Source organism: Pseudomonas sp. BB438 (assembly GCF_057180225.1).
The window spans coordinates 3,647,925-3,703,696 of the sequence record NZ_CM170001.1 but is presented as its reverse complement, the minus strand read 5'-3'; the positions used below and the strand labels follow the sequence as shown (position 1 = coordinate 3,703,696).

The following is a 55,772-nucleotide window of genomic DNA, read 5'->3' as shown; positions in this document are numbered from 1 at the left end:
AAGATCGCGCCGACCTGCTGGCCCAGCTGGCCGCCGTGCTCAGCGTCGGCAGCCGTCCGCTGGTGGCCGAGTCGAGCGCTGCCGTGGTCAAGGAGCTGCCGAAGGAGGTTGCCCAGCGTATCGAACTGGTGGCCGACTGGACTGCGACCGACAAGGTCTTCGACGCCATCCTGCACCACGGTGACTCCGACCAGCTGCGTGCGGTCTGCGAGCAGGCCAGCCAGCGCAAGGGCGCCATCGTCGGCGTCACCGGGCTGAACCGTGGGGAAACCGACATCCCGCTGGAGCGCCTGCTGATCGAACGTGCCCTGAGCGTCAACACCGCCGCAGCCGGCGGTAACGCCAGCCTGATGACCATCGGCTGACGACCGTGCCGGGAGCGCCTTACCGGGCGCTCCCGGCCAGCTTCAAGGCCGCCACCGCGGCCACCGGCCCGCCAGCCCCCGGGTGGAGCTACCCGCTCCCGGCAGGCCGTCTCCCTCGCGCTTTCTGGCGCACTCCGTTTCGGGCGCCATGCCCGGCACAACGGCGGGGCTATCCGCTCCGCCGCTTTTTAAAGCTCCACCTACCCTCGTTCGCCCTGGATTCGCTCCTTCATCAGGCAGTTTTCCGCTGTCAGGGGCGGCTCATTAGCCAGGAGTTTGTGCTGATAATCCGGAATCTCGAAGTCTTGCACGTCCAACCGCTTGAGCCACTGATCGGCGGACCAGCCGACCAGGCGGTATTCACCATCGTGGGAGCCGCCATGCAGCGAGCCGACGGTTTCGTAGCGAATGCCTTTGAGCAGATGGTTCAGCAGCACATAGGGCGCGGGCTTGGGGTCTTCGGTGTCGCCAGCGAGATAGGGATAGGCGCCTGATTGGATGATCACGCCGCCGCCGTAGTCGTAGAAAGCGAAGTGGCTGGGGGGCAATTGGCTGCGCAGGGCGTCCAGGCCGCCAGCCAGATTGAGGCGCTCCTGATCGAGCAGGGTCAGCCAACTGACGGTTTTTATTTTGGGGAATTTGAACTGGGGTCGATTAGCCAGTAGTGCAGCAGTGCCTACATCCAGACCTAACATGCGGTCAGCCATGAAGGCTTCGGTTGGCTCGTTATCATCCCGTTTGTTAACAGAAAGATTGAAGGCATGGCCGGCATATCCTTGTTCTGGCTTTAGCCGTCGAGAAAACTCGAAGAACAACTGCAGAAAGCTCAGTGGGTGTTGCTCTTGGTACAAAAGAGGAACGGAAAACTCTAATACACTAAGGCTGTTCCCCATGTTAGCTTGCCACGCACGCTTGCCATAAATCTCGAAGAGCCAAGCGCCGGCGTCACAGGATTGTTTTCCGTTGATATAGTAAAAGCTTAAGTGGTCATCTTCATCCATCTGAGAAATCATGTCGCGCAGGGAGTTGGCCTTGGAGTATTGTTCTAATGGATCTCCTTGAGGAGGTTCTTCACGCCATAACCAAGTTAGGTGGGGTTCTGAAAACTTATTAAATTCATCGAAACACTGACACAAGGCTTCACGTACGAGCTGTGTATGAGCATCTCTGAAATAGAGGGTGCCTCGCAGACAAAGTACGGCTCCGACGTAGTCTTCTCGTCCACCTTTCATCAGCAGGTTGCCGGGCATTTCTACCAGATGAGGTTGTTTAGTTAACTCTGCAGCTAGATCAAATGGATTTTTCATGGTGTGCTCCTCGGAGTTCAATAGGCTGGAATGGTCTGAGGGATGCGACTTTTGCCACGGGTAATGATGAACATAATTGCTCCTGCCACTGTCGCGGCCCAACCAAGCTCCTTGGTTGAAATCTTCGTCTCCTGCTCCTGTTGATTGCAATCACATTCAGTGGCTTTCAGTACAACGACTTTCTGATCATCCTGAGTAATTTCTGCGTAAGCATCCTTCTGCTCATTGCTGGCTGGATCTGGCGGAAACTTCATCTCCACGACCTGCTTGATATTGTCCCGTGTCGGCGGCTTGGTCGGGTCCTTGACAATGACTACATCGGGGCGGCGAATCATCCCTTTCCTGGCTTGAACGGCGGATGCTCCGGGTCTTCATCCCAGTACTTCCTGATCCACCCCGGTATCCAGCCATGGGGGCTGCTGCCGGTCTGACTGTCCAGTATGGGTTGTGGTGGGTTCTTGGTCATGTCGTAGCTGACTTCGGGTTTGTAGGGGCTGCGCTTTTGAAGGATCTCATCCAACTCCCCCAGCCGCTGGGCCACGCAGGCTTGTTTGAGGTTCCTGCCGTCCTGGCTGATATTGGGGGTGCTGCTGCAATAGCAGACGGCGGAGCAGAGCACCTTTTTGTCCTGCGGGTCGAGTTCGGGTTGGCCGGTTCGGATGGGAGTTTTCACCCCGCCCGACTCCAGGTTGCCCTGACCGAGGCTTGGCTGATCGCTCATGCTTCGTCTCCATAAACGAGGTCGAGGTAGATGGGCTGCGGGGTGTCGCGATCGACCCAGGCGGTCTGGCCCTCTGCGTCGGTGGTTTCGATGGCGCTCCAGCCGTCGTCGGTCCAGACCTTGACCTTGCGCCCGGCGATGGGCTTGCCGGTTTTCTGGTCGATCAGCTGGAAGCGCCCTGAGTACGGGCCCTGTGGGCGCGCCGTGGTACGTGCGGCAATGAGGGCGTCGGCGGCCTGATGGGCGGCGGCGTACTGCTCCTGAATCTGCGCCTGGGTGGTGGTGTACTGGGTGGCGGAGCCGTACACGACGTGGTTCGGGCAACTGCAGGCCACCTGATCGCCCGTGGCGACGTAGGGCTGGGCTTCAAACCAGTCATCGGCGGTGCCGATGATGGGGAAGGCACCATTGCATTTGCCGCACCAGGCCAGGTCGCCCTTTTGGGCAATGGGCTTGTTGCCTTCCAGCCAGGTGCTGGTGGCGGAAATGATCTTGCCGTAGGTCGTCTGGTCGCCCAGACAGGCCAGTGCTCTCATCGCGTGTTCCTCGAGCTGGGTTCATTACCACTGGCTGCTACCGGTACGAGGACAGGAGGTGCCTCACCGGTAGCGAGGTGCGCATGCCTTGCGGGCATGCCGGGAGGCTGGAAGCTATCAGTCGAGGATTGGCGTGAGAGCGCAGGGGCGAGGAAGGGGAAGGTTCAGTCCTGCTTTGCGGCGAAGGCTGCCGGGCAGAGGGGAAATGGTGAGGTTCGAAGTCGGAACCGGGCGACTTGCATGACTTTCAGGGGCGGACATTCAGGTCCTCAAGCACCTTGTCTGTAGGAGCAAGCTTGCTCGCGAACCGCTTGATGCCGGATAGGACTGGCTGTCCACAAGACCCGAGAGCGGTTTATGGCGGAGCTACCCGCTCCGCCGCTTCCCCTTTCGCTGTTCAGACCGGTGCCGCCGTGCGGGTCAACTGCTCCAGCAACTCCAGGTCGGTACTCATGCCCGAGGTCTCGCGGATGCGCGCGAGGATTTCCTTCTTCAGGGCGATGAATTCCGGCGCCATCTTCATGTCCTGGTTGCGCTCGGCCGGCAGCGGTACTTCGTAGACGCTGTCGATGCGGCCAGGGCGCGGTGCCATCAGCACCACGCGGCCGCCCAGGTAAATCGCTTCGTCGACGTCGTGGGTGACGAACAGGATGGTGCTGTTCTCCAGGCGGTGCACGTGGCGGATCAGGTCGTGCATCACTTCGCGGGTCTGCGCGTCCAGTGCGCCGAAGGGCTCGTCCATCAGCAGGATCTGCGGCTTGGGCATCAGCGCGCGAGCGATCGCCACCCGCTGCTGCATGCCGCCGGAAAGCTGGCTGGGGTAGGCCTGGGCGAAGGCCGACAGGCCCATCAGGTTGAGCAGCGCATCGGCGCGGCCGCCGGCGACTTCCACGTCGGCATCGCCGCGCACGGTGTCCGACACCACCTTGAGCCGGCGGCAGAACTTGATGTTCTCCATCACCCGCAGCCAGGGGTAGAGACTGTAGTGCTGGAACACCATGGCGCGGTCGATGCCGGGGCCGTCCACCGCGCGGCCGTCGACGAGGATCTCGCCGCCGCTGTGGCGCTCCAGTCCGCCGATGCTGCGCAGCAGGGTGGACTTGCCGCAGCCCGAGGCGCCGACGAAGGTGACGAATTCGTTGGCGCAGATGTCCAGATTCACATCCTGCAGGGCCTGTACGTGCCGGCCCTGGCTGCTGAAGAGCTTGTCGACGTGGCGAATGGCGATCTTGTTCTGGCTCATCAGGCTTACCTCTTCATCCAGGGGAAGGCGATCCGGCCGAGCCAGCGGAATGCCTGGTCGGTGAGCAGGCCGATGACGCCGATCAGCAGGATGCCGGCGAAGATCTTGTCGGTCTGCATGTAGCGCTGGGCCCGCAGGATGGCGTAGCCCAGGCCGGAGTTGGCGGCGACCAGCTCGGCCACCACCAGGTAGGTCCAGGCCCAGCCGCAGGTGATGCGCAGGGTGTCCAGCAGTGCCGGGCGCGCCGAAGGCAGCACCACCAGGCGGATGATTTCGGCGCGGTTGGCGCCCATGGTCTGCGCCGCCTCGATCTGCGCCATGGGCACGCGGCGCACGTCCTCGGCGACCATCAGCACCATCTGGAAGAAGGTGCCGATGAAGATGATCAGCACCTTGGAACCTTCGTCGATGCCGACCCAGAGCATCACCAGCGGGATGAAGGCCACCGCCGGCATGTAGCGGATGAAATCGGTGAGCGGTTCGAGGAACGCCTGCACCGGGCGGTAGGTGCCGATGTACAGGCCCAGCGGCAGGGCGATCACCGCCGAGGCGAGGAAGCCGGCCATGACCCGGTAGACGCTGATGGCGATATCGCCGAGCAGGCCTTCGTCGCTCCACCAGTGGCCGACGCGCGTGAGCACGGCATCCGGGCCGGGAAAGAACATCGGGTTGGCCAGCCCGGCGGCGCTGTAGGCCCACCAGAGCAGCAGCGGCAGCAGCAGGCCGGCGGCGGCCAGGGACCAGACGGCGCTGCGCGGCAGCTCGCCGCGGATCACCCACCAGCGCTGGCGGGCGGGCGGCGCGACGGGGCGGGGCAGGGGCTGGTGGGCGGTCATGGCGTCACCTCTTCATCGAAAAACAAGGGCTGCGCGCAGGGTTGCCAGCCGCCGGTGGGCGGCGTGGCACCCAGGCTGTTGAGCCAGTGGGCGTCACTCAGCAACGCGGGGTGGTCGGGATCGGCGTCGGCAGGCAGCAGGCGGGAGCCGATGCGCGCTGGCAGGGTGCTCAGTTCGATGCGCCAGGGCGCTACGCCACCTTGATGGCGGCCGAAACTCAGCTCGAAATCCAGCAGTTCGGGATGGTCGCGCTCGAACAGCGCGGCAAGCGATGGCGCGTGCGGCAGCGGCAGGCGACGCCCGGCGGCGAAGAGGAAGCAGTCGCCGGCCAGCAGCAGGCAGCCCTGGCGGCCGTCGGCGGCGCTCAGCCACGTGCCACGATTGCGGCCGATGGACTCGGGCAGGCGCTCCCAGACTTCGTGGTAGCTGCCATCCAGCCCATCTTCCAGCACCTTCTCGCTGTTCACGAAGTGCATGTGGCCGATGTCCTCGCCGCCATTGGGCGGCTGGAGGTCGATGGCGCGATGCCACTGGCAGATATCGCCGGTGATCTCGGTGTGGCCGGCGAATCCGGCCTGCGCTGCCAGTTCCTCGGGCGTTTCGGGTGCCGGCAGCGGAATGCGCAGGTCGGCGAACAGGCGCTCGGTCTGCAGCCAGTAGACGCGGGTGCTGGTGTCGTGGGTGCCTGCGGTGGTGGTCAGCAGGGTGCGTTGCCAGACGCCCAGGTAGGCGGGCGGCACCGCGGGGATGTTCAGGCCAGGCATGCGTTTTCCTCCCACTCGACGAGCACGGAGCGGCTGTCCAGCACGCGGCCGAACAGTCCGCCTTCCACCTCGACCATGGCCAGGGCGGCGGCGTGCAGCTCGGCGCACGGCGAGCCGCAGGCATCGCTCACCAGAGTACAGACGTAGCCCAGCTCCACTGCGGCGCGCAAGGTGGAAGACACGCACACTTCAGTGGTCACGCCACAGATCACCAGGTGGCTGATGCCGCGGCGGCGCAACAGCAGGTCCAGGTCGGTGTAGGCGAAGGCACTGTAGCCGGGCTTGTCGATCACCGGCTCGCCGGCCAGCGGGCGCAGCTCGTCGATCAGGTCGTGGCCATGCTCGCCGCGTACCAGCAGGCGTCCCAGCGGGCCGTGTGCGCCGATGGGCGCGCCGGCCTGTTCGGCGCGGCGGCGCTTGCTCTCGTGCAGGTCGCTGAGGTCGGGGCGGTGCCCTTCGCGGGTATGCACCACCAGCATCCCCTGGGCGCGGGCACTGTCGAGCAGGCGTGAGATGGCCGGGATCGGTGCGCGCAGACGGTCGATCTCCAGCCCGGCCTGGTCGGCGTAGCCGCCGGGAGCGCAGAAGTCGCGCTGCATGTCGATGACGATCAGGGCGACGCTCACAGCCCGAACTCCTTGCGTACCGCGCCGGCGATGCCGTTTACGATGTCCTTCGCCATGCGCAGGCCCTTGTCGGCGCTGGAGCCGCGCGCCGACGACAGCACGCCCGAGGGCGGCACCCACTCGGTGCGGCTGGGGTACATGTCGTAGGGCGGGAAGTCGGCCGGGCCGTCGTCGGGGATCAGGTCCAGGCGTACCAGGCTGGGCAGGTAGTGCAGCATCAGCGAGGTTTCGATCACTGCCGCGTGCTCCAGGGCGAAGCCGGGGAAACCGTCGGGGAACACGTCGTTCAGCGTGGTTTCGCTGCAGAAGTCCCAGTGCTCCAGGCGCATCACTTCCAGCGGGCTGGAAGGTCCCAGTTCGCGCAGCGCGAGTTGGATGCCCTCGGTGACGAACCACTGGTTCTCGTAGTGCCCGTCCACCAGCACCAGGCGGGTGACGCCATGGCGGGCGAACTCGCGTACGGCGTCGCGAACCAGGGCGATCAGGGTCTGCCCGTCGAGGCTGGTGGTGCCGCAGAAGTGCTGGCCGCCGCCGCACTTGGGCTGCGACTTGTAGCCGTAGGAGAGGGCGGGCGCGACCAGGCCGTCGACGTGGCGGGCCACGTCTTCGCATAGCGCACTGGCCAGCAGGGCGTCGGTACCCAGCGGCAGGTGCGGGCCGTGCTGCTCGGTGGCGCCGCAGGGCAGGAAGACCACGGGAGATTGCTCGCGCACCCGGCGCGCGTATTCGACCCAGCTGAGCTGGTCCATGCGGACAGTCATGATTCGGCCTCGCAGAGAGTGGGGGAAAGGTCAGGAGAAGGGCGGGCGGCGATCAGCGCCGCCGCCAGAACCAGGGAGCCGCCGAGCCATTCGCGCACGCCCAGTTCGCGGTCGCCGAACCAGGCGGCGGTGAGCACCGCGACCAGCAGTTCGATCACCACCAGCACGGCGGCGCGACTCGCCTCGACGTGGCTGAAGCCGTATTGCGCAGCGCCCATGGCGGCCAGCCAGAAGAGGCCGAAGCCAGCTAGTTGCAGCCATTGGTGAGCGTCGACAGCGGGCAGGGGCGTGCCTTGCAGCAGGCAGAACAGGCCGCCCAGCGCGGCACTGCCGATGAAACCGACCACGGCCTTGCTCGCCAGCGGTACCTGCTCGGCAGCGCGGGTGGCGAGGTTGTTGAGGGCGAAGGCGAAGCCGGCGGAGAGCGCCAGCCAGTCGCTGGCGGTCAGCGGGCGGAAGGTGTCGTGGCTGATGCCCAGGGTCAGGGCAATGCCGAGCATGGCCAGCGCCAGGGCGCCGAGCCTCGAAGGGGTCAGGCGTTCGCCGAACAGTAACCGCCCTCCCAGCAGGCCCCAGACCGGCGCCAGGTAGAACAGCAGCATGGCACGCACCACGTCGCCTTCCGACAACGCCGCCACCAGCCCGGCCGTCGCCCAGCCACCAAACAGGCCGATAGCCAGCAGGGCGCTGCGCTGCGACCACCACTGCCGGCGCTGGCTCAACACCAGCGGCACGGCCAGCGCGCAGAGCAGCCCGTAGGTACAGAGCACCAGCGGCATGCCGGCCAGACCCTGGCCGGCGAAGTGCGCCAGGGGCATCCAGCCCAGGCCCCAGATGGCAGCGCCCAGCAGCAGGACGATTTCCGCGCGCATCAGGCGCCCATCCAGGCGCCGCCATTGGCACCGAGCACTTGGCCGTGGAAGAAGCTCGCGCCGGGCGAGACAAGGAATAGCACCGCCGCGGCGATCTCCTCCGGCTGGCCGAGACGCCCGGCGGGGATCGCGGTTTCACGGGCGATCATTTCTTCGCTCATGTGTTCCACCGAGACCATTGGCGTCTCCACCGGGCCTGGCGCCACACCGTTGATGCGGATGTGCGGGGCGAACTCCCGCGCCAGCGCCTTGGTCAGGCCGATCACCCCGGCCTTGGCGGCGCAGTACGCGGCATAGCGCTCACGGCCAAGTTGGCCCAGCTCCGAGGCGATGTTGACGATGCTGCCGCTCCCGCGCGCCTGCATGTGCGTCAGGGCGTGGCGGCAGCAGCGGTAGACGGCGTGCAGGTCGACGCCGAGCAGGGTCGCCCAATCGTCTTCGCTGGTGTCCAGGAAGGGTTTCTCGAGGACGATCCCGGCGTTGTTCACCAGGATGTCCAGTTCACCCTCGGCGAGCACGCGCGCGAACATCTCGGCGACCTGTGCCGGCACCGCGACGTCGGCCTGCACAGCATAGGCGTGGCCACCCGAGGCGGCGATGCGTGCGACCAGCGCCGTGGCTGCTTCCGGCTGGTCGAGGTGGTTGATCCAGACCTGGGCGCCGGCCTCGGCCAACGCCAGGGCGATGGCCCGGCCGATGCCCTGGGTGGCGCCGGTAACCAGGGCGGTCTGACCTGCGAGCGGTTTCATCAGTGCATCACCTCGCCGTGACTGACCGACAGCGCCTGGCCGGTAATGGCCGCGGCCAGCGGGCTGCCGAGGAACAGGAAGGTGCCGGCGAGATCAGCCGGCGTGAGCAGTTCCGGCACGGCCTGGGCGGCGAGGATCCGTGCCAGCTCGTCGTCCTCACTGCGGCCGTTGGCCTCGGCCATCACCCGCAGCGAGCGCATGGCGGCGTCGGTGGCGATCCAGCCGGGGCACACGGCGTTGACGCGGATGCGCCTGGGTCCCAGCTCCCACGCCAGCGAGCGGGTCAGGCCGATCACGGCGTGCTTGCTGGCGACATAGGCGGAGAAGCCCGGCACGCCTTTCAGGCCCCAGATCGAGGCCTGGTTGATCACGCAGCTGCCGGCGTGGAGGTGCGGCAGCAGGGCGCGGGTCAGGCGCAGCATCGAGGCGACGTTATTGTCCAGCAGCGCCTGCCAGCGCTGGTCGGCCTCGGTGTTGCCGCCCTCCAGCGGCGTGGCGTACTCGACGCCGGCATTGTTGATCAGCACGTCGAGCGCAGCGCCCTGGCGGCTGTCGACAAAGGCGGCGATGGCGTCGCTGTCACCCAGGTCGAGAGTGGCTGTGCGCAGGTCGCACAGTCCGCTCAGCTCTCCCGCCACACCTTGTAGTGACTCGGCGTTACGGTCGATCAGCTCCAGCGTCGCACCCTGCTCTGCGAACGCCCGCGCCAGGCCCTTGCCGATGCCGCTGGCGGCGCCGCTGATGAGGACGCACTTGCCCCGGTAGTCGATCATGGTCAGACCGCCGTCAGGAAGGAGACGCCCACGGCGCCGTAGAAGCCGTCAGCGCGGTCCTTGCCCGCAGGCGCGACCTCGCCGTAGTGGTCGTCCACCACGCGACGCAGGCGGTGCTGGTGGAAGCCCTTGAACAGCAGGTGCATCGGCAGCACCTGGGCATAGCCGTCGCCGTACAGTTCGTGGTGCAGCGCGCGCAGGCGGTACCAGGGCGCCACCGGTTTCTCGTGGTGGGCGTTGTGGTAGGCGAAGTTGAGCAGCAGCAGGTCGAGCACCGGCCAGCGCACCGAGACCACGTTGGAGTAGGTGTTCATCTGCTCGTAGGTGCGGTCGCGGGACTTGTCGTCGGGAATCTTGCCGCCGTCCTCCAGTACCGCGAAGGCGTCGTAGGTGTGCTGGTAGGCATCGGTGAAGCGCAGCACGATGATCATCAGCGTCCAGGCGACGAAGTAGAGCAGCAGGGCCTTGAGCGAGACCGCGGCAACCAGCGCGAACAGCGCGCCGCGTACCAGCAGGGTCAGCGCCACGCGGCGGCGGTTGGCGCGGTGGCGCGGGTTGTCGGTGATGAAGGGCAGGAGGATCACGTAGTAATGCATGATCAGCTCCACCGCCGGCACGTAGGCCCATTCGGCGGCCAGCACCAGGCCGCGCACCCAGCGTGGGCTGCGGGCGAGGAAGGCCTTGGTGTCGAAGGTGATCACGTCGGCGCGGTCGACATGATGGCGCATGTGCTTGCGGCGCAGATCCTGGAAACCGGCGTAGCAACTGCCGCACAGCCAGCTGCAGGCCTCCCCGGCCCAGGTGTTGTGCGCCGGCTTGGCGAAGATGGTGCCGTGGGCGAATTCGTGGATCAGGTAGGCCGCGACGATCATCGCGTGGCCCAGCAGCAGGGTGCCGAGGGCATTGAGCGCCCAGTGATCGGCGAACAGCAGGGCGAAGCCGGCGGCATAGCCACCGAAGGCATAGGCCAGGGCCAGGCTGTTGGGCAGTCGGCCATCGGCGTAGCGGTACAGGGACGCGGACATGGATACCTCCGTGAGCGCTCCCGCCGTCCCGGCGAGAGCGTCGGGTGGGTGCCTTACTGGGCGAGGGCCTGGACGAACTGGGCGTCGAAGGTCTGGGCGAAGTCGGGGATCGCCGGGATCTGGCTGTTGTCCTTGAGCAACTGGGCGATCACCGCGCCGCTGCCGAAGAAGGAGCTGGTGGCGTCGGACTTCTCGAAGTTCCTGTTCATCTCCGCCAGCGGGATGTTATAGACGCCGGCCATCTGTTCCTTGGCCTCGGCGGCGCTGACGCCGAGCACCTTGCCGATGATCTCGGCGGACTCGTCCGGGTGCGCCTTCATGTAGGCCAGGCCGTCGACGTACCCCTGGATCATCGCGGTGATCGCCTTCTGGCGCTTGCCGATGACCTCCTGGTTGAACACCAGCACGTCGGTGATCAGGCCCGGCGCGTCCTTGGACGAATAGACGACGTGGAACTTGTCGCCGGGCATGCCGAGGATCTGCGAGACGTTGGGCTCGTAGGTCACGCCCACCGGCAGGCTGCCGGAGGCCATGGCGCCGGGAATGCCCTCGGGCGTCATGTTCACCGGGTTGATGTCCTTGTCGCTCAGACCGTGGCTCTTCAGCGCGTAGGCGAGCAGGAAGTCGGACGGTGAGAGCGGATTGAAGCCGATCTTCTTGCCCTTGAAGTCGGTGACCGACGTGATCGACTTGTCGGCGACGATGGCGTCGCCGCCGTTGGAGAAGTCGATGGGCATGACAACGCGATAGGGCTGCCCCTTGGCGACACCGCCGACCACCTGGTCGTAGGTGAGCATGCCGCCGTCGAGAGCGCCGCCGGTCATGGCGGTGGGGATCAGCGCCGGGTCGTTGAAGAACTGCAGTTCGACCTTCAGGCCGTGGGGCTTGTAGAGATCGAGCTTGTCGGCGACGTAGAAGGGCGCGTAGCCGGCCCAGACGACTGTGCCGATCTTGAGTTTCTCGGCGGCCTGGAGCGTCAGTGGCACGACCCCGGCGGCAGCAAGCAGACAGGCACCGAGCAGGGTCTTGCGCAGGGAACGCAGGGAAAGCGGCATGGTCATGGCATTGCTCCTAACGGTTGGAAATCGGCACGGGATGACATCACGTCTCCCGGGCTTTTCTCCCGCCGTGTAGCCCTGTCCCTAGGGCCGGAAAACTCTCGGACCAGACGTCCTTCTCGCGAAGGACCGGAACCCTAGTTCGCCTGTGGTGCAACTCCAGTGTGTGCCTTGCAGCGTTCGCCCACCCGGTGGCTACCTTGCCGTGGGTGATGCATCCCGTTGATCAGGACAGAGCAATTGAAATGCCAGCTTTTCTGAAACCGAAAAACCACCGGGGATTTCAATCGCTTAGCTGAAATCCCCGGTTCAGAGCAGGTGTCGGCCACGAGCCCGCCGGCACCAAGTCGATGCGCCTTGCCTTCTATTGAGGCATCAGGCGGTGCGCACGGGGGTGCGATGCAGCGAGGCGGCCGCCGTCGCCACGAACAGTCCGGCGGCGAGCGCCAGGGCGACCGGCACGCCCTGCGGCCCGAGGTCCATCAGGCTGCCGCTGAGCAGGGGCCCGAGCAAACTGCCGACGCCCCAGAGCATGCCGGCGGCGGCGTTGGCGGTGACCAGATCGCGGCCACGGAAGCGCTGGCCGATCAGTACCAGCGCCAGGGTGTAGACGCCACCGGCGACCGCGCCGAGCAGCATCAGCGCCGGCCACAGCAGCGCCGGCTGGCTGATCAGCCAGGGCAGGCCGAGGCCGATCAGCATCGCGGCGACGCCGCAGGCGAGGTGCAGGGTGGGGCGGTCGAGCCGGTCGGACAGCCAGCCCAGCGGCAGCTGGCAGATCATGTCGCCCAGCAGGATCACCGTCGCCATGAACGCGGCGATGCCCACCGCATAGCCGTGGCTGGATGCGTAGACCGGGAAGAGCGAGAGCACCACGCTGTCGAAGAAGGAGAAGAACAGCACGCCCATGCACAGGGCCGGGGCGACCCGCAGGAAACCGGCCAGGGAGAAGCTGCGCGGCTCTTCCACGTGCTCGTGGAGGCCCTCCTCGGGCATGGCGAAGGCCACGGTGGCCAGGGCAATGAGATGCCCGGCGCTGACCAGCAGTACTACCCACGGCGTCTGCGCGCCGAGCAGCGCCACCAGGGTTGGGCCGAGCAGCTGGAAGGCGGTGAAGCTGGTGGCATAGAGGGCCACGATGGTGCCGCGATTCTTCTCGCCGCACAGCTCGTTGACCCAGGCCTCGCCGAGGATGATCGCGATGCCCATGCCGACGCCGAGTGCCAGGCGCGCCGCCGCCAGCAGCCAGAGCGAGTGGCTGCTGAACTCGATGGCCGCGGTGCTGGCGGTGCACAGCACGAAGCACAGCAGGTACAGGCGGCGCCGGCTCATCAATTGGCAGGCGCGGTCCACCAGGGTGGCGGCGAGGATCATGCCCGCCGCCGGAACCGCCGAGAGGATGCCGATCTGCAGCGCGCTGGCACCATTCTCCAGCAGGCGCAGCGCCACCAGCGGCAGCGTCGCGCCCAGGCTCAGGCCGACGATGGACACGGCGAACAGCAGTACTGCCAGCAAGGGTTTGTTCAGCGAAGACGGTTGAAGGGAGGTCGGGGTATTCATGGAAACCTTCTCTTGCCCGGGCGCTCCCGCGGCGGGCGTGCAAATGCATACGCGCCCGCCGGCGGTTACCGGTGGGCGGAATCGAAATGCGGAAATGCCGGCGCGAGCGCGCGGCCTCCGGCTCAGCAGCCGGCGGGCGGGGAGAAGGTGAAAGCGAACAGCACGCTGCGGCGACGGCGCAGCACCGTATCAATCTTGCGTACGCGCGGGGGCTCTCGCAGCAGGGCGAGGCTCGGGTCGGCGAAGCGGTAGAACGGGGTCATGGTGCAGGTATTACGGGGGATGTCGGAAACCGCGCACTCTAGTGAGTGCGCGGCGGGGCGTCAATCTCGGCCAGCCGCACGGTAGGCCTGCCTGTGCAGCGCTGCGCTCCAGCCATCCTGCAAGAGCTTGCTAGAGGCCGATGTCGCCCGCGATTGCCGGCAAGGCCGGCGGCAATCGGGTTCGCGGAAACTACCGACCGAATGCCGGTGTCCCATCAGCCACCTCCTGCGGCCGGCTCAGCACATCCCGTCCGGGCAGGAACCGTCCGAAACCCCGCTCCTTGCCCAGTGCCTCCGGGAAGCCGCTCTCGCGCCGATACGCCACGCGGCCGTTGATCAGCGTCGCCTCCACCGCAGCGTCGTTGCGTTTTACCAGGCGCGTCAGGCCGATGACCTCCATGGGCGCTTCGTAGACCTCGTCCAGCTCGTCGGTCAGGCCGGCCGGATTGACGATCACCAGGTCGGCGCGGTCGCCCACGCGGATGTAGCCGGCATCGATTCCGGCGAAATCCGCCAGCTCGCCGGTCAGCCGGTGAATGGCACGGCCGGTGTCCATGAAGCTCTGCCCGGCCAGTTCGGCATCGCGCACGTACTTGAGCATGCGCAGCGGGAAGTTGTACTGCGCGTGGGACGCCAGGTGCGCGCCGGAGTCGGCGAAGCCTGGCTGGGTCCAGGGACTGGCCAGCAGCTTGCCCATGATCTCCGGGCGGTGGTTGCCGTAGCAGGTGGTCCACTTGAGGTCATTGCGGTACTTCCCGGCCAACTCGAAGAAGGCGTCCACCGGATCCAGCCCGCGCTCGCGACCGATGTCCTCGAAGTTGCGCCCGACCAGCGCGGCGTCCGGGCATTCGCGCACCCAGCAGTCGGACAGGTTGCGGTGCCACAGGCCGAGGCTGAGGGTGGCCTTGATGTCCTTCTTGAAGCGCTCGCGGAAGGCCGGGTCCTGGATGCGGGTGTAGAGCTCCTCCGGGTCCTTGATGTCGCGCAATACTTCACCGGCGCCGAACTCCTCGAAGCCGTTCATGTTCAGCCCCTCGATGCGCACCACGAAGGGCGCGGGGAGGGTCTGCCAGCGGTAGCGGCCGCGCAGCAGGCGGTTGGCGACCCAGCCGGAGGCGCGGGTGATGCGGTGCATGAAGGGCTGGGACTTTAGGTCCAGCGCGGTGAGCATCGAGCACTTGAGCGGTCGGCGGAACCAGCCGTGGGCCTGGTAGAGGAAAGCGAACACGTTGATCTTGGTGACCGCGTTCGGCGCGCCCTGCATCAGCGCGTTGCGCCGGCGCAGCACGGCGAACAGGCGGGAGAATTCCTTCCAGCTGGCGAAGGTGGAGGGCAGCGGGCTGGACCAGGCGCGGTCGCCGTCCATCTTGTCCAGCCGCGTGGTCATCACCGAGAGGCCGAAGCAGCCGGCGTCCAGGGCCTGCTCCAGCAGCTGCTCCATGCGTTGCAGCTCGGCTTCGGTGGGCTTGGCGCCGCTGATGGCGCGCTCCAGTCCCATCACCGTGACGCGCAGCTCGGAGTGACCGAGGAAGGAGCAGAGGTTCGGTCCCAGCGGCTGCTGGTCGTAGAAGGCGCGGTAGCCCTTGGCGTCTTTCCAGGTGCGCTTGTCGCGCAGGATCGGCAGCACCTGCTCGCGCGGCACCGCTTCGACGCGGGTGAACAGGTCGGAGCAGTCCTCGGCCTCGCCCAGCACCATGCTGATGGAGCAGGAGCCGACCGACACGGTGGTCACGCCATGGCGCACCGACTCTTTCAGCGCCGGCGCGGCAATGGCCTCGGCGTCGTAGTGCGAGTGGATTTCCAGGAAGCCGGGGGCGACCCACTGGCCGGTCGCGTCGATGACCTGCTCGCAACCGCTTTCCTCCAGTGGGCTGACGCTCAGGGTGTCGATGCGGCCGTCCCTGATGCCGACGTGGCGCAGGCTGCCGGGGGCATCGCTGCCGTCGAAGTACAGGCCGTTCTTGATGATGATGTCGTAGCTCACAGGAGGCTCCAGGGCGACAGCAGCAGGACGCCGCTGACCAGCAGCAGGCAGTGGATGGCAAGGCGGAAATGCTGTTCCTCGAAACGGTGGTGCAGGCGTTCGCCCAGCCATACGCCGAGCAGCAGCAGGGGCGCGTAGGCGAGCACCTGGGGCAGCGCCGGGCGGAGGCGGCCGTCGAGGAGGAAGGCGATGGTCAGCAGCCCGTTGAGGGTGAACCAGACGCAAACGAGGGTGGCGCGCAGGCGGGTCTTGTCCAGCGGACGGGTGGCCAGCGCGTAGACCAGCAACGGGCCGCCGGAGGCGAACAGGCCGTGGCACACCCCTGCGGCGCCGGTGGCCAGGCGCACCACCCAGTTCGGCGTTCTGCCGCGCTCCGGGGCGCTGGCGCGCAGGCGCCACAGTTCGCGCCCGGCGAACCAGAGGATCAGCACGCCGAGACCGCGCTTGAGCGGCTGCGGGTCGAGGTGCGGCAACAGCAGGTAGCCGATCAGCATCCCGACCAGCATGCCTGGCAGCACGGTGCGCAGCAGCAGGCGCGTGTCGATCAGGCGGTGATGACGCCAGCACAGGTAGCCGGTCATGCCGATGTTCAGGGGCACCAGGATCGGCAGCAGCGTCTCGATGGGCATCAGCAGCGCGCCGAGGGACAGGGCGATGACCACGCTACCGAAGCCGGTGATGGCTTCCAGCGTGTAGGCCAGCAGGATGAAGCCGCCGAGGGCGATGGCGGGCGCGTTCATGGCACGCTCACCGCAGCGGCGCGGGGTTCGCGGCGCGCCCAGAGTTGCGCCAGGACCAGGCCGGAGAACAGTTGCCAGCAGCCCCAGAACGCCGCGATCAGCAGCATGCCGCCTGCCTGGGGGAAGAAGGTGAGGATCAGCGCCATGCCCAGCGCCGAGTTGTGGATGCCGCTTTCCAGGGTCACGGCGCGCACGTCGGCGTCCGGCAGCTTCCACAGTCGTGCGCAGGTGTAGCCCAGCAGCAGCGCCGTGCCGTTGAGCAGCAGCACCAGCCAGAAGAACAGGTGGAAGTAGGCCATGAACTGCTGGAAGTTCTTGGTGAAGGCCATGCCGACGAAGCCGAGCATCACCAGCAGCGACAGCTGCCGCAGCGGTTTCTCCAGGCGCTGCGCGAGTTGCGGCTTGTGCCGGCCCAGGGCCATGCCGAGCAGCATCGGCAGGATCAGCACCAGCACCACCACGCCCACCAGTTCCAGCGGGTCGATGTGGATCTGTGTGAGGCGGTCGCGGGTCGCCGGGTTCAGGCCCGCGTAGAGGGCGAAGTTCAGCGGCGTGAAGAGACCCGCACTCAGCCCGGAGACGGCGGTGACGCTGGCCGACACCGCCACGTTGCCGCGGGCCATCCAGGTCATGATGTTGGAGAAGGTGCCACTGGGGCAGGTCGCCACCAGGATCATCCCCAGCGCCAGTTCCGGGTCGATCGGCAGGGCGATGGTCAGCAGGCAGGTGGCGGCGGGTAGCAGCAGGAACTGCACCAGCATGCCGATCACCGGTGCCTTGGGTTGGCGCAGGATGCGAGCGAAGTCGTCGCGGCGCAGCTCCAGCGATACGCCGAACATCATCAGGGCGATGATGGCGTTCAGCGCGATCATCGACCCGCCGGAAAACTCGAGATGGACCTCAGGCATCGCCGTTCTCCCGCAGCGGGATGGCGGGAAATGGCGAATGAACTGCAGCCGGCGGTACGGGCGCGGCTCCGGTTGGATTGGGCATGCAAGGCGACTCTTGTTTGTATTTATCGTTGTAATTGGCAAGCATAGGGGAGCGTTACCGCCCGGTAACGGCTCAATCGGGACCTTTGCCGGTTAATTCGGGACCATGCCGCACACCATTACCGTTCATTACGCCCAGGGCATCCTGCAGGCCGCCCAACGCCTGGGCCTGCCCATACCCGCCGATCTGCAGGCGGACAGCCTGGCGCCGCGCATTCCCCTGCAGCGCCAGGATGCCTTCTGGGAAACCATCTGTGCCGCCTCGGGCGATCCGCTGCTGGGCCTGCGCCTGGGCAGCGCCCTGCAGGTCGGGCATCTGGATATGGTCGGCGCGTTGTTGATGAGCTGCGAGCATTACGGCGAGGCGCTGGAGGCCTTGCTGGAGTACTACCCGATCATCGCCGAGGGCAGCGAGTTCACCCGCGAGCAGGATGCGACTCAGGTTCGCCTGGTCTATCGGCCGAGCTACGTCGTGCGCCGCGAGGAGCGCGTGGAGGCCGCGCTGGCCAGCCTGGTGCACCTGACCCGCTGGATTACCGGCGACCGGGTGAAGCCAAAACGCCTGGCGCTGAGCCATGCCGCGCGGGGTGAGCCTTATCGTTACGGGGAATTGCTGGAATGCCCGGTGGATTTCGCCTGTCCCGAGAATGCGCTGGGCTTCACCGTGGCCGATCTCGATGTGCCGCTGATCCAGGCCAACGCCCCGATGCGCGAGCACCTGCGCGCGCTGGCCGATGCGCAGCTCGAACGCCTGGGCGCGCAGAGCCTCGCCGCGCGCGTGCAGCAACTGCTCCGGCAGAATCCGCGCTGGGGCAAGGAGAAGGTGGCCGAGCAGCTGGAGCTCAGCGGCCGGCATCTCAACCGCAAGCTGGCCGACGAAGGCACCAGCTTCAAGCTGCTGCGCGAGCAGGTGCTGCACAGCATGGCCGAGCAGTTGCTGCGTCAGTCGTCGCGGCTGGGTGAGGTCGCCGAGCGCCTGGGCTTCTCCGACGAGAGCGCCTTCGCCAAGGCTTTCCGCCGCTGGAGCGGGATGACGCCCGGGCAATTCCGTCAGGGCAATTGAGCCCGTTCACGGGCGCGAGTGCTTCATCACGGCCAGCGCGTGGTCGGTAGGCAGGTCGACGCGCTGGGGAATGTCCCGTTGCTGTTCGATGACACCGGTGCCGGGCAATTTCGAGACGAAGAACTGATCGACGCCGAAGAACAGCAGGATGAGGGCGATGGCGCCGATCCAGCAGAGCACGTCGTAGTCCAGGGGACTGCCACGGTGCTGGCGTTGCGAGCGGAGGGGGGAGGCGTTCTTCTTCATGGCGGGCACCGCGTTCTGGGGTCAGGGTCGGCGAAACCAGGGGAATGCCTGGATTCGCTGACCATTTTCCGGTTGACGGTGACGCCGATGATTCAGAGAGCTCTGTAGGACGAGTAGGAATTACCCCAGAATCCTACGCAGCGTGGCTGGCTCGATTGCCCCAGCGTGGGCGTCAGGCGCCCGGCAGGGCCTTGTCCTTGGGCCAGAGCAGCCACAGCTGGCCATCCTGCTTCATGTGCCCGGCCAGTTCGCCGGCCGCATCGCCGGTGCCCCAGAACAGGTCTGCACGGACTTCGCCGACGATGGCGCCACCGGTGTCCTGGGCGGCCACCGGGCGCACCACCGCAGCGCCGTCCGGGCGGGTGGTGGAGAGCCACATCAGGCTGCCCAGCGGAATCACCTTGCGGTCGATGGCCACGCTGTATCCGGGGGTCAGCGGCACGTTGAGCGAGCCGCGCGGGCCCTCGTTGCTGTCCGGGCGCTGGCTGAAAAATACATAGCTGGGGTTGCTCGCCAGCAGCTCGTCGACGCGCTGCGGGTGGGCGCTGGCCCAGTCGCGGATGCGCGCCATGCTGACTTCCTCCTTGCTCAACTCACCCTGTTCCACCAGCCAGCGGCCCACCGGCTTGTACGGCCGGCCGTTCTGGTCCGCGTAGCCCAGGCGCAGTTGGCGACCGGAGGCGAGCTGTACCCGGCCGGAGCCCTGGATCTGCAGGAACTGCAGGTCCATCTGATCGGGCAGCCAGGCCAGCACCGGCGCATTGACCCCGTCGCGGCGGATGCCGGCGGCATCGGCATAGGGCACCAGGGTGTTGCCTTCGAGCTTGCCGCGCAGGCGCTTGCCCTTGAGTTCGGGATAGACGCTGTCCAGCGCCACGGTGATCAGGTCCTTCGGCACGCCGTAGACCGGCACGGTGTGTTTGGCGTCGCGCTGCTGGCTGCCGCGATAGACGGGTTCATAGTAGCCGGTGATCAGGCCGTTCTTGCTGCCGCTGCCCGCACGCAGCTGGTAGGGCTGCAGGTGGGCCTGCAGGAACTGGCGGATCGCCGGGGCAGAGGCCGGCACGCTCGCCGCGTCCGCGCAGGTAGCGGCCCAGATGTCATCCTTCTTGAGGCGCACCGCGCAGGCCGAGCGCCAGGCGCTGAAGCCTTGCAGCACATCGGTGTCGGCGGTCTGCGGCAGGTCCGACCAATCGGCTCTGGAATAGGTGGGTGCCTGGGCCTGTTCGGGCTTCTTGCCGAACAGGCCGCAGCCGGAAAGCAGGGTGGCAACACAGAGGGTGGCGAGGAGAGGGCGGGTCCAGTGGCGGGACGAATCGGTCACGGGCGAATCCTGGCAGGCAAACGAAAGCCCGCTAGCTTGGGCAGACGCGGGGCGTGCGTCAAACGCATCGGTCGGATTTACATGCCTTGCAACGAATCCTGAGACGGACCGGTAGAATGTCGGCATGAATCGACTGACGGGTGGTTAGAGCGTGGAGGCAAGGCAGGGTTTCGTCCTGACCCGACATTGGCGGGATACACCCGAGGGTACCGAGGTGGGCTTCTGGCTGGCCACCGATGAAGGTCCCCGGCATGTGCTGCTGCCGCCGCAGACCTCGGTGGCCTTTGTGCCGGCCGAACAGCGCGCCCGCGCCGAGAAACTGCTGGTCGGCGAGCGCGGTGCCGAACTGCGCCCGCTGGGCCTGCGCGACTTCCAGCAGCGCCCGGTGCTGGGGCTCTACTGCCAGCAACATCGCCAGCTCATGAGCCTGGAAAAGCGCCTGCGCGAAGCGGGCGTGGAAGTGTTCGAAGCCGATATCCGCCCGCCGGAGCGGTACCTGATGGAGCGCTTCATCACCGCACCCGTGGCCTTCAGCGGCGAACCGACCCAGGGCGGCAGTACCATTACGGCGCAACTGCGCCCCGATCCGGATTATCGGCCGACGCTGCGGCTGGTCTCGCTGGACATCGAAACCAACATCCGTGGCGACCTCTATTCCATCGCCCTGGAGGGCTGCGGCCAGCGCCAGGTCTACATGCTCGGCCCGGCCGACGGCGTCGATGGCGAGCGTGACTTCGCGCTGGAGTATTGCGAGAGCCGGGCGCAATTGCTGGAGCGCCTGAACCGCTGGCTGGCCGAGCACGACCCGGACGCCATCATCGGCTGGAACCTGGTGCAGTTCGACCTGCGCGTGCTGCAGGAACACTCCAAGCGCCTGGAGATCCCGCTGCGCCTGGGGCGTGGTGGCGACGAGATGGGCTGGCGGCAGCACGCCTCAAGCAACCACTATTTCGCCGCGGCGGCGGGGCGGCTGATCATCGACGGTATCGAAGCGCTGCGCTCGGCGTTCTGGAGCTTCCCGTCGTTCAGCCTGGAAAGCGTTTCGCAGCAATTGCTGGGCGAGGGCAAGTCCATCGACAACCCCTACGACCGCATGGCCGAGATCGATCGTCGTTTCGCCGAGGACAAGCCGGCGCTGGCGAAATACAACCTCAAGGACTGCGAGTTGGTCACACGCATCTTCGAGAAGACCCGCATCCTCGACTTCCTGCTCGAACGCGCCAGTGTCACCGGGCTGCCGGCCGACCGCAGCGGTGGCTCGGTGGCGGCGTTCACCCACCTGTACCTGCCGGCGATGCACCGGCTGGGCTATGTCGCGCCGAACCTCGGTGGCAAGACGCCGGAGGCCAGCCCCGGCGGCTTCGTCATGGATTCGCGGCCGGGGCTCTACGAATCGGTGCTGGTGCTGGACTACAAGAGCCTGTACCCGTCGATCATCCGCACCTTCCTGATTGATCCGGTGGGGCTGGTGGAGGGCTTGAGCGACCCCTCGGACGAGGCTTCGATTCCCGGCTTCCGCGGCGGGCGCTTCTCGCGCACGCAACACTGTCTGCCGGCCATCGTCGAGCGCGTCTGGCAAGGTCGCGACGCCGCCAAGCGCGACGGCAACGCGCCGTTGTCGCAGGCGCTGAAGATCATCATGAACGCCTTCTACGGTGTTCTTGGCTCCAGCGGCTGCCGCTTCTTCGACCCGCGCCTGGCGTCGTCCATCACCATGCGCGGCCACGAGATCATGCGGCGCACCCGCAAGCTGATCGAAGGACAGGGCCATCGGGTGATCTACGGCGACACCGACTCGACGTTCGTCTGGCTCGGTCGGGCCCACGACGAGGATGCTGCGGCCGAGATCGGTCGTGCACTGGTGCGCCACGTCAACCAGTGGTGGGTCGAGCACCTGCGCGAGGAGTACGGGCTGGAAAGCGCGCTGGAAATCCAGTTCGAACGGCACTTCCGGCGTTTCCTGATGCCGACCATCCGCGGGGCGGAAGAGGGCAGCAAGAAGCGCTACGCGGGCCTGGTGCGGCGCGCCGATGGCAGTGAAGAGATGGTCTTCAAGGGCCTGGAAACCGTGCGTACCGACTGGTCGCCGCTGGCCCAGCAGTTTCAGCAGGAGCTTTACCTGCGCATCTTCCAGCGTCAGCCGTATCGCGATTACGTCCGCGACTACGTGAACCGCACGCTGGCCGGTGAGCAGGACGACCTGCTGATCTTCCGCAAGCGCCTGCGCCGGCAACTGGGCGATTACGAGCGCAACGTGCCGCCCCATGTGCGCGCCGCGCGCATCGCCGACGACTACAACGAGCGCCAGGGTCGCCCGCGCCAGTATCAGCGTGGTGGCTGGATCAGCTACGTCATCACGGTCAATGGTCCGGAGCCCCTGGAAACATTGAGCTCGCCGATCGATTACGACCACTATGTCAGCCGGCAGCTGCAGCCGATCGCCGATGCCATCCTGCCGTTCGTGGACGATGACTTCAGCGCGCTCATCGACCGGCAGATGGGGTTGTTCTGAATCCTGACGCCGACATGAAAAAGGCCGGCATTTGCCGGCCTTTTTCATGGCTTGGAGCGCATCAGTCGCCGCGGTATTCGCAACCGCTGGTGCAGGTTTCGTGCACGCGTACCTTGGACAGCTCCGGCAGCAGTGGCTTCAACTGCTGCCAGATCCAGCGGCAGAGGTTCTCGCTGGTGGGGTTTTCCAGGCCTGGGATATCGTTCAGGTAGTTGTGGTCGAGCTGGTCGTAGATCGGCCTGAAGATTTGCTTGATCTCGGCGAAATCGCGAATCCAGCCGGTATTCGGATCGACCTCGCCCTCGATATAGATGGCTGCACGGAAGGAGTGGCCGTGCAGGCGGCCGCACTGGTGCCCGGCGGGAACGTGGGGCAGGCGATGGGCGGATTCGAAGGTGAACTCTTTGAACAATTCCACGTGGTGCGCTCTGTGACGATTGCCGGCCCGGGAACGGGCCGGCCGGAAAATGGGCGCACAGTCTATCACCATCACACCCGCCGGGCCGGTCGATCCGGCCGGCGGCTCACTTGATCGCCAGGCGCTTCGCCAGGCGGTTGAGGTTGGCGCGGTCCAGGCCCATCTCGCGGGCCACGGCAGCCCAGTTGCCGTCGTGGCGTTCCAGGCTCTGGCTGATCATCCGGCGCTGGAAGGTGTCCGTTGCCGGGCGCAGTTCGCCGGCCGGCTCTAGGTCCGCAGCGTTTTCATTTTCGACGGCGACGCTGGCAGGCGTGCTGTTCTGGAGCGCGTTGAGGGTGAGGTCATCGACGCCCAGGCTGAGGATGCGCGAGCGCTGGGAGTGGTTCGCCAGCGCCTTGAGCGATGCGCGGCCGATCAGGTGTTCCAGCTCGCGCACGTTGCCCGGCCAAGCGTAGCCGATCAGCGCGGCCTGGGCCTCGCGGGTCAGGCGCAGGCTGCGCAGCCCGAGGCGCGGTCGGTTCTGTTCGAGGAAGTAGCCGGCCAGCAGCAACACGTCGTTGCCACGCTCGCGCAGTGGCGGCACACGCAGCGGATAGACGCTCAGGCGATGGTAGAGGTCGGCGCGGAAGCGGCCGGCGCGGACTTCCTCGGCGAGGTCGCGGTTGGTCGCGGCGATCAGGCGCACGTCCACATGGTGTTCACGGTCCGAGCCCAGGCGTTGCAGCTGGCCACTCTGCAGCACCCGCAGCAGCTTGGCCTGGATCGCCAGCGGCAGTTCGCCCACTTCGTCCAGGAACAGGGTGCCGCCATCGGCCAGTTCGAACTTGCCGCGCCGCTCGCCGACCGCGCCGGAGAAGGCGCCGCGGACGTGGCCGAAGAGTTCGCTTTCCACCAGGGTTTCCGGCAGCGCTGCGCAGTTCAGGCTGATCAGTGGCTGGGTGCGGCGCAGCGAGTTGGCATGGATGGACTGGGCGACCAATTCCTTGCCAACGCCGGTTTCGCCGGTGATCAGCACACTCAGGTCACTGCCGGCAACGACCTGGATCTCGCTCATCAGCACCTGGTGCGCCTTGCTCTGGCCGATCAGCTCCTTGGGCTGGTCACCGGAGGCGCGCTGATAGGCGTCGGCGCGCTGTTGCTCCTGCTCGGCGCGCAGGGCCAGGTCGGTCATGCGCTGGCTGGCCTTCACCGTGGCGGCGGCCAGGCTGGCGAAGGCTTCCAGGTTGTCCAGGTCGCCGGTGGAGAAGCGCTCGGGGTCCAGCGCGTCGAGGGTCAGCAGGCCCCAGGGCTGCTCGTCGAGGAACAGCGGACAACCCAGGCAGTCATGGACTTCGAGGTGGCCGTGGAGGCCTTCCACGAGGCCGTCGTAGGGATCCGGCAGGCCGCAGTCGGCAGCGAAGTGCGTAGGGCCGGGGTGCTCGATCAGGGCGCGCAGGCGCGGATGCTCGCTGATCTTGAAGCGGCGACCGAGGGTGTCAGGGCTCAGGCCATCGACGGCCAGCGGCACCAGTTGATCGCCTTCCAGGCGTAGCAGGGCGGTGGCGTCGCACGGCAGGAGGCCGCGCAAGGCTTCCAGCAGGCGGCGATAGCGTTCGCTTTCCGGCAGTTCGCGGGACAGGTCGGCGACCAGCGGGAGGAGGGTGGCCAGAAGAGGGTTGCGAGTCATATTGACCTCTGTGGAGTCGTTTTAACCCGGTAGTAACCAGGTCATTATGACTCGTTTCTGGGCGAAAGTGCCGGAAATAAAGGCCTGCAGGCTTGGCACGCTTCCTGAAATACCTCTGGCAGAAAGCACAGGTGGTCCCACTCACCGCCTGGCCAACCGAGGAGATCGCCATGCTGTCCAACGAACACCGTACCCTGGTCAAAGCCACTGTCCCGCTGCTGGAGACCGGCGGAGAGGCTCTGACCCAGCACTTCTACAAGATGATGCTCAGCGAGTACCCGGAAGTTCGTCCGCTGTTCAATCAGGCGCACCAGGCCTCTGGCGACCAGCCCCGCGCGCTGGCCAACGGCGTGCTGATGTACGCCCGCCATATCGACGAGCTGGAGCAGCTCGGCCCGCTGGTGGCCAAGATCGTCAACAAGCACGTTGCCCTGCAGATCAAGCCGGAGCATTACCCGATTGTCGGCAGCTGCCTGCTGCGGGCGATCCGCGAGGTGCTGGGCGAGGAGATCGCCACTCAGGCGGTGATCGACGCCTGGGCCGCCGCCTATGGTCAACTGGCCGACATCCTGATCGGTGCCGAAGAATCTGTGTACCGGCAGAACGCCGAGCAGCGTGGTGGATGGCGCGGTGCGCGGCGCTTCCGTATCGCCCGCAAGGACGTCGAGAGCGAGGAGATCACCTCTTTCTACTTCCAGCCGCTGGACGGCGAGCCGCTGCTGGACTTCCAGCCTGGCCAGTACATCGGCCTCTCCCTGGACATCGCCGGTGAGGAAGTGCGCCGTACCTACTCGCTGTCCGATGCGCCCAACGGCCGTGAGTACCGCATCAGCGTGAAGCGCGAGCCGGAAGGCAAAGTCTCGAACTACCTGCATGACCAGCTCAAGGTGGGCGACGAGCTGGACCTGTTCCCGCCGGCGGGCGATTTCGTCCTGCGGGATGGCGACAGGCCGCTGGCCCTGATCACCGCTGGCGTGGGCATCACCCCGGCGTTGGCCATGCTCAAGCCGGCGCTGGCGTCCGGTCGCGACGTGCATTTCATCCACTGCGCCCGCCACGGTGGCGTGCATGCCTTCCGTGAGTGGGTCGAGGCGCAGTCCGACGCGCATCCGCAGCTCAAGCACTACTTCTGCTACAGCGAGCCGCGTGAACAGGACGGTGCCCACGTCGAAGGCTTCCTCAGCCGCGAGCTGCTGGCCGACTGGCTGCCGGAAGATCGCGATCTGGACGCCTATTTCCTCGGTCCCAAGCCGTTCATGGCCCAGGTGAAGCGTCACCTGCGCGAGATCGGCGTGCCCGAGCAACAGTCCCACTATGAGTTCTTCGGCCCGGCCAGCGCGCTGGAGGCGTGAACCACAGCGCCGGCCCGATGGCGGGCCGGCGCAACCCGAGGAGGTGTGAGATGGAAGGACTTTTCGCTTGCCCGAAACGCAACCTGTCGATGTCCTGGTCGCTGCTGACTGGCGGGCTCGTCCTGCTGCTGTTGGGAATCGTGGGAGCCTATTTCGTCGACGGCCATCTGAACCTGCAAAGCATTGTCGCAGCGCATGCCTTCACCATCCTCGGCCCAACATTATTGAAGCTGGGCTACGTGCTGCGACTCGTCGCCCAGCATCAGATGCGCAAGGACGGCTGGGAGGCTTGCTGTGTTACTGGTTGATCGAAAGGCTCTGCTGACCATTCCGCCCCTGTGGCGCCTGGGCTTCCGCCCGTTCTTCCTCGGCGGCGCGGTGTTCGCGCTGATCGGCATCGCGGCCTGGGCGGCGGTGCTACTCGGCGTGTTGCCGGCCTGGCAACCGCTGGGAGGCTGGTTGGCCTGGCACCGTCACGAAATGCTCTTCGGCTTTGCCGCGGCGATCATTGCCGGCTTCCTGCTGACGGCCGTGCAGACCTGGACCGGACGTCCCGGCGTGAGCGGCACGCCATTGATGGTGCTGACGCTGGTCTGGCTGGCTGCGCGACTGGGCTGGCTGGTCGGTGCGCCGCTGTGGCTGGTCACGCCGCTGGAGCTGGCATTCATGCCGGCGCTGGCCTTCTTCATTGGTCGCAGTCTCTGGCAGGTCCGGCAGACGCGCAACTACCCGATCATCGCGGTGCTCAGCCTGCTGACCCTGGCCGATGCGCTGGTGATCGCCGGCGTCTGGACCGGTAACGACGGCTGGCAGCGGGGCGGCGCGCTGGGCGCGCTGTGGCTGGTGGCGGCACTGATGGGGCTGATCGGCGGCCGTGTGATTCCCTTCTTCACCCAGCGTGGGCTGGGTCGCACCGCCCAGGTGCCGGCCTGGAACTGGCTGGATAATTCCCTGCTGGGCGGCACCCTGCTGGTAGCGGTGCTGACCGCAGCAGGTGTCGGCCTGACCCCGCATCCGCTGGTGGGCGCCCTGTTCGCCGTGCTTGCCATGGGGCACCTGGTCCGCCTGTGGCGCTGGTACGACAAGGACTACTGGGGCGTACCGCTGCTGTGGTCGCTGCACCTGGCCTATCTGTGGATGACGCTGGCACCGGCGGGCATGGCGCTGTGGCACTTCTCGCCGACCTTCAACGTGAGCCTGGCGATCCACGCGCTTACCGTGGGCGGTGTCGGCGGCCTGATCCTGGCGATGGTTGCACGGGTCAGCCTTGGCCACACCGGTCGACCGCTCCAGCCGCCGAAGGTGATGCCCTGGGCCTTCGCGCTGCTCAACCTGGGTGTGGTCGCACGGGTGCTGCTGGTGATCGGGTGGCCGCTGGAAGGCCTGAGCATCGCCGCGGCGTGCTGGGTCGTGGCTTTCCTGCTGTTCACCTGGCACTACGGGCCGATGTTCTGGAAACCGCGGCTTGATGGGCAGCCGGGCTGATCGGAGTGTTGCGGTAACGCCGTCTTCGGCGGCGGTTCGCGGGCATGGCCCGCTCCTACAGAATCGCCCACCTGTAGGAGCAGGCCATGCCTGCGACCTTGTCGGTGCGCCGAACCCTCGTGGACGTGCTCAGTTGCCTTGCGGCGCCTGACGAAGTCGCTTGAGTTCATCCTTCAGCCAGGCGCTGGCGTCCTGCTTGCCGGCCGGGCAATCCACCTGATAGCGCTGTCCGCTCATGCTGCTTTTGGTCGCGGCGCGTTCGATGAAGTCTTCCGCGCTGTCGACCATGTCCTTGTTCGCCAGGTAATCCAGCTTCTTCTGCAAATGCGCCCGTGCCTCGGTGGCCGGGTACTCGCTGCCGTTGCGGATGAACTGGCAGTCGCTGTGCTCGACGAAATCGAGCAACTGGGTGATTTCCTTCTGTGCTTTGGCATCGACGGCAGCGTGCGCGCTGGCGCCGATGAACAGGAGCGAAACCAGGAGCGAGCGAAGCATTCGGTTGCGGGGCATGGCGATTCCTTGCTGTAGGCGTGAAGCTGCCGATTATGTCAGCGGCTGCAGGCGTTCGCCGAGGCGCCCGCTGTCTACCAGTTCAAGGAACTCGTCTCCCATCCGCCGGCTTTCGTCCATCGCCTTGCGCCAGTAGCGCTCGCGGCCAGCGTCGTCACCCACGTAGCGGTGGAAGTCTTTCCTGTCCGGCAGCTTGTTGTGCGGCAGGCGGGCCAGGTAGTCCTTCGACGGCGCGAGCAGCAGCACGTCCTGCAGGCGGCCGGCATCGCCGCGACGCCAGGGCAGGCCCTTGTCGAACCAGCCGGGAATCACCTTGTCGGTGAAGTGCGGGTAGAGCACGACGCCCTCGGGCTGGTAGGGCAGGTCCAGGTGGTAGTCCAGCAGCCCGCCGTCGCGGTAGGTCCCGGGGCCAGCGCCGGGGATGTCACGCACGCCTTCCATGACCATGGGGATGGAGCCGGAGGCGAGCAGGGCGTGGCGCAGGTTGGCCAGGTCCAGGTGCAGGTAGCGCGACGGGAAGTCCGACAGTTGCTCCAGCGGCGGCGCGCGGCGGGCGTCGTGGATGATCAGCCGTTCGAAGTGCCGGTGCAGGTGGCGACGGCCGACCAGGTTGTCGCGGATCACTGCGCCCAGGCCCAGGCCCAGGTTGGCCTTGCCGTCCTGCGCGAGGCGGCCGTGGCTCTTCACCACCACCACGTTGAGGCGGTACCAGGGGTTGTCCAGCACGCTGGCGTCGCGGCCATCGAGCAGGACGTCGAGCATCTTCGCGCAGCTTTTCGACACGTCGCCGATGCTCGCGTTACGGGCGAAACGTTGCTGGGTGTAGAGCTCGCCCAGGCGTCGGATGCCTTCGGCCGGGTCGGGCAGGCAGGCGCTGGCGAACCGCCAGGAGCCGATCGAGGCGCCGATCAGCGAGCGCTCGCGCGGTGCACGTGGCAGCCATTCACCGAACAGGGCGAGGTCCAGGCCCTGAATGCCAAGGGCTTTCGGGCCGCCGGCTGCGCCAGGGAGAATTCCTACATCGGCAGGCGCAAGGCCCTGCTCGCGGATGCGCTGGAGCGCGCGGCTACCGGCCTTGAGGGTGAGGGCGGGGGTCTTGATCTGGATGGCGGTCATGCGGGCCTCGCTGTGGCAGGCCGCGATTATAGAGCCTGTTGGCCAGGAGCAAGGATACTTCACGGGGTGAATGTCCGTTGCCGATTCAGCTTGAGTTAAGTCCTTCGTCTTAGTCTGACAGCAGTGAAATTCTGACGAGGTAAGCCCATGAAATGGCTGCTGATCATGACCGCATTCTCTGCCCTGTTGCTCGGCGCTGGCGTCGCCACGGCCCACGACATCGGCCCGGACGAGGCGCTGCGCCTGCGCGACGCAGGGACCATCCGCAACTTCGAGGCGCTCAACCGCATCGCGCTGGCCAAGCATGCCGGCGGATCGGTGTACGATAGCGAGCTCGAGCTGGAGCATGGCCGCTATCTCTACAAGGTCGACATCAAGGACGCCCAGGGCGTGAAGTGGGATGTCGAACTGGATGCGGTCACCGGCGAAGTCCTCACCGATCACCAGGATGACTGATGAAGACCGTTCTGCCACGCACGGCGCTGTTCGGCCTGGCGCTCGCCGTCCTGGCTGGCGTCACGCAGGCCCATGATCTGAGCCAGGACCAGGCCCTGCGCCTGAGCAAGGAAGGGGTGATCCGTCCCTTCGAGGAAATCCTCCCCGCCGCACTGAGCCGCTATCCCGGCTCGCGTCTGCTCGAAGCCGAGCTGGAGAAGGAGCACGGCAACTACGTTTATGAAGTCGAGTTGCTGACCGCCGACGGTGTGGTGCGCGAACTGGAGCTGGATGCCCGAGACGGCCGCATCCTCAAGGATAAGGAAGACGACTGATGCGCCTGCTACTGGTAGAAGACCACGTACCCCTTGCCGATGAACTCCTGGCCACGCTGACCCGCCAGGGGTATGCGGTGGACTGGCTGGCCGATGGCCGCGACGCTGCCATGCAAGGGGCCAGCGAGCCCTACGACCTGGTGGTCCTCGATCTCGGCCTGCCCGGCCGTCCCGGACTGGAAGTGCTGCAGGAGTGGCGCGGCATGGGGCTGACGACGCCGGTGCTGATCCTCACCGCGCGGGGCTCCTGGGCCGAACGCATCGACGGCCTGAAGGCCGGCGCCGACGACTACCTGACCAAGCCGTTCCATCCCGAGGAGCTGTTGCTGCGCATCCAGGCACTGTTGCGCCGCGCCCGCGGGCTGGCCAACCAGAGCCAGCTGGAAGTCGCCGGGCTGAGCCTGGACGAGTCGCGCCAGTGCGTGCAGCAGGGGGGCAAGGAGGTCGACCTGACCTCCGCCGAATTCCGCCTGCTGCGTTATTTCATGCTGCATCCCGGCCAATTGCTGTCCAAGTCGCACCTGGCCGAGCACCTGTATGACGGCGAGACCGAGCGCGACTCGAATGTCATCGAGGTCCACATCAACCATCTGCGCCGCAAGCTGGGGCGCGAGATCATCGAGACCCGCCGTGGCCAGGGCTACCGTTTCACCGGTCATGGAGCAGCCCGTTGATGTCGATCCAGCGCCGGCTCGGTCTCGGGCTCGGCGTCGTACTGGTGGTGATCGGCCTGGTACTGGCCCAGGCGGGCCTCTGGCTATTCGACCAGGGCCTGCGTCGTTACCTGGTGAACGGACTGCAGGACGAGGCGGAAAGTCTGCTGGTGGGCATCACCCGCGGCCCGGCCGGGCTGCAGCTGGACGGCCAGCGTGTCGACGCGACCTATGAACGGCTGTTCTCCGGGCGCTACTTCGTCATCCGGTTCGACGACCAGACCTGGCGTTCGCGTTCGCTCTGGGACAACGAGCTGAAGCTGCCCTCGCACACGGGGCTGGCCCAGTCGCTGGAGAAAGGCCCGGAGGGCCAGCGCCTGCTGGTCTATCGCGGTGACTACAAGCGCTACGGCAAGAAGCTCAGCATCGTTGTCGCGCAGGACTACACGCCCGTGCTCAAGAGCTTCAACCGCCTGCGCAACATCGGCCTGGGCGCGGGAGCTCTGGCCCTGCTGCTGATCCTGGTGTTCCAGGGTTTCGCCGTACGCCGTGCCCTGCGCCCGCTGGAGCGGGTGCGCCAGCAGATCGCGCAGTTGCAGGAAGGCCAGCGCAGCCAGCTGGATCGCCAGGTGCCGCGCGAGCTGGAGCCGCTGGTGGAGCAGACCAACCACCTGTTGCAGCACACCGAAGACACCCTGCGTCGCTCGCGTAATGCATTGGGCAATCTTGGCCACGCGCTGAAGACACCACTGGCCGTGTTGATCAGCCTTGCCGACCGCGAAGAGCTGCGCGAGCACCCAGAGCTGCGCCGGGTGCTGCACGAGCAACTGGAGCAGATCGAGCAGCGCCTGGCCCGTGAGCTGGGGCGTGCTCGGTTGGTAGGTGAAGCCCTGCCTGGTGCGCACTTCGATTGTGATGCGGAACTGCCGAGCCTGTGCGAGATGCTCAAGCTGATTCATGGCGACCACCTTGCCATCGACTGGCGAGCGCCACCGGCGACCCGTCTGCCGTATGACCGGGAAGACCTGCTGGAGATGCTCGGCAACCTGCTGGACAACGCGTGCAAATGGGCCGATGCGCAGGTGCGCCTGACGGTGGAGAAGGGTGTTGAACATTACCGCCTGAGCGTGGACGACGATGGGCCGGGTATCGCCGAGGACCAGCGCGACAGTGTGCTGGAACGTGGCACGCGGCTGGACGAGCAGGTGGCCGGGCACGGTCTGGGCCTGGGTATCGCGCGGGATATCGCGGCGGCCTGTGGCGGCAGCCTGCGACTGGAAGGCAGTGAGCTGGGTGGGTTGCGGGTGGTGATCGAGTTGCCGCGGCGGGCGGGGTGATGCTGTTCACGAGAATGCCGTGCTCGCGAACGGGAACTGGCACCGGCCTCGCCGGCGGGTCGCGGGCATGGCCCGCTCCTACAGGAGCGAGCCGTGCCGCGGAGAGTCAGACGCGGAACTGATCCATCAACCCCTGCTGGTGGTTCGCCAGCTTGTTCAGCGACTGGCTGACCTGCGCCGATTCCTGCGCCTGGCTGGACAGCGATTCGGTGACGTCGCGGATGCCCGCCACGTTGCGGTTGATCTCCTCGGCCACCGCGCTCTGTTCCTCCGCGGCGCTGGCGATCTGCAGGTTCATGTCGGTGATCACCCCCACCGCATCGCCGATGCGCTTCAGCGCGGCCACCGCCTGTTCGACCTGATTCACGCTGTCCTGCGCCTGGCGATGGCTGTTGCTCATCGCGCCGACCACGTCGCGGGTGCCGTTCTGCAGGCCTTCGATGACCTGACGGATTTCCTCCACCGAGTCCTGGGTGCGCTTGGCGAGGTTGCGCACCTCATCGGCAACCACCGCGAAGCCGCGACCGGCTTCACCGGCACGGGCTGCCTCGATGGCGGCGTTGAGTGCCAGCAGGTTGGTCTGCTCGGCGATGCCGCGGATCACTTCCAGCACCGAACCGATCTGCTCGCTGCTGGCCGCCAGACCCTCCACCTGGCTCATGGCGCTGCTCATGTCGCTGGCCAGTTCGTCGATCAGGCGGGTGGTGTTGTCGATCACGCTGAGGCCGTCGCGGGTCGCACCATCGGCGCCGCGTGCCGCGTCGGCAGCCATGGCGGCGCTGTTGGCGACGTCGTGGGCGGTGGCGCTCATCTCTTGCGAGGCGGTGGCGACCTGGTCGACTTCGCGGAACTGCTGCTGCATGCCGGCGCTGGTCTGGCTGGCGATTTCCGAGGACTGGTCGGCGGTGGCGCGGGCGTCCTGTACCGAAGACTTCACGTCCCGGATGATCGGCTGCAGCTTGTCGAGGAAGCGATTGAACCAGCCGGCCAGCTCGCCCAGCTCGTCCTTGCCGGTGTAGTCCAAGCGCTTGGTCAGGTCGCCTTCGCCACTGGCGATGTTGCGCAGCATGGCGGCGACATTGAGGATCGGCCGGGTCACGCCGCGGGCGGTAAGCCACATGGCGAACAGGCCGATCAGGATGGCGATGAGCCCGAAGCCCAACTGATAGACGGTGCCCTGCAGGCTCTGGCCGTCCAGCTCGTTCTGCAGCTCGATGGCCGGACCGAGCAGGACGTTCTGCGGGACTTCCAGCAGCACGCCCCAGGGTTTGGAGCCGGGGATCGGTTGCAGCGGTTCGACCACGCGCAGTTGGTCATCCTGGCGGAAAACCTGCTCATGGTTGGCGGCAATGGCCTGCAGCAGGTCGGCACCCTGGTTCGGGTAGACCTCCTTGAGGCTCTTGCTCAGCTTGGAGGCATCGGCGCTGTGGCCGGCGAGCAGGCCGGCGGCGCTGACGATGCTGACGCGCCCCTGGCCGTCATACAGTTCCTGGCTGCCTTCGACGCTGATTTCCTGCAGCTTCTCCATGCTGATATCCAGGCCCATGACGCCGATGACCTTGCCGTCCAGCTCCAGCGGGAAGGCGATGCTGGTCATCAGCATGCGCTTGTTGCCGACGTCATCGAAGTAGGGGTCGAGGACGCACGGCTGGCCGGTGGTCTTGGGGCAGGTGAACCAGGCGTTATAGGCACTGCCGCTCGGTCCGGGGCTGGCGTCCTGCAGCAGGGATTCGGCCATGGCCTCGGACTCCAGCTTGCCCGGTGTCGCCTGGGACCAATAGATGGAGAAACGACCGGCGTCGTTGCTGCCCAACTCGCTCTGGCCGGCGAACAGCTTGTCCTTGCCATCCAGTGCGTCAGGCTCGAAGGCGACATAGAGACCCAACAGTTCCGGGTTGCCTTCCAGGGCGGTCTTCACCTGGCGGGTCAGGTCTTCGCGCAGGTCGTAGGCGTCGAGGAAGCGCTTCTGCGCCTGGTCGCGAAGGAACAGCACTTGCCGCGAGAAACCCTTGCCGTATTGGTAGGCATCCATGATGTAGCGCTGAATGCGCATGGCCTGGACTTCGCCACGCGACTGCAGGCGCGCCTTCGCGGCTTCATCGAGCATCTGCGTGCTCGATTGCTTGACCAGCGCGGTGCTGTGTTGCGTGCGGTAGACGGACAGGCCGGACAGCAGCGACACGACGCCGAGCAGGCAGAGCCCGGCAAGCAACGTGATCTTCCACTGGATGGAGAGACGGCGCAGCAGCATGGAGAGGAATCCTTGTTTTAACTTGGCCTCGGGATGCCTGGTGTATCGGCCTTTCCCGCATCTTCTTGACCCGTGACGGAGCGAAACGTCAGAAAACAGGCGATTCTGGCGTGCCGTTGCGACGGGCAACGACTTTCAGGCAAAAAGCGTGCGCAGCGCGGGGAAAACCCCGCCGAACAGTCTCGGAAACGTCTTGATTCGACTCGTTTTTTGACACCCGGGCGGGCGTTTGGCAGAGTGCGCGCCTTTTGCCCGCACCCGGCGCGGCGATGTGCAAGAGGAGTGGTGAAGATGAATGCGGTGCTGATTGCCATTGGCCTGATGCTGGTGCTGAGCCTGTGTCGCGTGCACGTGGTGGTCGCATTGATCGCTGGTGCGGTAGTGGGCGGCCTGCTTGGCGGCCTGGGCATGGACGGCACGCTCAAGGCGTTCAACGAAGGGCTGGGCGCCGGTGCGACGGTGGCGCTGTCCTACGCCATGCTCGGCGCGTTCGCCGTGGCCATTGCGCGCTCCGGAATGGCGCACGCCCTGGCGGACCGCGCCCTGGCGATGCTCGGTCGCCACGAAGCGAACGGCTCCAACGGCTTCAAGTGGTTGATGGTTGGCCTGCTGCTGGTGGTGGCGATTTCCTCGCAGAATATCCTGCCGATCCACATCGCCTTCATCCCGCTGCTGGTGCCGCCGCTGCTCTACGTGCTGACACGCCTGCAGATCGACCGCCGGCTGATCGCCTGCGTCATCACCTTCGGCCTGATCACGCCCTACATGTTCCTGCCGGTGGGATTCGGCAACATCTTCCTGAACCAGATCCTGCTGGCCAACGTGGCCCGCGCAGGCGTCGATGTGCAGGGCCTCAACGTCACCCACGCCATGCTGATCCCGGCCCTGGGCATGGTCTGTGGCCTGCTGATCGCGGTGCTCTTCAGCTACCGGCGCAAGCGCGACTACGACCTGGAGCGCATCGAGCAGGCCGAGCGGGTCGATACGCCCTACAGCAGGATGAGCCTGGTCGTGGCAGGGGTCGCGGTCGCAGCGGCCTTCGCCGTGCAGCTGCTGCTGGACTCGATGATCCTCGGTGCGCTGGTTGGCTTCCTGGTGTTCTCGCTGTCTGGCGTGGTGCGCTGGAAGGAAGCGGACGACCTGTTCACCGAAGGCATGAAAATGATGGCCATGATCGGCTTCATCATGATTGCCGCCCAGGGCTTCGCGGCGGTGATGACCGCCACCGGACAGGTCGCCAGCCTGGTGGACAGCGCCGCCGGCTGGATCGGCAGCAGCAAGGCGCTTGGGGCCTTCATGATGCTGCTGGTGGGCCTGCTGGTGACCATGGGCATCGGTTCGTCCTTCTCCACGGTGCCGATCATCGCGGCGATCTTCGTGCCCCTGGCGGTGCACCTGGGCTTCAGCCCACTGGCCATCGTCAGTATCGTGGGCACCGCCGGTGCGTTGGGCGACGCGGGCTCGCCGGCGTCCGACTCCACCCTTGGCCCGACCTCCGGCCTGAATGTGGACGGGCAGCACAACCACATCTGGGACACCGTGGTGCCGACCTTCCTGCACTACAACCTGCCGCTGCTGGTCTTCGGCTGGGTGGCCGCGATGGTGCTCTAGACCGTTGATCAAGGGCCCGGCGCGCGGCAATTGCGCGCTGAAAGTTGCACTTGGCAGGGCAACTGCTGACTAATGAGCAGGTTTATCCATCCATGGACCCGCTCATGTTCGAATCGAAACTGGAATACCGGACGTTCCTCGCCCTGCTGCTGGTGGTGACACTCGCCTTCGGCTGGATCCTGCTGCCGTTCTATGGGGCGGTCTTCTGGGGCACCATCCTGGCGATCATCTTCGCACCGCTGCAACGCCGCCTGCGGGTGAAACTCAACGGGCGCAACAACCTGGCCGCGCTGATTTCACTCGGTGTGTGCTTCCTGATCGTGATCCTGCCGGTGACCTTCATTGCCGGCGCACTGGTGCAGGAGGGGGCGACTGTCTACCAGCGGCTGAAGTCGGGTGAGCTGAACTTCATCGCCTACTACCAGCAGGCGGTTGCCGCTCTGCCGGGCTGGGCGCACCAGTTGCTGGAGCGCTTCGACCTCGCCGATCTGTCCAGCCTGCAGGAAAAGCTCTCGGCGGGCGCGATGCAGGCCAGCCAACTGGTGGCCACCAAGGCCTTCAGCATCGGCCAGAACACCTTCGAGTTCGTCATCAGCTTCGGCATCATGCTGTACCTGCTGTTCTTCCTCCTGCGCGACGGTCCGGCGCTCGGGCGCCGCATCAAGCAGGCAGTACCGCTGAGCGTCGAGCACAAGCAGCACCTGTTCACCAAGTTCACCACGGTGATCCGCGCCACGGTGAAGGGCAACATAGCCGTCGCCGCGACCCAGGGCGCCCTGGGCGGGCTGATCTTCTGGTTCCTCGGTATCCAGGGCTCGCTGCTCTGGGGCACGCTGATGGCCTTCCTGTCGCTGCTGCCGGCCATCGGCGCCGGGCTGATCTGGGTGCCGGTGGCGGCCTACTTCCTGCTCACCGGCGCGATCTGGCAGGGCGTGGTGCTGACGCTGTTCTGCGTGGTGGTGATCGGCCTGGTGGATAACATCCTGCGCCCGATCCTGGTCGGCAAGGACACCAAGATGCCCGACTACGTGGTACTCATCTCGACCCTCGGCGGCATGTCGCTGTTCGGTCTCAACGGCTTCGTCATCGGCCCGCTGATCGCAGCGCTGTTCATGGCATCCTGGGACCTGTTCACCGGGCGTGAGGAAACATCGGTTTCGCCCTGAACGAAACGAGCGCCGTGGAAGCGGGGCTCGTTCCTTTCTACGCCTTGAAGGTCAGCCAGGGGCGCATGCGCACGAGGGGCTGGATGAGTCCCGCCTCTTCCTGGGCTTCGATGACCGGTCCGACCGGCTTGTACGCGCTGGGCGCTTCCTCGATCCGGCGTTCTTCGCGCAGCGTCACGCAGTGCCACGGCAGATTGCTCTCGCCCGCGCTCCGGAGGGCGCGGACAGCCTGGCGTCGAATGCTGCGACCAGCGCCGTGGCTGCAGGACCACAGCCAGTCGGGGTGGCCCAGGCCACTGGCGAGGTACGAGTGGTCGCCCATCGACCCCGGGATCAGTAGCAGGTCGCCGGCACGGGCCGGCGTGGCCCCCTTGCGGTGAACGTTGAGACCCTGCTCCTGCAGGACGACGTTGTGCGGTACGTCGACGATCAGAGCGCTATCGTCGGCCTGGAAGGTCTCGCGCAGCACCTTGCGGACCAGTTCTGCCAGCACCACGCGATTCAGCCAGGCGTAGCGCGCCGCCACTCCCATGGCCTGCAGGTACTCGCCCGCCAGGTCTCCCGTCAGCGCGTACAGCCCGGAAGCCGGATGGCGCAGCCCTTTGGGCCAGGCATTGCGCGCCTTGTCCATCCAGCGCTGGCCTACATGGAACCCGACATCGCGGGAGCCGCTGTGGATCATGATGACCAGCTCGTCCGACTTCAGCCCGAGGGCATAGGCCTGCTGGCGATCGAGTATCCGGTCGACCCACTGCAGTTCGACGAAATGGTTGCCGGACCCGGTGGTGCCCAGGCCCGGATCTCGAATCAACGTCCGCCGCCGGTCGCGCAAGGCGTCCGGTGCGTAGTGGAGCTGGCCACCGAACTCGTCGAGCCCGATGCAGGGTTCCAGCTCCCGAAAGAGGCGAGGGCGGTCGACTTGCGCCCAGAGGCCGTCGCCAGTGAGTCGATCCAGGCAATGGCCGGGGCCTTCGGCGAAGAGTGCCTCGAATGCCTGCACGTGCATCGGTACGTCACGGCCGTTGCGCAACAGCGCATGGGTGAGCCGATCCACCAGTTGCTGCCGGCTGGACTCGGCTTGCCCGAGGCTGATGCCGGTTCGCAACAGGCGCATGCCGCAGTTGATGTCCGTGCCGATTGCCGCCGGAATCACGAAGTCTTCGGTGCTGGCGACGATCGATCCCACCGGGGCGATGCTGCCGGGATGGAAGTCGGGTGTTGCGCAGGCCCTGCAGACATGCCCGTCCGCGCCCGGGGAGTGTACCGAGGCGAAATCCAGCAGTTGGCGCACGGCCTTTTCCTCCAGCGGGAAGCTGGCGGGCAGGAGCACACGTGCGGAGGTTCCGTCTGCGGAGCGAGTGAGGGTAATGATGTCCTGCTGACGGTCGACGTGAATGCCGCTACGCAGGAAGGCTTTCTGAAGCCGGGAGATTGTGTTCATGTCGGTGCTGCTTGAGTAGACGAATGCAGGCCGCCCGGAAATTCGGGGGCTGTACGTCTTTCCGCTCAGCAGCACAGGCGGGAAGGGAGGCGAAATCTAAGGCGACGCCGTCGTGCTGTCAACCGACAGCGTTCGGCCGGAAAAGAAAAACCCCGCCGAAGCGGGGTTTTTTATTGCCTGTCGACCTTAGCCGGCGATGGCTACCAGGCCGCTGTGCTGGAGCAGGTCCAGCAGCGGTTGCGGGTAGACGCCGAGGAAGAAGGCGAGCAGGGCGATGGCCACCAGCATGATGCCACCCGCGCGCTGGGCCCAGTCTAGGGGAGCGTCGTGGCGCTTCATGTTCGGCTCGACCAGGAACATGGTCACCATGACACGCAGGTAGTAGAACAGGCCGATGGCACTGCCCAGTACCAGGGCACCGACCAGCCACCAGTGCTGGGACTCGACACCGGTGACCACGATGTAGAACTTGCCGATGAAGCCGGCGGTCAGCGGGATGCCGGCCAGAGACAGCATCATCACGGTCATCACGGCAGTCAGCACCGGGCGGCGCCAGAACAGGCCGCGGTACTCGAACAGCGCGTCGGCGTCGCGGCCGCTGTACGGGGTGGACATCAGGGTGACCACGCCGAAGGCGCCCAGGGTGGTGACGACGTAGGTGGTCAGGTACACGCCGACCGCTTCCACGGCCATGCCCTTGCTCGCGACCAGGGCGATCAGCAGGTAGCCGAAGTGGGCGATGGACGAGTAGCCGAGCAGGCGCTTGATGTTGCTCTGGGTCAGCGCCAGCAGGTTGCCGATCAGGATCGAGGCGATGGCGATGACCGCGATGGCGTCATGCAGCAGGCCATTGTTCAGGGCTGCCGGAGCGATCTGGAACAGGCGCAGCAGCACGGCGAACACGGCAACCTTGGCGGTGGTGGCCAGGAAGGTGGCAACCGGGGCCGGGGCGCCCTCGTAGACGTCCGGGGTCCACAGGTGGAACGGTGCCAGGGACAGCTTGAAGCCCAGACCGACGACCATCATGCCGACGCCGATGGACAGCAGCGGGCCGTGGCTGGTGCCTTCGGCCAGCGATGCACCGATGGCGGAGAAGCTCAGGCTGCCGGATTCGGCGTAGAGCAGGGCCATGCCGAACAACAGGAAGGCCGACCCGGCGGCGGACAGGACGGTGTACTTGATGCCCGCTTCCAGGGTGCGCTTGTTGAAGAAGGCGTAGGCCACCATGCCGTAGACCGGCACCGACAGCAGTTCCAGGCCGATGAACAGGCCGGCCAGGTTCTGCGCGCTGACCAACACCAGGCCGCCTGCGGTGGACAGCAGAAGCAGCAGGTACAGTTCCTCGCGGTTGCCCGGGAAGCTTTCCATGTAGGCGTGGGCGAGGGTAGTGCAGGCCAGGGCGCCGATCAGGATCAGGGCCATGTAGAAGCAGGCGAAGTTGTCGACCACCATGAGCGGGGTGACTTCGATCGGGGTGACGTTCAGCACCGGGATGATCGACAGCAGGGCCAGGTTCAGACCGATCACCGACAGGGTGGCGGCCATCGAGTGGTTACGCTTCCAGGCTACCGCGAGCATCACCACCACCAGGGTGGCGCTGGTGATGAGCAGTGGCAGGAGCGCGATGAAGTGTTGAATCGTGAAGGTCATTTCGCGCTTACCGTGCTGCCAGAGTGGAGAGGGCGGCACCCAGCCATTGCTGGACGCCGTGCATGGTTGCCGCGGAGGTGTCGAGGACCGGCTGCGGGTAGACGCCGAGCACGATCAGCAGCACCGCCAGGCCGAGCACCATGATCAGCTCGCGGGCGTTCAGGCCGGCGATGGCGGTGTCGGATTTGGCCGGGCCGAAGTACGCGCGGTGGATCATGATCAGCGAGTAGACCGAACCGAACACCAGGCCGAAGGTGGCGATCACGGTGATCACCGGGACGACCTTGAAGCTGCCCAGGAGGATCAGGAATTCGCCGACGAAGTTACCGGTGCCCGGCAGACCCAGCGATGCGGTGGCGAAGAACAGGGCCACGGCTGGCAGGTACGGAATGCGCGACCACAGGCCGCCCATCTTGCGCATGTCACGTGTGTGCAGGCGCTCGTACAGCTGACCGCACAGGATGAACAGTGCGGCGGCGGAGAGGCCGTGTGCGATCATCTGCACCACTACACCCTGCAGCGCCTGAGGGCTGCCGGAGTAGATGCCGATCATCACGAAGCCCATGTGCGACACGGAGGAGTAAGCCACCAGGCGCTTGATGTCGGTCTGGGCGAACGACAGGAAGGCGCCATAGAAGATGCCGATCAGGCCGAGGGTCATGGCGATCGGGGCGAACTCGGCCGACGCGTTGGGGAACAGCGGCAGTGCGAAGCGGATCAGGCCGTAGGCGGCGGTCTTCAGCAGGATGCCGGCCAGGTCCACGGAACCGGCGGTCGGCGCCTGGGCGTGGGCGTCCGGCAGCCAGGAGTGTACTGGTACGACCGGCATCTTCACCGCGAAGGCGACGAAGAAGCCGAGCATCAGCAGCCATTCGGTGTGCGGCGGCAGCTGGGTCTTCAGCAGGTCGGCGTAGTTGAAGGTCAGCACGCCGGTGCTGTTGTAGTGTACGAATACCAGGCCGAGGATCGCCACCAGCATCACCAGGCCGCTGGCCTGGGTGAAGATGAAGAACTTGGTGGCGGCGTAGATGCGAGTCTTCTTGCCGTCGTCCGAGCTGTGACCCCAGAGCGCGATGAGGAAGTACATCGGCACCAGCATCATTTCCCAGAAGAAGAAGAACAGGAACAGGTCGACGGCGAGGAACACGCCGATCACACCACCCAGGATCCACAGCAGGTTCAGGTGGAAGAAGCCGATGCGGCGCTGGATCTCGTTCCACGAGCAGAGGACGGACAGCACGCCGAGCAGGCCGGTCAGCGCGACCATCAGCAGGGACAGTCCGTCCATTGCCAGGTGCACGCTGATACCGAAGCGCTCGATCCAGGGTACCTGGAACTGCAGGGTCCACTGCGGCTCGCCACCCGGCGCCGGGGCCAGCTGGAAGTCACCGGTGTGCCACACCCACAGGCTCAGTGCCAGGGTGAGGACCATCGATCCCAGGGCGACCCAGCGGGGCAGGGTCTTGCTGGTGTACTCGGCGATCCAGCAAAGGAAACCGCCGATGAAGGGGATCAGGATTAGCCAGGGCAGAATCATGTCGGGCTCAATCTCTTTCGTGAATTCATTAAGCCAGCAGCAGCGCGCCGAGGAGCAGCGCGGCGCCACCCACCAGGGAAGCGGCGTACCAACGCAGGCGGCCGTTCTCGGTGAGGCTGAGGAGTTTGTTGCCACCGCGGGCGGTGAGCGGAACCAGGACCAGGGTCTTGTCGATCGGGTCCGCGCCCAGCAGGCGGCAGATCAGCAGGTAGGGTTTCACGAACAGCTTGTCGTACAGCCAGTCGAAGCCCCAGGCGTGGTACCACCAGGTGCCGAAGAAGCGACCCGGCGCACTCTGGGCGACGGCGCTGACGAAGCGGCGCTTGCCGAGGAACAGCAGGCCCGCCAGCAGGATACCGGCGATGGCGATGGCGCCCGAGGCGATTTCCAGGCTGTGCTTGGCCTCGCCACCGGCGTGACCGGCGCTTTCCGGCAGGACGCCGGCCAGCGGCGGAGTGATCAGCGCGCCAATGAAGGTGGAGAGCACGATCAGGACACCCAGCGGCAGCCAGTGGCTGATGCCATGGCCAGCATGTGCTTCGGTCTTCGCTTCGCCGTGGAAGGCGATGAAGATCAGGCGGAAGGTGTACAGCGAGGTCATGAACGCCCCGATGAGCCCTGCGATCAGCAGGTTCTGGTGACCACTGGCGAAGGCTTCCCAGAGGATCTCGTCCTTGGAGTAGAAGCCGGCAGTCAGGAAGGGCAGGGCGGACAGGGCGGCACCACCGACCACGAAGCTTGCGTAGGCCAGCGGGAGCTTCTTCCACAGGCCACCCATCTTGAAGATGTTCTGCTCGTGGTGGCAGGCGACGATCACCGCACCGGAAGCGAGGAACAGCAGGGCCTTGAAGAAGGCGTGGGTCATCAGGTGGAAGATCGCGCCACCCCAGGCGCCAACGCCCAGGGCCAGGAACATGTAGCCGATCTGGCTCATGGTCGAGTAGGCGAGGATACGCTTGATGTCGGTCTGCACCAGGGCGGCGAAGCCAGCCAGTACCAGGGTCACGGCACCGATGACGCCGACCAGCTCGAGGACGTTCGGAGCCAGCTCGAACAGGCCGTGGCAGCGGGCGATCAGGTAGACGCCCGCGGTCACCATGGTGGCGGCGTGGATCAGCGCGGAGACCGGCGTCGGGCCGGCCATCGCGTCAGCCAGCCAGGTCTGCAGCGGCAGCTGAGCGGATTTGCCGACGGCGCCGCCAAGCAGCATCAGGGTGGCCAGGTTGATCCACAGGTCGCCCTTGGCGAAGTGCTGCGGAGCCAGGACCAGCAGCTCCTGGATGTTCAGCGTGCCCAGGTGCTGGAACAGGATGAACATGCCGATGGCGAAGAACACGTCACCCACGCGGGTCACGATGAAGGCCTTGAGCGCCGCGTTACCGTTGGGTACGTGGTTGTAATAGAAACCGATCAGCAGGTAGGAGCAGAGGCCCACACCTTCCCAGCCGAAGTACATGAACAGCAGGTTATCGCCTAGCACCAGGAACAGCATGCTGGCGATGAACAGGTTGGTGTAGGCGAAGAAACGCGAGTAGCCGGTTTCACCGCGCATGTACCAGGAGGCGAACAGGTGGATCAGGAAGCCGACGCCGGTGACCACGCCGAGCATGGTGACCGACAGGCCGTCCAGGTACAGGGTGAAGTTGGTCTTGAAGTCGCCAACGCTCATCCATTGCCACAGCACCAGGCTGTAGGCGCCACCTTCGGGCGGGTTGCTGTGGAAGCTCCAGATCGCCCAGAAGGCGGAGAGGGCCGCGAGGCCCACGGAGCCGACACCCACCAGTGCCGAGAGGTTTTCCGACCACTTGCCGCGCGAGAACGAGAGCAGCAGGAAGCCGACCAGGGGGAACAGGAAAGTAAGGGGCAGCAGGTTCATCCGCGCATCTCGCTGGCAGCGTCGATATCGAGGGTATGGAAGCGGCGATACAGCTGGAGCAGGATCGCCAGGCCAATGCTGGCCTCGGCCGCAGCCAGGCTGAGCACCAGGATGAACATCACCTGGCCGTCAGGCTGGCCCCAGCGGGCGCCCCCGACCACGAAGGCCAGAGCGGCGGCGTTCATCATCACTTCCAGGCTCATCAGTACGAACAGGATGTTGCGTCGTACCATCAGGCCCACCAGGCCGAAGCAGAACAGCACACCGGCGAGCGCCAGTCCGTGTTCGAGAGGGATTGCGTTCATGGTGTTAGTCCTTCGCTTCGTGGCGGCCGAGATGGTAGGCGGCGACCAGTGCCGCCAGCAGCAGCATCGAGGCCAGTTCGACGACCAGCAGGTAGGGGCCGAACAGGCTGATGCCCACGGCCTTGGCGTCCACGGTGGTGTGGCCGATGCCAACGCCGCTCGGAGTGCGCGAGAGCATCCACAGCAACTCGACCAGTAGCACGGCAGCCAGGGCGCCGGGGCCGATCCAGACGCCGGGCTTGAGCCACTTGCGCTCCTGCTCGGCAATCGCCGGGCCAAGGTTGAGCATCATCACCACGAAGACGAACAGCACCATGATCGCGCCGGCGTAGACGATGATTTCCAGGGCGCCGGCGAACGGGGCGCCGAGGCTGAAGAAAGTCATCGAGACCGCGAGCAGCGAAATGATGAGGTAGAGCAGGGCATGCACCGGGTTGCTGTTGGTGATGACCCGGAAGGTTGCCAGCACGGCGACGCCGGCGGCGAAGTAGAAAGCGAATTCCACGCGACGTCTCCTTACGGCAGCAGGCTCTTGACGTTGATCGGTTCGGCCTCGTTCTGCGCGGCGCCTTTCGGCTTGCCGGCGATGGCCATGCCGGCAACGCGGTAGAAGTTGTAGTCCGGGTTCTTGCCGGGGCCGGAGATCAGCAGGTCTTCCTTCTCGTAGACCAGGTCCTGGCGCTTGAACTCGCCCATCTCGAAATCCGGGGTCAGCTGGATTGCGGTGGTCGGGCAGGCTTCCTCGCACAGGCCGCAGAAGATGCAGCGGGAGAAGTTGATGCGGAAGAACTCCGGGTACCAGCGACCGTCGTCGGTCTCGGCCTTCTGCAGGGAGATGCAGCCGACCGGGCAGGCCACGGCGCACAGGTTGCATGCTACGCAGCGCTCCTCGCCGTCGGGGTCGCGGGTGAGCACGATGCGGCCCCGGTAGCGCGGCGGTAGGTACACGGGCTCTTCCGGGTATTGCAGGGTGTCACGCTTGCGGAAGGCGTGACCGAAGATCATCACCAGGCTGCGCAGCTGGGTGTAGGTGCCGTGCACCACGTCGAAAATGTACTTGATCATGGTCCTACTCCTTACTGGCTGGCCAGCACGACAGCGCCGGTCACCAGCAGGTTGATCAGGGTCAGCGGGAGGCAGAACTTCCAGCTGAAGGCCATCACCTGGTCATAGCGCGGGCGTGGGATGGAGGCCCGCAGCAAAATGAACATCATGATGAAGAAGCCGGTTTTCAGGGCGAACCAGAAGAACGGGATCTGCGGCAGGATGCCGAAGGGACCGTGCCAGCCGCCGAAGAACAGGGTCGCCAGCAGCGCAGACACCAGCACGATGCCGATGTACTCGCCGACGAAGAACATGCCCCATTTCATGCCGGCATACTCGATGTGGTAACCATCGGCCAGTTCCTGCTCGGCTTCGGGCTGGTCGAACGGGTGACGGTGAGTCACGGCGACGCCGGCGACGAAGAAGGTCATGAAACCGAAGAACTGCGGGATGATGAACCACACGTGCTGGGCCTGGTAATCGACGATGTCACGCAGGCTGAACGAACCGACCTGAGCGACGATGCCCATCAGCGACAGGGCCAGGAACACCTCGTAGGAGATGGTCTGGGCCGAGGCGCGCAGGCTGCCGAGGAGAGCGAACTTGTTGTTGCTCGACCAGCCGGCAAACAGCACCGCGTACACGGTCAGGCCAGCCATGGCGAAGAAGAACAGGATGCCGATGTTCAGGTCCGCGACGCCCCAGGTCGGGGTGATCGGGATGACCGCGAAGGCCACCAGCAGCGCACCCATGGCGATCATGGGCGCGAGGGTGAAGATCATCTTGTCAGCGAACGGCGGGGTCCAGTCTTCCTTGAAGAACATCTTCAGCATGTCGGCGCCGAGCTGGAAGGCACCGAAGGGGCCGACCCGGTTCGGACCGTAACGGTCCTGCCAGAGGCCGAGCAGACGACGCTCGACCCAGCTGAGCAGCGCGCCGCAGACGACCACGGCGAGCAGGATGACGATGGCCTTGATGACCTCGATGAGGATGTCGACGATGGCGGGTGTCAGCCAGCTCATTGCGCAGCCTCCTGCAGACCTTCAGCGACAGCGCCGATGACACCGGCAGGAATGCCTTGCAGACCGATCGGCAGGGCGACCAGGCCGGCGCCGAGTTCTTCGCTCACACGCAGCGGCAGGCGCAGTTCCTGGCCCTTGACGGTCAGGCGGACGATCGCGCCTTCGTTGACGCCCAGACGGTCAGCCTCGGCCTTGGCCAGGGTGACGTAGGTCTGCGGGATGCGTTCCTGCACCGGAGCGGCTTTCGAGGAGTTCTCCTCGCTGCCGAACAGGTGATAGAAGGGCACCACCTTGAATTGGCTGGCGGCACTGTGGAACGGAGCAGGAATCTCGCTGAACCACAGGGCTTCGCCTTTGGCTTCGATCAGGCGTACGCCCGGGTCGCCGGCACGCAGGTGACCACCGACTTCGTCCTGGAACTTGTTCCAGGCCTGCGGCGAGTTCCAGCCCGGCGACCAGGCGAACGGAATCTGCTGACGCGGCTCAGTGCTGCCGGCATAACCTTCCATGGAGAAGGCGAACGCGGAGTCGATGTCCTGCGGCTGACGCGGCTCGCTGACATTGATGTTGGCGCGCATGGCGGTACGGCCGGAGTAGCGGTGCGGTTCGCGCGCCAGCTTCAGGCCCTTGATGCGGAACGCGGCGTTCGGCGCGGCTTCGCGGATGCCAGCCAGTTGCGGCTTGGCGGCGACGACGGCGTCGATCACGTGGTCCAGTTGGGTCCAGTCGACACGCTTGCCTTCGAGGGTGCTGTGCAGGGCGTGCAGCCAGCGCCAGCCTTCGCGGACCAGGTTGTCGGCGTTGTAGTAGGTCGGATCGTAGACCTGGAAGAAGCGCTGGGCGCGGCCTTCCTGGCTGACCAGGGTGCCATCGCCTTCGGCGAAGCTGGCGGCCGGCAGCAGGACGGTGGCCTTGGCGCTGGTGGCGGTCTGCTGATGATCGGCGACGACGACGATCTTCGCGGCGGCCAGGGCAGCATCGACAGCGGCAGCGTCGGCGCGGCGGTACAGGTCGTTCTCCAAGATCACCACGGCATCCGCGGCGCCAGAGGTCAGCTGCTCGAGGGCGGCTTCGACGGATTCACCACCGAAGAGGGCCAGACCCAGGCTGTTGGCTTCCGGGACGACCAGGCTCAGGGAGCCGTTCTTCTCGCGGTTCTTCAGCGCGCTGGCAATGTTGGCGGCGGCTTCGATCAGGGCGTTGCTGCCCAGCGAGGTGCCGGAGATGACCAGCGGACGCTTGGCGGCGACCAGGGCATCGGCGATGCGCTGGGCGAGGGCGGCGGCTTCGGCGTCGAGGCCGGCCACGGCCGGGGCGCTCGGATCGATGGCGTGGGCCACGGCGAAGCCCAGGCGAGCCAGGTCCTCGGTGGCGGCATGCACGCACTCGGCGGCGACGTCGTCCAGGCGGGTTTCATCGAGGCTGGCGATGAACAGCGGGTTCATCTCGTGCTGGGCGATGGTCTTCACCGCGGCGTCGAGCCACGGCTGGATCTTCATCGCGGCGGCCATGTCCTCGCCCTTGCCTTTCACCGACTGGCGCAGGGCCAGGGCGATACGGGCAGCGGTCTGGGTCAGGTCTTCGCCGAGCACGAATACGGCGTCGTGGTCTTCGATGTCACGGATGGTCGGCACCGGCAGCGGGCCGTCCTGCATCACCTTCAGCACCAGCTGCAGGCGTTGCAGTTCGTCAGCGGAGATGCCGCTGTAGAAGTTCTGCGCGCCGACCAGTTCGGCCAGGGCGTAGTTGCTTTCCAGGCTGGCGCGCGGCGAACCGATACCGATGACCTTGCGGCCTTTCAACAGGGCGGCGGTCTGATCCAGGGCGCCATCCAGCGAAAGCTTCTGCTTGCTCAGCACCAGCTGCGGCTGGCGCGGACGGTCTTCGCGGTTGACGTAGCCGTAGCCGAAACGGCCGCGGTCGCACAGGAAGTAGTGGTTCACCGAGCCGTTGTAGCGGTTCTCGATGCGGCGGATTTCACCGTAACGCTCGCCGGGGCTGATGTTGCAACCGCTGGAGCAGCCATGGCAGATGCTCGGGGCGAACTGCATGTCCCATTTGCGGTTGTAGCGCTCGGAGTGGGTCTTGTCGGTGAACACGCCGGTCGGGCAGACCTCGGTCAGGTTGCCGGAGAATTCGCTCTCCAGCACACCGTCCTCGATCCGGCCGAAGTAGACGTTGTCGTGCGCACCATAGACGCCCAGGTCGGTACCGCCGGCGTAGTCCTTGTAGTAACGGACGCAGCGGTAGCAAGCGATGCAGCGGTTCATCTCGTGGGCGATGAACGGGCCGAGCTCCTGGTTCTGGTGGGTGCGCTTGGTGAAACGGTACCGGCGCTGGTTGTGGCCGGTCATCACCGTCATGTCCTGCAGGTGGCAGTGACCGCCTTCCTCGCAGACCGGGCAGTCGTGCGGGTGGTTGGTCATCAGCCATTCGACGACGCTGGCGCGGAACTGCTTGGCCTCTTCGTCTTCGATGGAAATCCAGGTGTTGTCGGTGGCAGGAGTCATGCAGGACATGACGAGGCGACCGCGTTTGTCGTTCTCGTCGGTGTACTGCTTGACTGCACACTGGCGGCAGGCGCCGACGCTACCGAGCGCCGGGTGCCAGCAGAAGTAGGGGATGTCGAGACCGAGGGAGAGGCAGGCCTGCAACAGGTTGTCCGCTCCGTCGACTTCTAACGTCTTGCCGTCTACGTGGATCGTGGCCATGGGTCTAAGTCTTCGTTGGCCCGTTGTCAGCGGGCGTGGCTAATAGAAATCACGGTTTCATCGGGCCGGCGGCACGCCGCGGCACTGCAACGAAACAACGCCGGGCGGCTCGCGCCCGGCGATCAAAGCATCAAGCGCCGACGGTCTGCGGTGCTTGTACGGCCTGAGCCTGGCGGGAAATGCCCGCTTCGAACTCGGGACGGAAATACTTCAGTGCGCTGCCCAGCGGCTCGACGGCACCCGGTGCGTGGGCGCAGAAGGTCTTGCCTGGGCCGAGGAAGTTGACGAGCTGCTCGAGGGTTTCCAGGTCGCCCTGGGCGCCTTCGCCTTTCTCCAGTGCGCGCAGGACCTTCACGCTCCACGGCAGGCCGTCGCGACATGGCGTACACCAGCCGCACGATTCGCGGGCAAAGAACTCTTCCATGTTGCGCAGCAGGGAAACCATGTTGACGCTGTCGTCCACCGCCATGGCCAGGCCGGTTCCCATACGGGTGCCGACCTTGGCGACGCCACCGGCGTAGAACAGAGCGTCCAGGTGTTCCGGCAGGAGGAAGCCGGTACCGGCGCCACCCGGCTGCCAGGCCTTGAGCGTGTAGCCGTCGCGCATGCCGCCGGCGTAGTCCTCGAACAGCTCGCGGGCCGGAAGGCCGAAGGGCAGCTCCCAGATACCCGGGTTCTTCACCTTGCCGGAGAAGCCCATGAGCTTGGTGCCCATATCTTCGCTGCCCGGACGGGCGAGGCCCTTGTACCAGTCGACGCCGTGCTCGACGATCGCTGGCACGTTACACAGGGTCTCGACGTTGTTCACGCAGGTCGGCTTGCCCCAGACACCAACGGCAGCGGGGAAGGGCGGCTTGGAGCGCGGGTTGGCGCGACGGCCTTCCAGCGAGTTGATCAGCGCGGTCTCTTCGCCACAGATGTAGCGGCCGGCGCCGGTGTGCACGAACAGCTCGAAATCGAAGCCGCTGCCGAGGATGTTCTTGCCCAGCAGGCCGGCGGCCTTGGCTTCCTCGATGGCGCGGTTCAGGTTGCGGGCGGCGTCGACGTACTCGCCACGCAGGAAGATATAACCGCGGTAGGCCTTGAGGGCGCGCGCGGAGATCAGCATGCCTTCCACCAGCAGGTGCGGCAGCTGCTCCATGAGCATGCGGTCCTTCCAGGTATTGGGCTCCATCTCGTCCGCGTTGCACAGCAGGTAGCGGATATTGAGGGATTCGTCCTTGGGCATCAGGCCCCACTTCACGCCGGTGGGGAAGCCCGCGCCGCCGCGGCCCTTGAGGCCGGAGTCCTTGACGGTCTGGACGATGTCGTCGGTGGCCATCTGCGCCAGCGCCTTGCGCGCGGCGGCATAGCCATTCTTCGACTGGTACTCCTCCAGCCAGACCGGAGCGCCGTCGTCACGCAGGCGCCAGGTCAGCGGATGGGTTTCGGCCGCGCGCGCAGTGCGGTTGGGCGTGCCGTAGGAGGTGAGGCGACTCATGCGTAGGCCTCCAGCAGTTTGGCGACGCCGTCGGGACGCAGGTCACCGAAGGTGTCGTCGTCGATCATCATCGCCGGGGCCTTGTCGCAGTTGCCCAGGCAGCACACTGGCAGCAGGGTGAAGCGGCCGTCGGCGGTGGTCTGGCCGAGGCCGATGCCCAGCTGCTTCTGGATCTCGCCGACCACGGACTCGTGGCCGCCGATGTAGCAGACCATGCTGTCGCAGACGCGGATGATGTGGCGGCCGACCGGCTGGCGGAAGATCTGGCTATAGAAGGTAGCCACGCCTTCGACGTCGCTGTCGGGGATGCCGAGGATGTCGGCGATGGCCGGAATCGCGCCATCCGGCACCCAGCCGCGCTGCTTCTGGACGATCTTCAGGGCTTCGATGGACGCCGCGCGGGAGTCCTCGTAGTGATGCATCTCGTGCTCGATGGCCGAGCGCTCGGTTTCGCTGAGTTCGAAACGATCAGTCTGGATAAGAGTACTCATGATCAGCGGTCCACGTCGGCCATAACGAAGTCGATGCTGCCCAGATAGGCGATCAGGTCAGCGATCATGCTGCCGTTGATCACCGACGGAATCTGCTGCAGGTGCGCGAAGCTGGGCGTCCGGATGCGGGTCCGGTAGCTCATGGTGCTGCCATCGCTCGTCAGGTAGTAGCTGTTGATGCCCTTGGTCGCTTCCACCATCTGGAAGGCTTCGTTGGCCGGCATGACCGGGCCCCAGGAAACCTGCAGGAAGTGGGTGATCAGGGTTTCGATGTGCTGCAGCGTGCGCTCTTTGGGCGGCGGCGTGGTCAGCGGGTGATCGGCCTTGTACGGGCCTTCGGGCATGTTCTTCAGACACTGCTCGATGATGCGCAGGCTCTGGCGCATTTCACCCATCTTGACCATGCAGCGGTCGTAGGCGTCGCCGTTGGCCGCCAGCGGTACTTCGAACTCGAAGTTCTCATAGCCGGAGTAGGGACGGGCCTTGCGCAGGTCGAAATCACAGCCCGTGGCGCGCAGGCCGGCGCCGGTGGTGCCCCATTCCAGCGCTTCCTTGGTGTTGTACGCGGCAACGCCGATGGTACGACCACGCAGGATGCTGTTCTTCAGGGCGGCGGTTTCGTACTCGTCCAGGCGCTTGGGCATCCAGTCGAGGAATTCGCGAACCAGCTTGTCCCAGCCGCGCGGCAGGTCGTGGGCGACACCACCGATGCGGTACCAGGCCGGGTGCAGGCGGAAGCCGGTGATGGCTTCGACGACCTTGTAGGCGCGCTGGCGGTCGGTGAAGGTGAAGAACACCGGGGTCATCGCGCCCACGTCCTGGATATAGGTACCCAGGTAGAGGAGGTGGTTCAGGATGCGGAAGAACTCCGACATCATGATGCGGATGACATCGACGCGTTGCGGCACCTTGATGCCGGCGAGCTTCTCGACCGAGAGCACGTACGGCAGGTTGTTCATCACGCCGCCGAGGTAGTCGATACGGTCGGTGTAGGGGATGAAGCTGTGCCAGGACTGGCGCTCGGCCATCTTCTCGGCGCCACGGTGGTGGTAGCCGATCTCCGGAACGCAGTCGAGGATCTCTTCGCCGTCCAGCTGGAGGATGATGCGGAACGCGCCGTGTGCGGACGGGTGGTTCGGGCCGAGGTTGAGGAACATGAAGTCCTCGTTCTCACCATGGCGCTTCATGCCCCAATCTTCGGGCTTGAAGCGCAGGGCTTCCTGCTCGAGGTCCTGCTTGGCGGCGGACAGCGCGTACGGGTCGAACTCGGTGGCGCGCGCCGGATAGTCCTTGCGCAGCGGGTGACCTTCCCAGGTCGGCGGCATCAGCATGCGGGTCAGGTGCGGGTGACCATTGAAGGTGATCCCGTACATGTCCCAGACCTCGCGCTCGTACCAGTTGGCGTTCGGCCAGATACGGGTGGCGGTGGGCAGGTTGAGGTCGCCTTCGGACAAGGCAACCTTGATCATCACGTCACTGTTACGCTCGAGCGACATCAGGTGGTAGAACACGCTGAAGTCGGCGCCCGGCAGGCCGCGACGGTGGGTGCGCAGTCGCTCATCGACACCGTGCAGGTCATAGAGCATGACGTACGGCTTGGGCACATTGCGCAGGAAGGTAAGGACGTCGATCAGGCGCTCACGGGCAACCCAGAGCACCGGCATGCCGGTGCGGGTGGCCTGGACGGTGAAGGTCTCGGCGCCAAAGCGGGAATTCAGTTCGACGACGATGTCTTGGTCGTCTGCCTTGTAAGGCGGGATGTACAGAGCGGAGTCTGCATTCATAGTCTTTAAGTCACTCGGTCAACGGTGGAGTGAAAACGGGCCTCTCGTGGAGGGCCGGATCACACTTCGTCGGGGCTGCGCAGGTTGGTGACCGCAATGCGCTGTTCGCGCTTGAGATCCTTCTGGGCAGGCATGTCGGCACGATAGATGCCTTGATCGCCTACAACCCAGGACAACGGACGACGCTCCTGGCCGATGGATTCCTGCAGCAGCATCAGGCCTTGCAGGAACGCCTCCGGACGGGGCGGGCAGCCGGGGATGTACACGTCCACGGGGAGGAATTTGTCGACCCCCTGAACGACCGAGTAGATGTCGTACATGCCGCCAGAGTTGGCGCACGACCCCATCGAGATCACCCACTTGGGTTCCAGCATCTGCTCGTACAGGCGCTGGATGACCGGGGCCATCTTGATGAAGCAGGTGCCGGCGATGACCATGAAGTCAGCCTGGCGTGGCGATGCACGGATCACTTCGGCGCCGAAACGGGCGATGTCGTGCGGCGCGGTGAACGCCGTGGTCATCTCCACGTAGCAGCAGGACAAACCGAAGTTGTAGGGCCACAGGGAGTTCTTGCGACCCCAGTTAACCGCACCGTTGAGAACATCCTCGAGCTTGCCCATGAAGATGTTCTTGTGGACCTGCCCTTCGATGAGCGGGTCTTCTACCGTTTCGCGTTCGCCGATCGGGTATTGATCATTGGGCGCATCCGGATCGATCCGGGTAAGTTTGTATTGCATCGCCAAAGCCTCATTGTTTTAGCTTCGCCTGCCGTGCGCGACGTGCCGCCGGCGCCCAATCGAGCGCGCCGATACGCCACAGGTAGACAAGACCTGCCAACAGAATTGCTATGAAAATGGTTGCCTCGATCAGACCGGCCCAACCGCTTTCACGGACGGACACGGACCAGGCGAAGAGGAAGAGGGCTTCGACGTCGAAGATCACGAAGAGCATCGCGACCAGATAGAATTTTGCCGACAGACGCAGGCGTGCGCTGCCGGTAGGAACGATCCCGGATTCGAAGGGTTCGTTCTTGCTGCGACCAAATGCCTTACTGCCAAGCAGGCTGGAAACCCCTAGCATGAAGGCGAGCAGCCCCAGCACTCCTAAAAGGAAGGCGGCGAGTCCCCAGTGTTGAGCTGCAAGTTCAGCTGGATTGGGCATGCCGATACTCCTTCCTACAAAAAACGATTGTCTTGGGTTTCGGGCGCAACGCCCGACTACTGCGAACCCGACAACTCAAGGATAGTGAGCTAAGGGTTCAGGTCATCTTTCCAATTTTATGCCCAAAGCCTTCAGCAAGTAAATTTTTCCAACACAAACAGATGCTTCTATTTCGGGCAAAAGGCTTTTGCATTTCCCGTAGCGCCCTGTTTGCGGGGCTCTGGACGCCTAGTGTGACGGCACTTGGGCTTTGGTCGAATAGTACTTTCGAGGTAATTATCGGCAGTAAATAGGCAACCAACAAATGATAAGTATTATCATTTGCAGTGTCGTATATCCGTAACTTTACTACATATACGCGGCGCGGCTTTTATCTCGCAAAATAGTGACGGCGAAATATCCCTTCGCAATCTCCTTGGTCGCCTCTCCAGTGGAGTGGTTCAGTTTCTCTTCGCGACCCATGCCCAGCACATTTCGCAGCGCATTGGCTCGGCTCCGGAGTCATCCAGCAGGGTCACGTGCACCACAGTCTCGCCGCGCTCGAGTTCCAGCATGGCGCGCCGTTGCTCGGGCTGCAGGGTGGCGATGGCGCGCAGGCCGCCGCTGGCCCTGCGCAGATAGTCCACCTTGAGGCTCTTGATCAGCGGCAGCTTGTGGTCGGGCAGGTTCATGCCGACCATGCAGCCGCTGGCAGACTCTGCCAGCAGGGCCATTGCGGCAGCGTGGATGCCGCCGATGTGATTGCGGGCGCGTCGGTGGTTGGCCAGGCTCATGCGCACTTCATCGCTGGAGAGTCGCTGTATGCGCACACCGGCGGTTCCAGCGAAGCGAACCTGGGAGCAGAACAGACGGCTGAGCAGGGGTTCGTGCAGGTGGTGTGGCAGGCGCTGGATAAGGTGGGCGGCGAGGGCGAGGCGGTTGCGCTTGGGATGGCCATTCATATGGGGCATTCCATTGATATAAAGGAAGCCCGAAGCTGGCATGTCGATATGTATCTGCCCTTGGCAGGCAGCGAGGGGATGGCTGGCGGTTCGGCCAAGCGTAAAAGCAAAACCCCGGCCGAGGCCGGGGTTTTGTGGTGCCTCCCAGCCCCGAAGGGCTGGTGAGCCAGTTCTTAGTGGAACTGGTTCATGGTGTTGTCTTTACCCGAGGCTTTCAGAGCGGCTTCGCCAGCGAAGTACTCTTTGTGGTTGTCGCCGATGTCCGAGCCAGCCATGTTCTGGTGCTTGACGCAGGCGATACCCTGACGCAGTTCCTGACGCTGAACACCTTTCACGTAGGCCAGCATGCCCTGGTCGGCGAAGTAGCCCTTGGCCAGGTTGTCGGTCGACAGAGCGGCAGTGTGGTAGGTCGGCAGGGTGATCAGGTGGTGGAAGATGCCGGCGTGGGCGGAACCGTCGCGCTGGAAGGTGCGGATCTTCTCGTCGGCAACCTGGGCCAGTTCGGTCTCGTCGTACTCGACGCTCATCAGCTTGGCGCGGTCGTAGGCGGAAACGTCCTTGCCTTCGGCGACGAATGCATCGAACACCTGCTGGCGGAAGTTCAGGGTCCAGTTGAACGACGGGCTGTTGTTGTAAACCAGCTTGGCGTTGGGGATGACCTGACGGATGCGGTCAACCATGCCCTTGATCTGGCCAACGTGCGGCTTCTCGGTTTCGATCCACAGCAGGTCGGCGCCGTTCTGCAGCGAGGTGATGCAGTCCAGGACGCAGCGGTCTTCGCCGGTGCCCTTGCGGAACTGGAACAGGTTGGAAGCCAGACGCTTGGGGCGCAGCAGCTTGCCGCCGCGGTTGATCACCACGTCGCCGTTCTGCAGTTCAGCAGCGGATACTTCTTCGCAATCCAGGAAGGAGTTGTACTGGTCGCCCAGGTCGCCCGGCTCTTTGGTCACAGCGATCTGCTTGGTCAGGCCGGCGCCCAGGGAGTCGGTACGGGCGACGATCACGCCGTCGTCGACACCCAGTTCAAGGAACGCGTAGCGAACGGCGTTGATCTTGGCGAGGAAGTCTTCGTGCGGGACGGTCACTTTGCCGTCCTGGTGGCCGCACTGCTTCTCATCGGAAACCTGGTTCTCGATCTGGATGCAGCAGGCGCCGGCTTCGATCATTTTCTTGGCCAGCAGGTAGGTCGCTTCCGGGTTGCCGAAGCCGGCGTCGATGTCGGCGATGATCGGTACTACGTGGGTTTCGTAGCCGTCGATCTGGGCCTGGATTTCGTCCTGCTTGGCTTTGTCGCCAGCGGCGCGAGCGCTGTCCAGGGCGGTGAAGAGCAGGTCCAGTTCGCGGGCGTCAGCCTGGCGCAGGAAGGTGTACAGCTCTTCGATCAGGCCGGAAACGGCAGTTTTTTCGTGCATGGATTGGTCGGGCAGCGGGCCGAAGTCGGAACGCAGAGCGGCAACCATCCAGCCGGACAGGTAGAGGTAGCGCTTGTTGGTGGTCTTCAGGTGCTTCTTGATCGAGATCAGCTTCTGCTGGCCGATGAAGCCGTGCCAGCAGCCCAGGGACTGGGTGTAGACGGAGTTGTCGGCGTCATACTCGGCCATGTCCTTGCGCATGATGGCCGCAGTGTACTTGGCGATGTCGAGACCAGTCTTGAAGCGGTTCTGAGCGCGCATG

At 65.4% G+C, this 55,772-nt stretch carries 54 protein-coding genes and 1 riboswitch (2 of these 55 cut by a window edge); of the genes, 12 read left to right on the top strand and 42 right to left on the bottom strand.

What is annotated here, in order from left to right; translation table 11 throughout:
* Positions 1–365: the final stretch of a trifunctional transcriptional regulator/proline dehydrogenase/L-glutamate gamma-semialdehyde dehydrogenase gene (putA, locus tag AC1ZV1_RS16990; RefSeq protein ID WP_484292730.1), read on the top strand. 3,574 nt of this gene lie to the left of the window's left edge; only the last 365 of its 3,939 coding nucleotides appear in the window; its start codon lies off the left edge, out of view; its stop codon occupies positions 363–365.
* 200 nt (positions 366–565) lie between these two features.
* On the opposite strand, the gene AC1ZV1_RS16985 is transcribed toward putA, so the two are convergent.
* The 19 genes from AC1ZV1_RS16985 to AC1ZV1_RS16895 form a co-directional block, all read right to left on the bottom strand.
* Positions 566–1,672: a DUF3396 domain-containing protein gene (locus AC1ZV1_RS16985; RefSeq protein WP_484292729.1), complete on the bottom strand. Its 1,107-nt coding sequence runs from the start codon at positions 1,670–1,672 to the stop codon at positions 566–568.
* Positions 1,673–1,689: 17 nt separating this feature from the next.
* Positions 1,690–2,007, bottom strand: a complete 318-nt coding sequence (locus tag AC1ZV1_RS16980; RefSeq protein ID WP_484292728.1) for a VRR-NUC domain-containing protein — start codon at positions 2,005–2,007, stop codon at positions 1,690–1,692.
* Entirely contained in the window at positions 2,004–2,393 is a 390-nt protein-coding gene (locus AC1ZV1_RS16975) for a hypothetical protein (protein WP_484292727.1), read from the bottom strand. The genes AC1ZV1_RS16980 and AC1ZV1_RS16975 overlap by 4 nt, the downstream gene beginning before the upstream one ends.
* Complete coding sequence (locus AC1ZV1_RS16970) at positions 2,390–2,929, bottom strand: PAAR domain-containing protein (RefSeq protein ID WP_259755167.1); 540 nt, start codon at positions 2,927–2,929, stop codon at positions 2,390–2,392. Before AC1ZV1_RS16970 ends, AC1ZV1_RS16975 begins: the two co-directional genes overlap by 4 nt.
* 397 nt (positions 2,930–3,326) lie before the next feature.
* On the bottom strand, positions 3,327–4,172 hold the full coding sequence (locus tag AC1ZV1_RS16965) for an ABC transporter ATP-binding protein (protein ID WP_484292726.1): 846 nt from the start codon (positions 4,170–4,172) through the stop codon (positions 3,327–3,329).
* A 5-nt stretch (positions 4,173–4,177) separates the two neighbouring features.
* Positions 4,178–5,008, bottom strand: a complete 831-nt coding sequence (locus AC1ZV1_RS16960; RefSeq protein ID WP_484292725.1) for an ABC transporter permease — start codon at positions 5,006–5,008, stop codon at positions 4,178–4,180.
* Positions 5,005–5,772, bottom strand: a complete 768-nt coding sequence (locus tag AC1ZV1_RS16955) for a hypothetical protein (RefSeq protein WP_484292724.1) — start codon at positions 5,770–5,772, stop codon at positions 5,005–5,007. Before AC1ZV1_RS16955 ends, AC1ZV1_RS16960 begins: the two co-directional genes overlap by 4 nt.
* Positions 5,760–6,371 carry a cysteine hydrolase family protein gene (locus AC1ZV1_RS16950; protein WP_484297582.1) on the bottom strand — a complete coding sequence of 204 codons (612 nt, stop codon included), beginning with the start codon at positions 6,369–6,371 and terminating at the stop codon, positions 5,760–5,762. Before AC1ZV1_RS16950 ends, AC1ZV1_RS16955 begins: the two co-directional genes overlap by 13 nt.
* Positions 6,372–6,394: 23 nt before the next feature.
* Positions 6,395–7,159 carry a creatininase gene (locus tag AC1ZV1_RS16945; protein ID WP_484292723.1) on the bottom strand — a complete coding sequence of 255 codons (765 nt, stop codon included), beginning with the start codon at positions 7,157–7,159 and terminating at the stop codon, positions 6,395–6,397.
* Positions 7,156–8,031: a DMT family transporter gene (locus tag AC1ZV1_RS16940; protein WP_484292722.1), complete on the bottom strand. Its 876-nt coding sequence runs from the start codon at positions 8,029–8,031 to the stop codon at positions 7,156–7,158. Before AC1ZV1_RS16940 ends, AC1ZV1_RS16945 begins: the two co-directional genes overlap by 4 nt.
* Positions 8,031–8,780 (bottom strand): SDR family NAD(P)-dependent oxidoreductase, encoded by a 750-nt coding sequence (locus tag AC1ZV1_RS16935; RefSeq protein WP_484292721.1) that lies wholly within the window; start codon positions 8,778–8,780, stop codon positions 8,031–8,033. The genes AC1ZV1_RS16940 and AC1ZV1_RS16935 overlap by 1 nt, the downstream gene beginning before the upstream one ends.
* The gene (locus AC1ZV1_RS16930; RefSeq protein WP_484292720.1) at positions 8,780–9,553 is read right to left on the bottom strand and encodes an SDR family NAD(P)-dependent oxidoreductase; all 774 of its coding nucleotides are present in this window, start codon (positions 9,551–9,553) and stop codon (positions 8,780–8,782) included. The genes AC1ZV1_RS16935 and AC1ZV1_RS16930 overlap by 1 nt, the downstream gene beginning before the upstream one ends.
* Positions 9,554–9,555: 2 nt before the next feature.
* A complete protein-coding gene (locus tag AC1ZV1_RS16925) occupies positions 9,556–10,578 on the bottom strand; it encodes a fatty acid desaturase family protein (RefSeq protein WP_484292719.1) in 1,023 nt (340 codons plus the stop codon).
* Between the two features lie 53 nt (positions 10,579–10,631).
* A complete protein-coding gene (locus AC1ZV1_RS16920; protein WP_484292718.1) occupies positions 10,632–11,639 on the bottom strand; it encodes an ABC transporter substrate-binding protein in 1,008 nt (335 codons plus the stop codon).
* A 44-nt stretch (positions 11,640–11,683) separates the two neighbouring features.
* Positions 11,684–11,788: riboswitch (guanidine-I (ykkC/yxkD leader) on the bottom strand.
* A gap of 223 nt (positions 11,789–12,011) precedes the next feature.
* Positions 12,012–13,163: an MFS transporter gene (locus AC1ZV1_RS16915; RefSeq protein ID WP_484297581.1), complete on the bottom strand. Its 1,152-nt coding sequence runs from the start codon at positions 13,161–13,163 to the stop codon at positions 12,012–12,014.
* Between the two features lie 155 nt (positions 13,164–13,318).
* Positions 13,319–13,459, bottom strand: coding sequence for a hypothetical protein (locus tag AC1ZV1_RS16910; RefSeq protein WP_167523196.1), 141 nt, complete (start codon positions 13,457–13,459; stop codon positions 13,319–13,321).
* Positions 13,460–13,649: 190 nt separating this feature from the next.
* Positions 13,650–15,443, bottom strand: coding sequence for an N-acyl-D-amino-acid deacylase family protein (locus tag AC1ZV1_RS16905; protein ID WP_484292717.1), 1,794 nt, complete (start codon positions 15,441–15,443; stop codon positions 13,650–13,652).
* On the bottom strand, positions 15,440–16,183 hold the full coding sequence (locus AC1ZV1_RS16900; protein WP_484292716.1) for a sulfite exporter TauE/SafE family protein: 744 nt from the start codon (positions 16,181–16,183) through the stop codon (positions 15,440–15,442). The genes AC1ZV1_RS16905 and AC1ZV1_RS16900 overlap by 4 nt, the downstream gene beginning before the upstream one ends.
* On the bottom strand, positions 16,180–17,091 hold the full coding sequence (locus AC1ZV1_RS16895) for a bile acid:sodium symporter family protein (RefSeq protein WP_484292715.1): 912 nt from the start codon (positions 17,089–17,091) through the stop codon (positions 16,180–16,182). The genes AC1ZV1_RS16900 and AC1ZV1_RS16895 overlap by 4 nt, the downstream gene beginning before the upstream one ends.
* Before the next feature lie 190 nt (positions 17,092–17,281).
* On the opposite strand from AC1ZV1_RS16895, the gene qhpR reads away from it, so the two are divergent.
* Positions 17,282–18,238, top strand: coding sequence for an AraC-like transcriptional regulator QhpR (gene qhpR / locus AC1ZV1_RS16890; RefSeq protein WP_484292714.1), 957 nt, complete (start codon positions 17,282–17,284; stop codon positions 18,236–18,238).
* Positions 18,239–18,244: 6 nt separating this feature from the next.
* Here qhpR and AC1ZV1_RS16885 read toward each other — a convergent pair whose 3' ends face one another.
* Together AC1ZV1_RS16885 and mltA are read right to left on the bottom strand one after the other, a co-directional pair.
* Positions 18,245–18,484, bottom strand: a complete 240-nt coding sequence (locus AC1ZV1_RS16885; protein ID WP_484292713.1) for a hypothetical protein — start codon at positions 18,482–18,484, stop codon at positions 18,245–18,247.
* 172 nt (positions 18,485–18,656) lie between these two features.
* Positions 18,657–19,808, bottom strand: a complete 1,152-nt coding sequence (mltA, locus tag AC1ZV1_RS16880; RefSeq protein WP_484292712.1) for a murein transglycosylase A — start codon at positions 19,806–19,808, stop codon at positions 18,657–18,659.
* Between the two features lie 151 nt (positions 19,809–19,959).
* On the opposite strand from mltA, the gene AC1ZV1_RS16875 reads away from it, so the two are divergent.
* Positions 19,960–22,320, top strand: a complete 2,361-nt coding sequence (locus AC1ZV1_RS16875) for a DNA polymerase II (RefSeq protein ID WP_484292711.1) — start codon at positions 19,960–19,962, stop codon at positions 22,318–22,320.
* Between the two features lie 61 nt (positions 22,321–22,381).
* Here the strand turns inward: AC1ZV1_RS16875 and queD are convergent, their stop codons facing one another.
* Both queD and norR read right to left on the bottom strand, forming a co-directional pair.
* A complete protein-coding gene (queD, locus tag AC1ZV1_RS16870) occupies positions 22,382–22,738 on the bottom strand; it encodes a 6-carboxytetrahydropterin synthase QueD (RefSeq protein ID WP_484292710.1) in 357 nt (118 codons plus the stop codon).
* 106 nt (positions 22,739–22,844) lie between these two features.
* Positions 22,845–24,404, bottom strand: a complete 1,560-nt coding sequence (norR, locus tag AC1ZV1_RS16865; RefSeq protein ID WP_484292709.1) for a nitric oxide reductase transcriptional regulator NorR — start codon at positions 24,402–24,404, stop codon at positions 22,845–22,847.
* A 170-nt stretch (positions 24,405–24,574) separates the two neighbouring features.
* On the opposite strand from norR, the gene hmpA reads away from it, so the two are divergent.
* Genes hmpA through AC1ZV1_RS16850 form a run of 3 tightly spaced genes read left to right on the top strand, consistent with a single transcriptional unit; the run spans position 24,575 to position 27,241 of the window.
* On the top strand, positions 24,575–25,756 hold the full coding sequence (gene hmpA / locus AC1ZV1_RS16860) for an NO-inducible flavohemoprotein (protein WP_484297580.1): 1,182 nt from the start codon (positions 24,575–24,577) through the stop codon (positions 25,754–25,756).
* A gap of 50 nt (positions 25,757–25,806) precedes the next feature.
* Positions 25,807–26,064: a transmembrane sensor/regulator PpyR gene (locus AC1ZV1_RS16855; protein WP_484292708.1), complete on the top strand. Its 258-nt coding sequence runs from the start codon at positions 25,807–25,809 to the stop codon at positions 26,062–26,064.
* Complete coding sequence (locus AC1ZV1_RS16850) at positions 26,051–27,241, top strand: NnrS family protein (protein WP_484292707.1); 1,191 nt, start codon at positions 26,051–26,053, stop codon at positions 27,239–27,241. Before AC1ZV1_RS16855 ends, AC1ZV1_RS16850 begins: the two co-directional genes overlap by 14 nt.
* A 129-nt stretch (positions 27,242–27,370) precedes the next feature.
* Here the strand turns inward: AC1ZV1_RS16850 and AC1ZV1_RS16845 are convergent, their stop codons facing one another.
* The gene (locus AC1ZV1_RS16845) at positions 27,371–27,751 is read right to left on the bottom strand and encodes a YfeK family protein (protein WP_484292706.1); all 381 of its coding nucleotides are present in this window, start codon (positions 27,749–27,751) and stop codon (positions 27,371–27,373) included.
* Positions 27,752–27,784: 33 nt separating this feature from the next.
* Positions 27,785–28,867, bottom strand: coding sequence for a patatin-like phospholipase family protein (locus tag AC1ZV1_RS16840; RefSeq protein WP_484292705.1), 1,083 nt, complete (start codon positions 28,865–28,867; stop codon positions 27,785–27,787).
* A 147-nt stretch (positions 28,868–29,014) separates the two neighbouring features.
* Here AC1ZV1_RS16840 and AC1ZV1_RS16835 point away from each other — a divergent pair, with 147 nt between their 5' ends.
* From AC1ZV1_RS16835 to AC1ZV1_RS16820, 4 genes are read left to right on the top strand one after another with little or no spacing between them, the layout of a single operon-like run.
* Positions 29,015–29,323 (top strand): PepSY domain-containing protein, encoded by a 309-nt coding sequence (locus AC1ZV1_RS16835; RefSeq protein WP_484292704.1) that lies wholly within the window; start codon positions 29,015–29,017, stop codon positions 29,321–29,323.
* Positions 29,323–29,637: a PepSY domain-containing protein gene (locus AC1ZV1_RS16830; RefSeq protein WP_484292703.1), complete on the top strand. Its 315-nt coding sequence runs from the start codon at positions 29,323–29,325 to the stop codon at positions 29,635–29,637. Before AC1ZV1_RS16835 ends, AC1ZV1_RS16830 begins: the two co-directional genes overlap by 1 nt.
* On the top strand, positions 29,637–30,311 hold the full coding sequence (locus AC1ZV1_RS16825) for a response regulator transcription factor (protein WP_484292702.1): 675 nt from the start codon (positions 29,637–29,639) through the stop codon (positions 30,309–30,311). Before AC1ZV1_RS16830 ends, AC1ZV1_RS16825 begins: the two co-directional genes overlap by 1 nt.
* Positions 30,308–31,627, top strand: coding sequence for an ATP-binding protein (locus tag AC1ZV1_RS16820; RefSeq protein ID WP_484292701.1), 1,320 nt, complete (start codon positions 30,308–30,310; stop codon positions 31,625–31,627). The genes AC1ZV1_RS16825 and AC1ZV1_RS16820 overlap by 4 nt, the downstream gene beginning before the upstream one ends.
* Before the next feature lie 106 nt (positions 31,628–31,733).
* Here AC1ZV1_RS16820 and AC1ZV1_RS16815 read toward each other — a convergent pair whose 3' ends face one another.
* Positions 31,734–33,878, bottom strand: a complete 2,145-nt coding sequence (locus tag AC1ZV1_RS16815) for a methyl-accepting chemotaxis protein (RefSeq protein ID WP_484292700.1) — start codon at positions 33,876–33,878, stop codon at positions 31,734–31,736.
* 291 nt (positions 33,879–34,169) lie between these two features.
* Here AC1ZV1_RS16815 and AC1ZV1_RS16810 point away from each other — a divergent pair, with 291 nt between their 5' ends.
* A complete protein-coding gene (locus AC1ZV1_RS16810; RefSeq protein ID WP_484292699.1) occupies positions 34,170–35,489 on the top strand; it encodes a Na+/H+ antiporter family protein in 1,320 nt (439 codons plus the stop codon).
* A gap of 104 nt (positions 35,490–35,593) precedes the next feature.
* Complete coding sequence (locus AC1ZV1_RS16805) at positions 35,594–36,655, top strand: AI-2E family transporter (RefSeq protein WP_484292698.1); 1,062 nt, start codon at positions 35,594–35,596, stop codon at positions 36,653–36,655.
* 37 nt (positions 36,656–36,692) lie between these two features.
* Here the strand turns inward: AC1ZV1_RS16805 and AC1ZV1_RS16800 are convergent, their stop codons facing one another.
* The 16 genes from AC1ZV1_RS16800 to AC1ZV1_RS16725 form a co-directional block, all read right to left on the bottom strand.
* Complete coding sequence (locus tag AC1ZV1_RS16800; protein ID WP_484292697.1) at positions 36,693–38,096, bottom strand: RtcB family protein; 1,404 nt, start codon at positions 38,094–38,096, stop codon at positions 36,693–36,695.
* 186 nt (positions 38,097–38,282) lie between these two features.
* Entirely contained in the window at positions 38,283–39,746 is a 1,464-nt protein-coding gene (nuoN, locus tag AC1ZV1_RS16795; RefSeq protein WP_484292696.1) for an NADH-quinone oxidoreductase subunit NuoN, read from the bottom strand.
* Positions 39,747–39,753: 7 nt separating this feature from the next.
* Positions 39,754–41,283, bottom strand: a complete 1,530-nt coding sequence (gene nuoM, locus AC1ZV1_RS16790) for an NADH-quinone oxidoreductase subunit M (RefSeq protein WP_484292695.1) — start codon at positions 41,281–41,283, stop codon at positions 39,754–39,756.
* A gap of 28 nt (positions 41,284–41,311) precedes the next feature.
* Positions 41,312–43,159, bottom strand: coding sequence for an NADH-quinone oxidoreductase subunit L (gene nuoL / locus AC1ZV1_RS16785; protein ID WP_484292694.1), 1,848 nt, complete (start codon positions 43,157–43,159; stop codon positions 41,312–41,314).
* The gene (gene nuoK, locus AC1ZV1_RS16780) at positions 43,156–43,464 is read right to left on the bottom strand and encodes an NADH-quinone oxidoreductase subunit NuoK (RefSeq protein WP_017517116.1); all 309 of its coding nucleotides are present in this window, start codon (positions 43,462–43,464) and stop codon (positions 43,156–43,158) included. The genes nuoL and nuoK overlap by 4 nt, the downstream gene beginning before the upstream one ends.
* Positions 43,465–43,468: 4 nt before the next feature.
* The gene (gene nuoJ / locus AC1ZV1_RS16775) at positions 43,469–43,969 is read right to left on the bottom strand and encodes an NADH-quinone oxidoreductase subunit J (RefSeq protein WP_184588712.1); all 501 of its coding nucleotides are present in this window, start codon (positions 43,967–43,969) and stop codon (positions 43,469–43,471) included.
* An 11-nt stretch (positions 43,970–43,980) separates the two neighbouring features.
* Positions 43,981–44,529 carry an NADH-quinone oxidoreductase subunit NuoI gene (gene nuoI, locus AC1ZV1_RS16770; RefSeq protein WP_015477483.1) on the bottom strand — a complete coding sequence of 183 codons (549 nt, stop codon included), beginning with the start codon at positions 44,527–44,529 and terminating at the stop codon, positions 43,981–43,983.
* Between the two features lie 11 nt (positions 44,530–44,540).
* Complete coding sequence (gene nuoH, locus AC1ZV1_RS16765; RefSeq protein WP_484292693.1) at positions 44,541–45,530, bottom strand: NADH-quinone oxidoreductase subunit NuoH; 990 nt, start codon at positions 45,528–45,530, stop codon at positions 44,541–44,543.
* Positions 45,527–48,241 carry an NADH-quinone oxidoreductase subunit NuoG gene (gene nuoG / locus AC1ZV1_RS16760; protein WP_484292692.1) on the bottom strand — a complete coding sequence of 905 codons (2,715 nt, stop codon included), beginning with the start codon at positions 48,239–48,241 and terminating at the stop codon, positions 45,527–45,529. Before nuoG ends, nuoH begins: the two co-directional genes overlap by 4 nt.
* A 130-nt stretch (positions 48,242–48,371) precedes the next feature.
* Positions 48,372–49,721, bottom strand: a complete 1,350-nt coding sequence (nuoF, locus tag AC1ZV1_RS16755) for an NADH-quinone oxidoreductase subunit NuoF (RefSeq protein WP_484292691.1) — start codon at positions 49,719–49,721, stop codon at positions 48,372–48,374.
* Positions 49,718–50,218 carry an NADH-quinone oxidoreductase subunit NuoE gene (gene nuoE, locus AC1ZV1_RS16750; protein WP_169887231.1) on the bottom strand — a complete coding sequence of 167 codons (501 nt, stop codon included), beginning with the start codon at positions 50,216–50,218 and terminating at the stop codon, positions 49,718–49,720. Before nuoE ends, nuoF begins: the two co-directional genes overlap by 4 nt.
* Positions 50,215–51,996, bottom strand: a complete 1,782-nt coding sequence (gene nuoC / locus AC1ZV1_RS16745) for an NADH-quinone oxidoreductase subunit C/D (RefSeq protein ID WP_088421493.1) — start codon at positions 51,994–51,996, stop codon at positions 50,215–50,217. Before nuoC ends, nuoE begins: the two co-directional genes overlap by 4 nt.
* 59 nt (positions 51,997–52,055) lie before the next feature.
* Positions 52,056–52,733 carry a NuoB/complex I 20 kDa subunit family protein gene (locus AC1ZV1_RS16740; protein WP_236173263.1) on the bottom strand — a complete coding sequence of 226 codons (678 nt, stop codon included), beginning with the start codon at positions 52,731–52,733 and terminating at the stop codon, positions 52,056–52,058.
* A gap of 10 nt (positions 52,734–52,743) precedes the next feature.
* Positions 52,744–53,157: an NADH-quinone oxidoreductase subunit A gene (locus tag AC1ZV1_RS16735; protein WP_017517108.1), complete on the bottom strand. Its 414-nt coding sequence runs from the start codon at positions 53,155–53,157 to the stop codon at positions 52,744–52,746.
* A gap of 440 nt (positions 53,158–53,597) precedes the next feature.
* Positions 53,598–54,098, bottom strand: a complete 501-nt coding sequence (locus AC1ZV1_RS16730) for a DUF4442 domain-containing protein (protein ID WP_484292690.1) — start codon at positions 54,096–54,098, stop codon at positions 53,598–53,600.
* A gap of 173 nt (positions 54,099–54,271) precedes the next feature.
* Positions 54,272–55,772, bottom strand: the 3' portion of a protein-coding gene (locus tag AC1ZV1_RS16725) for an isocitrate lyase (RefSeq protein ID WP_024765130.1). Its footprint extends 95 nt past the window's final position; only the last 1,501 of its 1,596 coding nucleotides appear in the window; its start codon lies off the right edge, out of view — the gene reads right to left on this strand; it ends in the stop codon at positions 54,272–54,274.

Bases quoted from the DNA above. Each gene is read 5' to 3' on its own strand.
- nuoL (WP_484292694.1), bottom strand. From the start codon at position 43,159: ATGAACCTGCTGCCCCTTACTTTCCTGTTCCCCCTGGTCGGCTTCCTG.
- AC1ZV1_RS16740 (WP_236173263.1), bottom strand. From the start codon at position 52,733: ATGCAATACAAACTTACCCGGATCGATCCGGATGCGCCCAATGATCAA.
- AC1ZV1_RS16735 (WP_017517108.1), bottom strand. From the start codon at position 53,157: ATGCCCAATCCAGCTGAACTTGCAGCTCAACACTGGGGACTCGCCGCC.
- AC1ZV1_RS16830 (WP_484292703.1), top strand. From the start codon at position 29,323: ATGAAGACCGTTCTGCCACGCACGGCGCTGTTCGGCCTGGCGCTCGCC.
- AC1ZV1_RS16840 (WP_484292705.1), bottom strand. From the start codon at position 28,867: ATGACCGCCATCCAGATCAAGACCCCCGCCCTCACCCTCAAGGCCGGT.
- AC1ZV1_RS16835 (WP_484292704.1), top strand. From the start codon at position 29,015: ATGAAATGGCTGCTGATCATGACCGCATTCTCTGCCCTGTTGCTCGGC.
- AC1ZV1_RS16800 (WP_484292697.1), bottom strand. From the start codon at position 38,096: ATGAACACAATCTCCCGGCTTCAGAAAGCCTTCCTGCGTAGCGGCATT.
- AC1ZV1_RS16960 (WP_484292725.1), bottom strand. From the start codon at position 5,008: ATGACCGCCCACCAGCCCCTGCCCCGCCCCGTCGCGCCGCCCGCCCGC.
- AC1ZV1_RS16940 (WP_484292722.1), bottom strand. From the start codon at position 8,031: ATGCGCGCGGAAATCGTCCTGCTGCTGGGCGCTGCCATCTGGGGCCTG.
- AC1ZV1_RS16945 (WP_484292723.1), bottom strand. From the start codon at position 7,159: ATGACTGTCCGCATGGACCAGCTCAGCTGGGTCGAATACGCGCGCCGG.
- AC1ZV1_RS16825 (WP_484292702.1), top strand. From the start codon at position 29,637: ATGCGCCTGCTACTGGTAGAAGACCACGTACCCCTTGCCGATGAACTC.
- AC1ZV1_RS16935 (WP_484292721.1), bottom strand. From the start codon at position 8,780: ATGAAACCGCTCGCAGGTCAGACCGCCCTGGTTACCGGCGCCACCCAG.
- nuoC (WP_088421493.1), bottom strand. From the start codon at position 51,996: ATGAATGCAGACTCCGCTCTGTACATCCCGCCTTACAAGGCAGACGAC.
- norR (WP_484292709.1), bottom strand. From the start codon at position 24,404: ATGACTCGCAACCCTCTTCTGGCCACCCTCCTCCCGCTGGTCGCCGAC.
- AC1ZV1_RS16950 (WP_484297582.1), bottom strand. From the start codon at position 6,371: ATGCAGCGCGACTTCTGCGCTCCCGGCGGCTACGCCGACCAGGCCGGG.
- nuoH (WP_484292693.1), bottom strand. From the start codon at position 45,530: ATGAGCTGGCTGACACCCGCCATCGTCGACATCCTCATCGAGGTCATC.
- qhpR (WP_484292714.1), top strand. From the start codon at position 17,282: ATGCCGCACACCATTACCGTTCATTACGCCCAGGGCATCCTGCAGGCC.
- AC1ZV1_RS16900 (WP_484292716.1), bottom strand. From the start codon at position 16,183: ATGAACGCGCCCGCCATCGCCCTCGGCGGCTTCATCCTGCTGGCCTAC.
- AC1ZV1_RS16980 (WP_484292728.1), bottom strand. From the start codon at position 2,007: ATGATTCGCCGCCCCGATGTAGTCATTGTCAAGGACCCGACCAAGCCG.
- AC1ZV1_RS16815 (WP_484292700.1), bottom strand. From the start codon at position 33,878: ATGCTGCTGCGCCGTCTCTCCATCCAGTGGAAGATCACGTTGCTTGCC.
- AC1ZV1_RS16845 (WP_484292706.1), bottom strand. From the start codon at position 27,751: ATGCCCCGCAACCGAATGCTTCGCTCGCTCCTGGTTTCGCTCCTGTTC.
- nuoI (WP_015477483.1), bottom strand. From the start codon at position 44,529: ATGATCAAGTACATTTTCGACGTGGTGCACGGCACCTACACCCAGCTG.
- AC1ZV1_RS16985 (WP_484292729.1), bottom strand. From the start codon at position 1,672: ATGAAAAATCCATTTGATCTAGCTGCAGAGTTAACTAAACAACCTCAT.
- AC1ZV1_RS16965 (WP_484292726.1), bottom strand. From the start codon at position 4,172: ATGAGCCAGAACAAGATCGCCATTCGCCACGTCGACAAGCTCTTCAGC.
- AC1ZV1_RS16930 (WP_484292720.1), bottom strand. From the start codon at position 9,553: ATGATCGACTACCGGGGCAAGTGCGTCCTCATCAGCGGCGCCGCCAGC.
- AC1ZV1_RS16855 (WP_484292708.1), top strand. From the start codon at position 25,807: ATGGAAGGACTTTTCGCTTGCCCGAAACGCAACCTGTCGATGTCCTGG.
- AC1ZV1_RS16955 (WP_484292724.1), bottom strand. From the start codon at position 5,772: ATGCCTGGCCTGAACATCCCCGCGGTGCCGCCCGCCTACCTGGGCGTC.
- AC1ZV1_RS16970 (WP_259755167.1), bottom strand. From the start codon at position 2,929: ATGAGAGCACTGGCCTGTCTGGGCGACCAGACGACCTACGGCAAGATC.
- nuoM (WP_484292695.1), bottom strand. From the start codon at position 41,283: ATGATTCTGCCCTGGCTAATCCTGATCCCCTTCATCGGCGGTTTCCTT.
- AC1ZV1_RS16805 (WP_484292698.1), top strand. From the start codon at position 35,594: ATGTTCGAATCGAAACTGGAATACCGGACGTTCCTCGCCCTGCTGCTG.
- nuoK (WP_017517116.1), bottom strand. From the start codon at position 43,464: ATGAACGCAATCCCTCTCGAACACGGACTGGCGCTCGCCGGTGTGCTG.
- nuoF (WP_484292691.1), bottom strand. From the start codon at position 49,721: ATGAGTCGCCTCACCTCCTACGGCACGCCCAACCGCACTGCGCGCGCG.
- AC1ZV1_RS16925 (WP_484292719.1), bottom strand. From the start codon at position 10,578: ATGTCCGCGTCCCTGTACCGCTACGCCGATGGCCGACTGCCCAACAGC.
- AC1ZV1_RS16810 (WP_484292699.1), top strand. From the start codon at position 34,170: ATGAATGCGGTGCTGATTGCCATTGGCCTGATGCTGGTGCTGAGCCTG.
- AC1ZV1_RS16910 (WP_167523196.1), bottom strand. From the start codon at position 13,459: ATGACCCCGTTCTACCGCTTCGCCGACCCGAGCCTCGCCCTGCTGCGA.
- AC1ZV1_RS16895 (WP_484292715.1), bottom strand. From the start codon at position 17,091: ATGCCTGAGGTCCATCTCGAGTTTTCCGGCGGGTCGATGATCGCGCTG.
- nuoN (WP_484292696.1), bottom strand. From the start codon at position 39,746: ATGACCTTCACGATTCAACACTTCATCGCGCTCCTGCCACTGCTCATC.
- AC1ZV1_RS16975 (WP_484292727.1), bottom strand. From the start codon at position 2,393: ATGAGCGATCAGCCAAGCCTCGGTCAGGGCAACCTGGAGTCGGGCGGG.
- AC1ZV1_RS16920 (WP_484292718.1), bottom strand. From the start codon at position 11,639: ATGACCATGCCGCTTTCCCTGCGTTCCCTGCGCAAGACCCTGCTCGGT.
- AC1ZV1_RS16885 (WP_484292713.1), bottom strand. From the start codon at position 18,484: ATGAAGAAGAACGCCTCCCCCCTCCGCTCGCAACGCCAGCACCGTGGC.
- AC1ZV1_RS16730 (WP_484292690.1), bottom strand. From the start codon at position 54,098: ATGAATGGCCATCCCAAGCGCAACCGCCTCGCCCTCGCCGCCCACCTT.
- hmpA (WP_484297580.1), top strand. From the start codon at position 24,575: ATGCTGTCCAACGAACACCGTACCCTGGTCAAAGCCACTGTCCCGCTG.
- nuoG (WP_484292692.1), bottom strand. From the start codon at position 48,241: ATGGCCACGATCCACGTAGACGGCAAGACGTTAGAAGTCGACGGAGCG.